Source organism: Neobacillus niacini, from assembly GCF_031456445.1.
Lineage (GTDB): Bacteria > Bacillota > Bacilli > Bacillales > Cytobacillaceae > Neobacillus > Neobacillus niacini_I.
In genome coordinates this window covers 1-56,937 of the sequence record NZ_JAVDUQ010000029.1, presented here as the reverse complement: position 1 = coordinate 56,937, position 56,937 = coordinate 1, and the positions used below count along the sequence as shown (strand labels likewise).

General features: G+C 38.4%; 63 protein-coding genes, 3 pseudogenes and 1 riboswitch (1 of these 67 only partly in view). Of the genes and pseudogenes, 28 read left to right on the top strand and 38 right to left on the bottom strand.

The window, feature by feature from the left end:
- A protein-coding gene (plsY, locus tag J2Y67_RS20475) for a glycerol-3-phosphate 1-O-acyltransferase PlsY (RefSeq protein ID WP_310177033.1) crosses the window boundary here: on the top strand, positions 1-286 show its end. The gene continues 311 nt to the left of window position 1, outside the view; the window shows 286 of its 597 coding nt (coding positions 312-597); the start codon falls outside the window, past its left edge; its stop codon occupies positions 284-286.
- A gap of 115 nt (positions 287-401) precedes the next feature.
- The gene (locus J2Y67_RS20470) at positions 402-578 is read left to right on the top strand and encodes a hypothetical protein (RefSeq protein ID WP_310177030.1); all 177 of its coding nucleotides are present in this window, start codon (positions 402-404) and stop codon (positions 576-578) included.
- Between the two features lie 25 nt (positions 579-603).
- Here the strand turns inward: J2Y67_RS20470 and J2Y67_RS20465 are convergent, their stop codons facing one another.
- A complete protein-coding gene (locus J2Y67_RS20465) occupies positions 604-729 on the bottom strand; it encodes a hypothetical protein (RefSeq protein ID WP_310177029.1) in 126 nt (41 codons plus the stop codon).
- 288 nt (positions 730-1,017) lie between these two features.
- On the opposite strand from J2Y67_RS20465, the gene J2Y67_RS20460 reads away from it, so the two are divergent.
- Together J2Y67_RS20460 and J2Y67_RS20455 are read left to right on the top strand one after the other, a co-directional pair.
- Positions 1,018-2,163: a CapA family protein gene (locus J2Y67_RS20460; RefSeq protein ID WP_310177027.1), complete on the top strand. Its 1,146-nt coding sequence runs from the start codon at positions 1,018-1,020 to the stop codon at positions 2,161-2,163.
- Positions 2,164-2,256: 93 nt separating this feature from the next.
- A complete protein-coding gene (locus tag J2Y67_RS20455) occupies positions 2,257-2,565 on the top strand; it encodes a HesB/YadR/YfhF family protein (protein ID WP_310177025.1) in 309 nt (102 codons plus the stop codon).
- A 20-nt stretch (positions 2,566-2,585) separates the two neighbouring features.
- Here the strand turns inward: J2Y67_RS20455 and J2Y67_RS20450 are convergent, their stop codons facing one another.
- The 11 genes from J2Y67_RS20450 to acnA form a co-directional block, all read right to left on the bottom strand.
- The gene (locus tag J2Y67_RS20450; RefSeq protein WP_310177024.1) at positions 2,586-2,879 is read right to left on the bottom strand and encodes a hypothetical protein; all 294 of its coding nucleotides are present in this window, start codon (positions 2,877-2,879) and stop codon (positions 2,586-2,588) included.
- 23 nt (positions 2,880-2,902) lie between these two features.
- Entirely contained in the window at positions 2,903-3,331 is a 429-nt protein-coding gene (locus J2Y67_RS20445; protein ID WP_310177021.1) for an acyl-CoA thioesterase, read from the bottom strand.
- Positions 3,332-3,347: 16 nt separating this feature from the next.
- Positions 3,348-5,654 (bottom strand): AAA family ATPase, encoded by a 2,307-nt coding sequence (locus J2Y67_RS20440; protein WP_463675868.1) that lies wholly within the window; start codon positions 5,652-5,654, stop codon positions 3,348-3,350.
- Positions 5,655-5,830: 176 nt separating this feature from the next.
- Positions 5,831-6,052, bottom strand: coding sequence for a small acid-soluble spore protein Tlp (gene tlp / locus J2Y67_RS20435; protein WP_310177016.1), 222 nt, complete (start codon positions 6,050-6,052; stop codon positions 5,831-5,833).
- A gap of 128 nt (positions 6,053-6,180) precedes the next feature.
- Entirely contained in the window at positions 6,181-6,324 is a 144-nt protein-coding gene (locus tag J2Y67_RS20430; RefSeq protein WP_310177014.1) for an acid-soluble spore protein N, read from the bottom strand.
- A gap of 66 nt (positions 6,325-6,390) precedes the next feature.
- Positions 6,391-6,522, bottom strand: coding sequence for an FbpB family small basic protein (locus tag J2Y67_RS20425; RefSeq protein ID WP_026576412.1), 132 nt, complete (start codon positions 6,520-6,522; stop codon positions 6,391-6,393).
- 131 nt (positions 6,523-6,653) lie between these two features.
- Positions 6,654-7,187 (bottom strand): redoxin domain-containing protein, encoded by a 534-nt coding sequence (locus J2Y67_RS20420; RefSeq protein ID WP_310177013.1) that lies wholly within the window; start codon positions 7,185-7,187, stop codon positions 6,654-6,656.
- A gap of 190 nt (positions 7,188-7,377) precedes the next feature.
- The gene (locus J2Y67_RS20415; RefSeq protein ID WP_310177011.1) at positions 7,378-8,172 is read right to left on the bottom strand and encodes a class II aldolase/adducin family protein; all 795 of its coding nucleotides are present in this window, start codon (positions 8,170-8,172) and stop codon (positions 7,378-7,380) included.
- 24 nt (positions 8,173-8,196) lie between these two features.
- Positions 8,197-9,243: an S-methyl-5-thioribose-1-phosphate isomerase gene (gene mtnA / locus J2Y67_RS20410; protein ID WP_310177010.1), complete on the bottom strand. Its 1,047-nt coding sequence runs from the start codon at positions 9,241-9,243 to the stop codon at positions 8,197-8,199.
- A gap of 138 nt (positions 9,244-9,381) precedes the next feature.
- Positions 9,382-11,091, bottom strand: coding sequence for a ribosomal protection-like ABC-F family protein (gene abc-f / locus J2Y67_RS20405; RefSeq protein WP_310177009.1), 1,710 nt, complete (start codon positions 11,089-11,091; stop codon positions 9,382-9,384).
- A 321-nt stretch (positions 11,092-11,412) separates the two neighbouring features.
- Positions 11,413-14,121: an aconitate hydratase AcnA gene (gene acnA / locus J2Y67_RS20400; RefSeq protein WP_310177007.1), complete on the bottom strand. Its 2,709-nt coding sequence runs from the start codon at positions 14,119-14,121 to the stop codon at positions 11,413-11,415.
- Between the two features lie 455 nt (positions 14,122-14,576).
- On the opposite strand from acnA, the gene sspO reads away from it, so the two are divergent.
- A complete protein-coding gene (sspO, locus tag J2Y67_RS20395; RefSeq protein ID WP_198313208.1) occupies positions 14,577-14,726 on the top strand; it encodes a small acid-soluble spore protein O in 150 nt (49 codons plus the stop codon).
- Between the two features lie 39 nt (positions 14,727-14,765).
- On the opposite strand, the gene J2Y67_RS20390 is transcribed toward sspO, so the two are convergent.
- Positions 14,766-15,029 (bottom strand): hypothetical protein, encoded by a 264-nt coding sequence (locus J2Y67_RS20390; protein WP_026576419.1) that lies wholly within the window; start codon positions 15,027-15,029, stop codon positions 14,766-14,768.
- 114 nt (positions 15,030-15,143) lie between these two features.
- Here J2Y67_RS20390 and J2Y67_RS20385 point away from each other — a divergent pair, with 114 nt between their 5' ends.
- A complete protein-coding gene (locus J2Y67_RS20385) occupies positions 15,144-15,284 on the top strand; it encodes a small acid-soluble spore protein P (RefSeq protein ID WP_198313209.1) in 141 nt (46 codons plus the stop codon).
- A 91-nt stretch (positions 15,285-15,375) separates the two neighbouring features.
- On the opposite strand, the gene selA is transcribed toward J2Y67_RS20385, so the two are convergent.
- Positions 15,376-16,791 carry an L-seryl-tRNA(Sec) selenium transferase gene (gene selA, locus J2Y67_RS20380; RefSeq protein WP_310176998.1) on the bottom strand — a complete coding sequence of 472 codons (1,416 nt, stop codon included), beginning with the start codon at positions 16,789-16,791 and terminating at the stop codon, positions 15,376-15,378.
- Between the two features lie 100 nt (positions 16,792-16,891).
- On the opposite strand from selA, the gene J2Y67_RS20375 reads away from it, so the two are divergent.
- Entirely contained in the window at positions 16,892-17,281 is a 390-nt protein-coding gene (locus J2Y67_RS20375; RefSeq protein ID WP_310176995.1) for an Hsp20/alpha crystallin family protein, read from the top strand.
- 186 nt (positions 17,282-17,467) lie between these two features.
- Here the strand turns inward: J2Y67_RS20375 and J2Y67_RS20370 are convergent.
- Positions 17,468-17,653: pseudogene (locus J2Y67_RS20370) on the bottom strand (Rdx family protein); the annotation flags it as partial.
- Positions 17,654-17,828: 175 nt separating this feature from the next.
- On the opposite strand from J2Y67_RS20370, the gene selD reads away from it, so the two are divergent.
- The gene (gene selD, locus J2Y67_RS20365; protein WP_396954111.1) at positions 17,829-18,896 is read left to right on the top strand and encodes a selenide, water dikinase SelD; all 1,068 of its coding nucleotides are present in this window, start codon (positions 17,829-17,831) and stop codon (positions 18,894-18,896) included.
- A 42-nt stretch (positions 18,897-18,938) separates the two neighbouring features.
- On the opposite strand, the gene J2Y67_RS20360 is transcribed toward selD, so the two are convergent.
- Together J2Y67_RS20360 and J2Y67_RS20355 are read right to left on the bottom strand one after the other, a co-directional pair.
- Positions 18,939-19,901 (bottom strand): L-threonine 3-dehydrogenase, encoded by a 963-nt coding sequence (locus J2Y67_RS20360; protein WP_310176991.1) that lies wholly within the window; start codon positions 19,899-19,901, stop codon positions 18,939-18,941.
- Positions 19,902-19,943: 42 nt separating this feature from the next.
- Positions 19,944-21,134 carry a glycine C-acetyltransferase gene (locus tag J2Y67_RS20355; protein WP_310176989.1) on the bottom strand — a complete coding sequence of 397 codons (1,191 nt, stop codon included), beginning with the start codon at positions 21,132-21,134 and terminating at the stop codon, positions 19,944-19,946.
- Between the two features lie 336 nt (positions 21,135-21,470).
- Here J2Y67_RS20355 and J2Y67_RS20350 point away from each other — a divergent pair, with 336 nt between their 5' ends.
- Positions 21,471-21,749, top strand: a complete 279-nt coding sequence (locus J2Y67_RS20350) for a hypothetical protein (RefSeq protein ID WP_310176986.1) — start codon at positions 21,471-21,473, stop codon at positions 21,747-21,749.
- 128 nt (positions 21,750-21,877) lie between these two features.
- Here J2Y67_RS20350 and J2Y67_RS20345 read toward each other — a convergent pair whose 3' ends face one another.
- Positions 21,878-22,876: an NAD(P)H-dependent flavin oxidoreductase gene (locus J2Y67_RS20345; RefSeq protein ID WP_310176984.1), complete on the bottom strand. Its 999-nt coding sequence runs from the start codon at positions 22,874-22,876 to the stop codon at positions 21,878-21,880.
- A 201-nt stretch (positions 22,877-23,077) separates the two neighbouring features.
- Positions 23,078-23,179, top strand: a riboswitch (purine riboswitch).
- A gap of 123 nt (positions 23,180-23,302) precedes the next feature.
- Here J2Y67_RS20345 and J2Y67_RS20340 point away from each other — a divergent pair.
- Positions 23,303-23,896, top strand: coding sequence for a xanthine phosphoribosyltransferase (locus J2Y67_RS20340; protein ID WP_310176981.1), 594 nt, complete (start codon positions 23,303-23,305; stop codon positions 23,894-23,896).
- Positions 23,896-25,209, top strand: a complete 1,314-nt coding sequence (locus J2Y67_RS20335) for a nucleobase:cation symporter-2 family protein (RefSeq protein ID WP_310176978.1) — start codon at positions 23,896-23,898, stop codon at positions 25,207-25,209. The genes J2Y67_RS20340 and J2Y67_RS20335 overlap by 1 nt, the downstream gene beginning before the upstream one ends.
- A gap of 42 nt (positions 25,210-25,251) precedes the next feature.
- On the opposite strand, the gene J2Y67_RS20330 is transcribed toward J2Y67_RS20335, so the two are convergent.
- The 3 genes from J2Y67_RS20330 to pdxR form a co-directional block, all read right to left on the bottom strand.
- Complete coding sequence (locus tag J2Y67_RS20330; protein ID WP_310176975.1) at positions 25,252-25,416, bottom strand: spore germination protein; 165 nt, start codon at positions 25,414-25,416, stop codon at positions 25,252-25,254.
- 27 nt (positions 25,417-25,443) lie between these two features.
- Entirely contained in the window at positions 25,444-25,662 is a 219-nt protein-coding gene (locus J2Y67_RS20325) for a spore germination protein (RefSeq protein ID WP_310176972.1), read from the bottom strand.
- A gap of 104 nt (positions 25,663-25,766) precedes the next feature.
- The gene (gene pdxR, locus J2Y67_RS20320) at positions 25,767-27,221 is read right to left on the bottom strand and encodes a MocR-like pyridoxine biosynthesis transcription factor PdxR (RefSeq protein ID WP_310176971.1); all 1,455 of its coding nucleotides are present in this window, start codon (positions 27,219-27,221) and stop codon (positions 25,767-25,769) included.
- 65 nt (positions 27,222-27,286) lie between these two features.
- On the opposite strand from pdxR, the gene J2Y67_RS20315 reads away from it, so the two are divergent.
- Positions 27,287-27,838, top strand: coding sequence for a pyridoxamine 5'-phosphate oxidase family protein (locus J2Y67_RS20315; protein ID WP_310176969.1), 552 nt, complete (start codon positions 27,287-27,289; stop codon positions 27,836-27,838).
- Between the two features lie 105 nt (positions 27,839-27,943).
- Positions 27,944-28,201, top strand: a pseudogene (locus tag J2Y67_RS20310) (ATP-binding cassette domain-containing protein); the annotation flags it as partial.
- A 28-nt stretch (positions 28,202-28,229) separates the two neighbouring features.
- Here J2Y67_RS20310 and J2Y67_RS20305 read toward each other — a convergent pair.
- Positions 28,230-28,850, bottom strand: a complete 621-nt coding sequence (locus J2Y67_RS20305; protein ID WP_310177059.1) for a LysE family translocator — start codon at positions 28,848-28,850, stop codon at positions 28,230-28,232.
- Positions 28,851-28,993: 143 nt separating this feature from the next.
- Complete coding sequence (locus J2Y67_RS20300) at positions 28,994-29,116, bottom strand: hypothetical protein (RefSeq protein ID WP_310176967.1); 123 nt, start codon at positions 29,114-29,116, stop codon at positions 28,994-28,996.
- A gap of 169 nt (positions 29,117-29,285) precedes the next feature.
- Between J2Y67_RS20300 and J2Y67_RS20295 the strand changes: the two genes are divergently transcribed.
- Complete coding sequence (locus J2Y67_RS20295) at positions 29,286-30,455, top strand: MFS transporter (protein ID WP_310176965.1); 1,170 nt, start codon at positions 29,286-29,288, stop codon at positions 30,453-30,455.
- 89 nt (positions 30,456-30,544) lie between these two features.
- Here the strand turns inward: J2Y67_RS20295 and J2Y67_RS20290 are convergent, their stop codons facing one another.
- Together J2Y67_RS20290 and J2Y67_RS20285 are read right to left on the bottom strand one after the other, a co-directional pair.
- Positions 30,545-31,342 carry a hypothetical protein gene (locus J2Y67_RS20290; protein ID WP_310176963.1) on the bottom strand — a complete coding sequence of 266 codons (798 nt, stop codon included), beginning with the start codon at positions 31,340-31,342 and terminating at the stop codon, positions 30,545-30,547.
- Positions 31,343-31,515: 173 nt separating this feature from the next.
- A complete protein-coding gene (locus J2Y67_RS20285) occupies positions 31,516-32,457 on the bottom strand; it encodes an LCP family protein (protein ID WP_310176960.1) in 942 nt (313 codons plus the stop codon).
- A 222-nt stretch (positions 32,458-32,679) separates the two neighbouring features.
- On the opposite strand from J2Y67_RS20285, the gene J2Y67_RS20280 reads away from it, so the two are divergent.
- The 8 genes from J2Y67_RS20280 (at position 32,680) to J2Y67_RS20245 (ending at position 39,148) form a co-directional block, all read left to right on the top strand.
- Entirely contained in the window at positions 32,680-33,024 is a 345-nt protein-coding gene (locus tag J2Y67_RS20280) for a hypothetical protein (RefSeq protein WP_310176958.1), read from the top strand.
- A 168-nt stretch (positions 33,025-33,192) separates the two neighbouring features.
- A complete protein-coding gene (locus J2Y67_RS20275) occupies positions 33,193-33,618 on the top strand; it encodes a YndM family protein (protein ID WP_310176957.1) in 426 nt (141 codons plus the stop codon).
- Positions 33,619-33,902: 284 nt separating this feature from the next.
- A complete protein-coding gene (locus J2Y67_RS20270) occupies positions 33,903-34,823 on the top strand; it encodes a ubiquinol oxidase subunit II (protein WP_310176956.1) in 921 nt (306 codons plus the stop codon).
- 21 nt (positions 34,824-34,844) lie between these two features.
- Positions 34,845-36,830 (top strand): cbb3-type cytochrome c oxidase subunit I, encoded by a 1,986-nt coding sequence (locus tag J2Y67_RS20265; RefSeq protein ID WP_310176955.1) that lies wholly within the window; start codon positions 34,845-34,847, stop codon positions 36,828-36,830.
- A gap of 12 nt (positions 36,831-36,842) precedes the next feature.
- Positions 36,843-37,448, top strand: a complete 606-nt coding sequence (cyoC, locus tag J2Y67_RS20260; protein WP_310176953.1) for a cytochrome o ubiquinol oxidase subunit III — start codon at positions 36,843-36,845, stop codon at positions 37,446-37,448.
- Between the two features lies 1 nt (position 37,449).
- The gene (gene cyoD / locus J2Y67_RS20255; protein ID WP_310176951.1) at positions 37,450-37,761 is read left to right on the top strand and encodes a cytochrome o ubiquinol oxidase subunit IV; all 312 of its coding nucleotides are present in this window, start codon (positions 37,450-37,452) and stop codon (positions 37,759-37,761) included.
- Positions 37,762-37,862: 101 nt separating this feature from the next.
- Positions 37,863-38,732 carry a COX15/CtaA family protein gene (locus J2Y67_RS20250; RefSeq protein WP_310176950.1) on the top strand — a complete coding sequence of 290 codons (870 nt, stop codon included), beginning with the start codon at positions 37,863-37,865 and terminating at the stop codon, positions 38,730-38,732.
- 155 nt (positions 38,733-38,887) lie between these two features.
- On the top strand, positions 38,888-39,148 hold the full coding sequence (locus J2Y67_RS20245; RefSeq protein WP_310176949.1) for a hypothetical protein: 261 nt from the start codon (positions 38,888-38,890) through the stop codon (positions 39,146-39,148).
- Between the two features lie 92 nt (positions 39,149-39,240).
- On the opposite strand, the gene J2Y67_RS20240 is transcribed toward J2Y67_RS20245, so the two are convergent.
- Both J2Y67_RS20240 and J2Y67_RS20235 read right to left on the bottom strand, forming a co-directional pair.
- Positions 39,241-39,651 carry an MMPL family transporter gene (locus J2Y67_RS20240; RefSeq protein WP_310176947.1) on the bottom strand — a complete coding sequence of 137 codons (411 nt, stop codon included), beginning with the start codon at positions 39,649-39,651 and terminating at the stop codon, positions 39,241-39,243.
- A gap of 122 nt (positions 39,652-39,773) precedes the next feature.
- Positions 39,774-40,583 (bottom strand): EcsC family protein, encoded by an 810-nt coding sequence (locus J2Y67_RS20235; RefSeq protein WP_310176946.1) that lies wholly within the window; start codon positions 40,581-40,583, stop codon positions 39,774-39,776.
- A 202-nt stretch (positions 40,584-40,785) separates the two neighbouring features.
- Here J2Y67_RS20235 and J2Y67_RS20230 point away from each other — a divergent pair, with 202 nt between their 5' ends.
- The 3 genes and pseudogenes from J2Y67_RS20230 to J2Y67_RS20220 all read left to right on the top strand — a co-directional run.
- The gene (locus tag J2Y67_RS20230) at positions 40,786-41,100 is read left to right on the top strand and encodes an ArsR/SmtB family transcription factor (protein WP_310176945.1); all 315 of its coding nucleotides are present in this window, start codon (positions 40,786-40,788) and stop codon (positions 41,098-41,100) included.
- A 71-nt stretch (positions 41,101-41,171) separates the two neighbouring features.
- Positions 41,172-41,390, top strand: coding sequence for a hypothetical protein (locus tag J2Y67_RS20225; protein ID WP_310176942.1), 219 nt, complete (start codon positions 41,172-41,174; stop codon positions 41,388-41,390).
- A pseudogene (locus J2Y67_RS20220) lies at positions 41,383-41,786 on the top strand (permease); the annotation flags it as partial. The gene J2Y67_RS20225 and the pseudogene J2Y67_RS20220, both read left to right, overlap by 8 nt.
- 780 nt (positions 41,787-42,566) lie before the next feature.
- On the opposite strand, the gene map reads toward J2Y67_RS20220, so the two are convergent.
- From map to J2Y67_RS20205, 3 genes are all read right to left on the bottom strand, one after another.
- Entirely contained in the window at positions 42,567-43,307 is a 741-nt protein-coding gene (gene map / locus J2Y67_RS20215) for a type I methionyl aminopeptidase (RefSeq protein ID WP_310176940.1), read from the bottom strand.
- A 301-nt stretch (positions 43,308-43,608) separates the two neighbouring features.
- Positions 43,609-44,328, bottom strand: coding sequence for a YebC/PmpR family DNA-binding transcriptional regulator (locus J2Y67_RS20210; protein ID WP_310177057.1), 720 nt, complete (start codon positions 44,326-44,328; stop codon positions 43,609-43,611).
- A 384-nt stretch (positions 44,329-44,712) separates the two neighbouring features.
- On the bottom strand, positions 44,713-45,675 hold the full coding sequence (locus J2Y67_RS20205) for a LacI family DNA-binding transcriptional regulator (RefSeq protein ID WP_310176935.1): 963 nt from the start codon (positions 45,673-45,675) through the stop codon (positions 44,713-44,715).
- A gap of 285 nt (positions 45,676-45,960) precedes the next feature.
- Here J2Y67_RS20205 and hemQ point away from each other — a divergent pair, with 285 nt between their 5' ends.
- Positions 45,961-46,704: a hydrogen peroxide-dependent heme synthase gene (hemQ, locus tag J2Y67_RS20200; RefSeq protein WP_310176932.1), complete on the top strand. Its 744-nt coding sequence runs from the start codon at positions 45,961-45,963 to the stop codon at positions 46,702-46,704.
- Positions 46,705-46,807: 103 nt separating this feature from the next.
- Positions 46,808-48,157, top strand: coding sequence for a D-serine ammonia-lyase (locus tag J2Y67_RS20195; RefSeq protein ID WP_310176930.1), 1,350 nt, complete (start codon positions 46,808-46,810; stop codon positions 48,155-48,157).
- Between the two features lie 42 nt (positions 48,158-48,199).
- Here the strand turns inward: J2Y67_RS20195 and J2Y67_RS20190 are convergent, their stop codons facing one another.
- Positions 48,200-49,585: a glycosyltransferase family 2 protein gene (locus J2Y67_RS20190; protein WP_310176929.1), complete on the bottom strand. Its 1,386-nt coding sequence runs from the start codon at positions 49,583-49,585 to the stop codon at positions 48,200-48,202.
- A gap of 186 nt (positions 49,586-49,771) precedes the next feature.
- Between J2Y67_RS20190 and J2Y67_RS20185 the strand changes: the two genes are divergently transcribed.
- The gene (locus tag J2Y67_RS20185) at positions 49,772-51,598 is read left to right on the top strand and encodes an LTA synthase family protein (RefSeq protein ID WP_310176928.1); all 1,827 of its coding nucleotides are present in this window, start codon (positions 49,772-49,774) and stop codon (positions 51,596-51,598) included.
- Between the two features lie 45 nt (positions 51,599-51,643).
- On the opposite strand, the gene J2Y67_RS20180 is transcribed toward J2Y67_RS20185, so the two are convergent.
- The 7 genes from J2Y67_RS20180 to J2Y67_RS20150 form a co-directional block, all read right to left on the bottom strand.
- The gene (locus J2Y67_RS20180) at positions 51,644-52,291 is read right to left on the bottom strand and encodes an amino acid ABC transporter permease (protein ID WP_310177054.1); all 648 of its coding nucleotides are present in this window, start codon (positions 52,289-52,291) and stop codon (positions 51,644-51,646) included.
- 62 nt (positions 52,292-52,353) lie between these two features.
- A complete protein-coding gene (locus J2Y67_RS20175; protein ID WP_310176927.1) occupies positions 52,354-53,133 on the bottom strand; it encodes an ABC transporter substrate-binding protein in 780 nt (259 codons plus the stop codon).
- A 20-nt stretch (positions 53,134-53,153) separates the two neighbouring features.
- Positions 53,154-53,876, bottom strand: a complete 723-nt coding sequence (locus tag J2Y67_RS20170) for an amino acid ABC transporter ATP-binding protein (RefSeq protein WP_310176926.1) — start codon at positions 53,874-53,876, stop codon at positions 53,154-53,156.
- A gap of 361 nt (positions 53,877-54,237) precedes the next feature.
- On the bottom strand, positions 54,238-55,596 hold the full coding sequence (locus J2Y67_RS20165; RefSeq protein WP_310176924.1) for an arsenic transporter: 1,359 nt from the start codon (positions 55,594-55,596) through the stop codon (positions 54,238-54,240).
- A 371-nt stretch (positions 55,597-55,967) separates the two neighbouring features.
- The gene (locus J2Y67_RS20160) at positions 55,968-56,192 is read right to left on the bottom strand and encodes a hypothetical protein (protein WP_310176922.1); all 225 of its coding nucleotides are present in this window, start codon (positions 56,190-56,192) and stop codon (positions 55,968-55,970) included.
- A 39-nt stretch (positions 56,193-56,231) separates the two neighbouring features.
- A complete protein-coding gene (locus J2Y67_RS20155; protein ID WP_310176919.1) occupies positions 56,232-56,435 on the bottom strand; it encodes a hypothetical protein in 204 nt (67 codons plus the stop codon).
- A gap of 69 nt (positions 56,436-56,504) precedes the next feature.
- Positions 56,505-56,937 (bottom strand): hypothetical protein (locus J2Y67_RS20150; protein WP_310176918.1); only part of this gene is annotated, 433 nt, incomplete at its 5' end.

Below are 56,937 nucleotides of genomic sequence, written 5' to 3'. Positions count from 1 at the left end.
AGCGGTGGCCACATCTGCCGGTGTCCTGCTAGGCTATGCTCCACTTTTGTTTTTAACCGTTTTGGTCATCTTTTTTATCAGTTTGTTTATAACAAAGTATGTTTCTCTATCTTCGATGATTGCTGGGGTATGTGCAGTGATTTATTCGCTTTTCCTTAACGATATCCCATTGATCATAGTAGTCGTTTTCATGGCCTCCTTTGTTGTTTATCGACATCGGGCAAATATTAAACGGATTATCAATAAAACAGAACCAAAGGTGAAATGGCTTTCTCGTAATCATTAAACAAGCGCTTATAGCTCTTGTTTTTTTCATAAAAATTTCAAAATCCTTACCATAAAAATGATATGAACTACGATAAAATAGATGTAGAGGTTAGCAATTTGTGGAGGGGATTTTTATGCCAAGCGTAAAAGAAATGATTACATTTTCAACGATGGTTTCTGAAAGTACAGACCCAAACCAGTTCTTAATTCAATTTTCCTCCTGTGAATCTAGTTATGATCATGAAACGCCTATTCAGCAAACAAAAAACTTTGATGAATTGATTGATTTTCTTGAACAGCTGGAACCATAAAAAAGTGGAGCTTGGCGGCTCCACTTTATATTTTTAATAATTGGAAACGATTTTTTCCAAGTGTATCTTTGACATAATCAAGCTTCGTATGATCGAAATAGACATAATCTTTTTCATGGATAATGATTTTTAAGTCTTCAAATGTAAACAATTGATCCCCTTGTATTGTCCGCTCTTCCAGAGACAGATTAAGCTTTGGGCCCCCTCAGCCAATTCCCATCGTTAGGCGAACAAATAGCTCCTCTTCCGGTGATTGTTTTTCGGAATCCACAACCTTCTGTAAAACTTGCCCGGCACTGCCAGTGATTTTGAACATCGTCACAACTCCATTTTTTTATTTAATAATTCGACAAAAAGCCGTAAAATACTACATATATATTATCGCATTCAGGGTATTTTTAAAATGAATTTGCTTAAATCCGCATAGTTAGGAGCATGTATGAAAAAGAAAACATCCATTTTATCGGTTTTTATTATTCTTTTCTGTATCATTATCGCCGCCGTTCTTTTTATTCAGCAACACCAAACTCAAGAGACTGACGCGAAGGTTCATGTATCAAAACCGAACTCACCACGGCTTCAGCCTGTGTTGGGACGTAGTATAAGTGAGAAAATAACCCTCGGGGCTATCGGTGATATTCTTATGCATGATCGAGTTTATCGGTATACTTACAATGGTCATCGATACAATTTTGATCCGTTGTTTGCAAATGTGAAAAGTTTATTAGAGAAGCCTGATATTTTAACAGCCAATCAAGAAAGCACACTTGGCGGGATTGAGCTTGGGCTCTCAAGCTACCCGACTTTCAATAGTCCGCACGAAGTGGCCGATGCGCTCGTTCATACAGGTGTGGATATTGTTTCGACTGCCAATAATCATTCATTGGATAAGGGCGAAAAAGGAATTGATTCGGAGGCTGAATATTTGAACAGCATTGGCTTACCACATGTAGGCAGCTTTATCGACGAAGAGGACCGAAAAAAATTAAGGATTCTTAACAGGAATGGGATTAAAATTGCATTTCTAGCGTATACATACGGGACAAACGGGATTCCTATTCCGGATGATAAGGATTTTCTTGTGAATCTCATCAATCGTGACCTCATGAAAAATGAAATCCATCGGGCAAAAAAAGTCGCAGATGTTGTGGTCATCAGCATTCATTGGGGCAATGAATATCAACGCTTTCCAACTGCGGAGCAAAAGGATTTAGCCCAATTCCTTGCTGATGAAGGGGCTGACATAATTTTCGGTTCCCACCCGCATGTGTTACAGCCAATGGATTGGATTAAAACCCAGGATGGCAGGAAGGCATTTGTCGTTTACTCATTAGGGAATTTTATTTCCGGCCAATCAGAAAACTATAAAGACATCGGCGGATTAACCACCATTGATATTTCTAAGCAGGTTTCGGAAAAAGGATCTTCTATCACATTATCTAATCCGCGTTTTTTTCCAACCTTTGTATCAAAAAAGAAACATTATAAGGTCTATCCATTGGAAAAAGCCGGTCCATACGGTCTATCCAATCCAAAAGCAAAATATAAAGAGATTCAAAATCATATGTATCAATGGCTCCGTTAATCCGGGGCTATTTTTTTCTAAAATGTATTTTCCTCGATTTCTGTAAAGAATAGCAATATAATGTGTGGTATGGATTTTAGAAAGGAGTTTCAAATGAATATTCAGATTAGCAAGGAAGCAGCAGCATGGTATATAGAGGAACTTGGTTTGACAAATGGGGATTATGTCCGTTTTTTTGCGCGATATGGCGGTTGCAGCAATGTACAAAGTGGATTTTCTTTAGGAATCGAAAGCGAAGAACCGATTAATTTGGCTGTAAAAAAAGAGGTAGATGGAATTACCTTTTATATTGAAGAAAAAGATGAATGGTATTTTGATGAACATGACTTGGTCATTGAATTACCAGACGGATCGGATGAGCCTGTGATTGATTATAAAAAACAAAGCACACCTGAAGTTTAATATCAGGTGTGCTTTTCTTATTATTCCCAAATATGTTTTAACAGACCTTCTGTTTGTAGTATTTCTTTTTGACGCTCGCCGAGTAGGTCAAAGTGAGAATAGCCATCCTTTCGATGGTCAATCCATTCCTTTTTAAGACCATATTTTCTACCCCACTCAGCTAACTTTTCCAAATCATTGCAGCCTACTTTTGTAACGGTTTTGTCCCCAGGGAAGCGGTCGTCAAGCCAATAATGGGTTAAAAAGGCGATTTCACCACGATCAATTTTCCGTTTCCACTCATTCAATTCGTCTCTTCTAATTCCAAATGCCATCCCAGAACACCCCACATTACAAATTACTTTTTCTTAATTTCCTCGTATTTTAAAAACCATTCAGGAAATGCCTTTTTAAAGGAAGTAGGGCGGAAATTCTCCTTTTTGACTATAATATGGGTCGTGGTGCCCGTTGCACAAACTTCATCTTCCCCATTTACAATCGAATACCCGTATACGGTTTTAACGCCGTCATTTAGTTCCACCCATGTGTTCACAAAGCCTTTATCGCCATAGCGAAGCGGCTTTTTATAGGTAACCTGAACATCATAAACTGGGGCAAAGTAACCTGCTTCCTCCATTGCTACATAGTTATACCCAAGGTCTTCAATGATGCCTGTCCGCCCAAGCTCAAAAAATTTCAAATAATTCGCGTGGTAGATGACTCCCATGGCATCTGTATCAGCATAGTAAAGCTGAATTTCTCTTGTTGAAATAAAATATTGATCCACTTTCAACCATTCCTTTTTATTTAATTTCTATCTTTTTTAAGGCTATCCTTACATCATCAGGAGTAATAAAATAGAGTTGCTCCGCTAATGGTTCATCCAATCGTTCATTCATCAATCTTAGGGCTTGTGCTTGAATCATTTCATCTACTAAGTTTGTTGCAAAACGACCATTTCCGTTAAATTTTTTCGCCTTAAGAGCCCCTTTCAATAAATCACGGGCTTCGCTTGTGATTTGATATTGAAAACCTTCTGCGTAGGCCTCCATGATTGCTAAAAGTTCTTCCGCTGAATAATCAGGGAAAAGGAAAAACTTCTTAAATCTCGACCGTAATCCTGGGTTACTTTCTAGGAGACTATCCATTTCATTCGGGTAACCTGCCAAAACCACTACTAGATTTTCGTTTTGCTTCGTCATTTCATCCACCAGTGTATCAATAACTTCCTTGCCAAAATCATTGCTTGAATGCCCCAGCAAGGAGTAGGCTTCATCAATAAAAAGTACCCCGCCTAATGCTTCTCTGATTTTCTTTTTCGTTTTTCCGGCTGTTTGTCCCACATATCCAGCCACAAAATCTGCTCGGCTGGCAACGATTAAATGGCCTCTTTTTAAAATGCCGCAATCCCGTAAGAGTTCGGCATAAATTTGCGCAACAGTTGTTTTACCTGTACCCGGATTACCGGTAAAAACAGCATGAAGCTGGATGGGAACCGTTGGAAGCTGCTGTCTTCTTCGAAATTGTTGCATTTTAACAAAAGAGATAAGGGATTGCATCTCCTCTTTTAATGCTTCCAGGCCAATCAAGCGCTCTAATTTATCATAAGGGGAAATCAAATTTTCTGTTTTTTCAATTAAGAAATCTTCCTTCCCGAGGATCATAAAATGAAAAAATTCTGGAAGGTCTTCTTTTGCCCCTTTTTTAAAAATTGCATCTAACACAATGTTGCGGACAGTCCTGGCGTTCCCAAAGGTATCATCCACCCGTTCTTTCTCCAGCCGATGCCCAATCTCGATTTTGGCTTCATCTGTAAGAATATAGTCGTTCTCATCCGCAATCTTTTCCGCTATCATCACTAACTCTTCATTTGAATAGTTTGGTAAGTGGAGAAGATTGGACTGTGGAAAGCGGCTCCGTAATCCTGGATTTGCATCCAAAAACGAGCGCATTTCTTCCGGATATCCTGCTAAGATGACAGCAAACCTTCCGCCATATTCCTGCCCAGTCATAAGTGAAACAAGCGTGTCAATCGCTGTTTGGCCATAGTCATTTCCTGTTTGCCCGGCCCGTTTCAAACTATAGGCTTCATCAATGAAAAGCACTCCGCCAATGGCACGTTCTACAACGGCTCGGACATTTTCCTCTGTTTGGCCTACATAGGAACCGACCAATTGCGCGCGATCCACTTCGATTACTTCCTCCCTCGGTAAAACACCGAGTTCGTGGTAGATTCTTGCAAGTAAGCGGGCAATTGTCGTTTTACCGGTTCCTGGATTTCCGGTAAGGACCATGTTAAGGATTAAATCATCTTTTATATGAAAGCCAAGTTCTTTACGTTGTTTTTGGTATTTTAGAAAGCGATAAAAATCATTTACTCGTTTTTTCACTTGTTCCATGCCAATCATTTCATTTAATTGTTCAAGTGCATTTTTTTTAAGATTGCCTTCATCCGGTTCTTTCTCGAGGAAAAAAGTCTGCCACCGCTTTTTTAGTTCTTCCAATGCAATTAACTGGGTTTTTAATTCCTCATAATAGGTGGACGTATGAAAAACACCTGTAATCGATTGATCGTACTCTGTTGCTGCTTTGTGGAGGTTTCCTACGATTTTAACGGCTTTTATAAGATTTTCGGAAAGGGATTGGTATTTTTCATAAAGCCCCATATTATCAATTGTTGAAGCAATCTCTCTATTGTTTTCTAGTTCTTTAAGGTGTTCATCTGCTACTTCTAAAAAAACCTTGCAAATATGTATATATTCTTCCGCAATTTTCTTTTTAGCCGTCCGATTATCGGTTTCTCTTATCGAGGGAAAGGAGAGTGGGTCAAGTAAATGCTCTTTCTTTTTCCATTCAAAATGAATGAAAAACTCCTTAGCTTTCGCATTGGTCGGATCTAGTTCTAGCGCTTTTTCCATCATGAGGACGGAAAGGGTTTGCTGCTTATTACGGCCAATCCGTGAAAGAGCAGCTAAGGTAAGCAGCTTTGAAAGTATATGTGGGTGGCCTTCCTTTTGTAATGTATCGATTAGCTTACTCTCCTCCACAATATACCCTTTTTCCCTTAGCTCGATTTCCCAGTTTACCATTTCTTGTTGGATCACCTTCATCACTTCTTTTTCCAAATTTCCTCCTCTATATTACCATAAGCACTTATGATACTGGAAATTATAAAGAAAACTCGCCGATTGGCGGGCCCCTAAGGGCGGTTCATGAGGCGTAGTTGCACTTAGAAAAGTTTCCCTATTAGCTAAAGAAAGACCTGCCGCAAAGGGCAGGTCTTCGATTATTGGTTGATTTCATCTTGAATTTCAGATTTGAACGATTGAATACTTTCACGGCGGCGGTCATTTTTTGCTTCGATTTGCTGGCGTTGTGTGTCACTGTCCGTAAATTGAAGGGACTCTTCCGCCTTATGGATATTTTGTTCCGTGTCAGAAATCATCTTTTGTAATTTTTCAGCGTTATCGCTGCGATCATCTGGTTTTGGCTGATTGTTATAATTCATTTTCAATTCCTCCTTAAAGTTGTTCATGATACAGATATAGTTTGTAACGAAGAACAAAAAATATCACAAAAATTTTTCAGACAAAAAAAGACCCGCTGCTAAAAAACTAGCGACGAGTCTCCATTTCATTATTCGCCTTTTGTTTGGATTACCTGAGCGTGTTTGCCAGATGTATCCTGCATTTTTTTTCCTTTATTTCCACCAAAGCCACGTGGTTGTGTGCCAATATGGTTAGGAACAAAATGTTCACCTTTTCCATTTGCATTCGTCATTTATATCCCTCCTCCTTTACAGTTTAACCTGATTGGAGGAGTTCATGATTGGTAATGACTGAAAGTTTATTCCGCCTTTCCAAGGCGTTTTGCTTCAATTCGTTCTTCGATTTTTTCCAATGCAGCATGGTCCTTCATTAATTGATTTTTATTTTCAGAAACAAGCTCTGCAAAGGAGCGTTTTCTTGGTTTTCTCATGTCTTTCACCTTCCTTAACACCTATTCTAACAGGTATTATGCCCGAAATCGGGTGAAATTATTACAACTTTTTGAAAATTTTATTTTTTAGACTGACTAAAAAAAGACATTGGCCCGAGGGGCAACGTCTTTTAATTTAATTTCTCAGCAAATTGCTTCATTTGGGCTAATTCCATTCCGCCGGTAAATTTATTTTCAATAATTCCTTTACTGTTGATAAAATACGTTGTTGGAATGGATAAAATTTGATACGTTTCATTTACATGATCCTCTTCATCAAGAAGAATGGGGAACGTAATTTTATTTTTATTAACAAAGCCTTTGACATCTAATTGCGGATCAATATTAACGGCAAGTATGACAAGGTCTTTATCCTTTTCTTTATAGAATTTTTCCATTGCAGGCATCTCTGCTTTACATGGGGGGCACCAGGTTGCCCAGAAGTTAAGCATTACTTTCTTCCCTTTTAAATCGGAAAGCTTAATTTTTTCTCCTGTGAGGGTTTTTAATTCAAAATCAGGTGCCTTAGCCCCGACTTTAAGTCCATCTGAAGCGGTTGTTTGTGTTGTTGTGCTTTCGGGTTCTGCCTTTTTATCCATCGCTTGAACGATTGCTACCGTAAGCAAAGTGATTAAGACGACTGCGGCGATTACTTTTTTAACCATACCCGAAACCTCCTTCGTTCATTGTATGCTATATCGATTTTACACTATAAACTTTGTTGAAACAAAGTTTGGATATGCCAAATCTGTGAACATTTGAAAGAAAAGCAGAAGGCTCCTGGAGTTGACCAATTCTCTATGTCAAAATGAATTTTCTTTTCTATAAAAACAAAAAGCAAGCGCAATGCTTGCCTTAATCATGTTTTGTCAGGACTTCTAATATATTTTTGGTTACTTTATCAACAATCAGATTTAGATCATGTTCGGATAAAGAGCATTCTACTGCCTTTGTTTTTTTTATGGCATGAGTGCCTTCAGGGGCATCAGAACCAATCGGTGTTTCACCCATAATTCCCATCTCTCTTTTCATCGTTACTAATCTCCGTACATGTTTTTTCGAAAGCTCTCGATCCCCATTGATTTGTTTACAAATCCAATTTATTTTTGCACTGAATTCTAATGATTCCATCAAATAATAAGCATGCTCTAGTGTTGTTCCCCATGTCAGGGCCCCGTGATTTTCAAGCAGCACCCCCTGATGGCTATGGACATGCTTTTTAACAGCATCAGGGACTTCTTCCGTTGACGGTGTACCATATTCCGCAATTGGGATTGTCCCTAAGTAAACAACGGATTCAGGCATGATGGCTTGATCAAGCGGGATGCCGGCAATGGCAAACGCTGTAGCATAGGGAGGATGAACATGCACAACTGCCTGAATGTCAGGACGTTCCTGATAAACAAGCAGATGCATTTTTATTTCAGATGTAGGTTTATAATCCCCCTCCAGAATATTTCCCTGACGATCGACCTTCACAATCATTTCGGGTGTCATAAAACCTTTACTCACCCCAGTAGGAGTGATGAGGAATTCATTATCATTTACACGAATGGAAATGTTGCCATCATTAGCAGCGACAAACCCTTTTTCATAAACCCTTTTTCCGATTTCACATATCTGCTTTTTAAATTTAATTTCCGTAATCATTGGCACCCTGCCTTCCATTCTTTATCATTGAAAAAGTTTTGGAAGCTCTTCTTCATAGTTACCTGTTATTATGCCCTTTTCTGTAATAATAGCTGTCACGTATTCTTGTGGTGTCACATCAAATGCAGGGTTAAAAACTTTTACACCTTCGGGAGCGGTTCTTTTTCCAAATCCCTCGGTAATTTCGGATGCATCCCTTTCCTCGATTGGAATATCAGCACCCGTCTTCGTTTCCAAATCAATCGTTGAAATCGGAGCTGCTACATAAAATGGGATGTTATGTGCCTTTGCCAGCAGGGAAACACCGTAAGTGCCAATTTTATTGGCAACATCGCCATTAGCGGCAACACGGTCACAGCCGACAATAACTGCCTGCACCCAGCCTTTTTGCATGACCATTGCTGCCATATTATCGGTAATTAAGGTTACATCAATTCCTGCCTGCATCAGTTCCCATGCTGTTAATCGTGCTCCCTGCAGGAGTGGTCGTGTTTCATCAGCAAATACTTTTATATCCCAGCCTTGTTCTTTCGCTAAATAAAGTGGCGCAAGTGCGGTACCGTAGCGTGCTGTAGCAATTCCGCCGGCATTACAATGAGTGAGAATCCCCATACCATCATTTAAAAGGGTCAAGGCATGCTCACCGATGGTTCGGCAAACTTCTTCATCTTCGTTTCGAATGAAGTGTGCTTCATGTTCAAGTGCTTCTTTTATTTGTGTGACAGGACGAGTTTTTTCCTTTTGAACACGGTCATCCATCCGTTTCAGAGCCCAAAATAAATTAACGGCTGTTGGTCTGGAAGTAGCCAGATAATCTGATTGCTTTTTAAAAACAACATAAAAATCATCAAGGGAATGCTCTGGGGCATCCTTTATTCCTAGTAATAACCCGTAAGCAGCCGCAATACCGATGGCAGGAGCTCCACGGACTTTCAATTGCTTAATGGCATCCCAGGCATCTTCAATTTTTGTGATTTCAAGAAATTCCGTAACATTGGGAATTTTCGTTTGGTCAAGTATTTTCAATACACCGTCTTCGAAGAAAACTGATTGTAAAAATGTATCTGTCATGTTTAACCCCTCTCCTCTTTCATCTATACAAATACTCGTTTTTAATGAATTTAAGCTTCTACCATTGTAATTTTATCAATATCTTCGATAGATGCAAGACTTTTCATTATCGTTAAAATGGGGGGAATTGCTAGAAAATTATTTATTAAGCTTCTTTTTTTGAGCTAAAAGCTCTTTGAATTCATGATCCAATACCACAAAGTCCGGATGATTTTGATCAAGTAGCGATAATTCTCCAAGGACGGTTGCTAGACGATTTTCAACTACCATTAATGCCTCTTTTTTACTTACATTCTCATTGGCGTTTTCCTTTTTCATGTATTCTTCTGGCTTCATTTCTATCCGTTTAATTTTTTGATTTTCAAATACCAAAAGCTTATCACAGATTTTATTAAGAAAATAATGATCATGAGACACGGTAATAATGGTTCCCGTAAACTCGTTTAATGTATTTTCTAATTGTTCCCTGCTTGGCAAATCAAGATGATTGGTTGGTTCATCAAGAACAAGAACATCGTAATTTTTCATTAGCATATCCACCAATTTAACTCTTGTTCGTTCTCCTAAACTAAGCGTCGCAATTGGCTTGGTGATAAGCTCCTCTTTTAATCCGAGGTTGGCTAATAAGGTTCTCGCTCGGTAAAGGTCTTGCCGCTCCGTAAAACCTAATGCTTCAATCGCTGTTTTTTCTTCTGGCAAGTCGTGAACATCCTGACTTAGATAAGCAATTTTAATAGAGTCGCTTTTCCAAAGAGTCCCTTGTGATGACGATTCTTGATCTAAAACCATTCGGATTAGTGTGGTTTTGCCGCAGCCGTTTTCGCCAAACAATCCGATTCGTTCTCCATAATTTATATAAAAATTAGTGTCCTGAAAAAGGGTGCGATTCCCATAGCGCTTCCCTAAATTCTTTGCCTCAATGATTCGTTTCCCCCTCTTTCCATCCGCTTCAAACTGAAACTTAATTTCCAATTCTTCCATTGGTTTTTCAATTTTATTTTTTGCCAGTTCGTTTTGCAGCCGTTTCATTTTCGATTTGACCTGACTATCGCGCTTTTTTGCTTTAACACGATGATATTCTTTCATGCCAAAATCTCTTCCCTGCTTTGTTGAATTCCGGTGTGCCTGATCAGACCATGATTTTAATTGATCCATTTGCTCTTCAATTTTTTCCTTCTTCTTTTGCTGAACGGTGTATTTATGAAACTGATCCTCATTCCGTTTTTGTTTTTCCTTACGATACTCATGATAATTTCCTTTATAAAAATGAAGTTTCTTATCTTCTATTTCAAAAATGCGATTTACCGTTTCATCTAAAAAATAACGGTCGTGCGAGATGATCAAAACCGGTCCCTGAAATTTTTTCAATTCAGCTACTAACCATTTGATTCCCTTTAAATCTAAATGATTGGTTGGCTCATCAAGAATTAAAAAATCAGGCTTGCTGGACCAAATAAGTGAAAGTGCAAGCTTTAACTTCTCACCACCGCTCAAATGCTGTAAACGGTCCTCTTCCCAATCAAAGACTTTTTCAAGACCAAGTCCGCTTGTGTGTTCGTATAAATGATCAACCAATTGGGTATCGCCAAAATTAGTAAATTCATAATCAATGGATTGTGAAAGGACACCAATCTTGCACTCCTTCGCGATCTCAATTGTTCCGTTGTCCGGTTTTAGCCGGCCTAAAATTAAATTCGCCAGTGTGGTCTTGCCTGTCCCGTTATAACCGACTAACCCGATCCTTTCTCCCTTTTTTACCTCAAAATTAATCTGGTCAAATATTTTTCTTAATTCAAAGCTTTTCTCTATTCCGGTTGCCTTTAAAACCGTCATGGATTCGTTAAACATAAAAAAACTCCCTTCCATGAACCTGAAGAGAGTTTTGTCCTAATCATTAGAAATCCCCCTAAAAAATGCACAGGAAAAAAACCATAAGACATTTAAGGGTAAAATCAAAATTATGGACGTAAAAAGGACAGACTAATCCTATTCTTCAGGTTCATCATTTTTCGGTTATTCGAAATATGAGCTGAATCATAAGATTAATACTTCATGCCTCTTTATCATTCCTTTTCGTTTTGTACTTCTATAGTATGGTATCCTCTTTTAAATTGTCAACCATAAAAAACCACCATGCTTAAATAAGCATGGTGGTTTTTATATTCGTTATTACGCTTCTTGTAATTTTTCACGTAATACCATTTGTAGAATACCACCGTGACGGTAGTAGTCGATTTCAACTTCTGAGTCGAAACGTACTACTACTTCAAATTCTTTCTTGTTGCCAGCTTCATCAGTTGCTGTAACTTTTAGAAGATCACGTGGTTTTACGTTTTCGTCTACTTGAACTTCGAATGTTTCTTTACCAGTTAAACCAAGTGTTTCAGCGTTGTCGCCTTCTTTAAATTGAAGTGGAAGAACACCCATTAACACAAGGTTAGAACGGTGGATACGTTCAAAGCTTTCAGCAAGAACGGTTTTGATGCCTAAAAGGTTTGTACCTTTTGCAGCCCAGTCACGTGAAGAGCCCATTCCGTAATCTTTACCGGCAAGAACCATTAGTCCAGTACCGTTTTCCTTGTACTTCATGCAAGCATCGTAGATAGATGTAACTTCACCAGTTGGCCAGTAAGTTGTGAAGCCGCCTTCTGTACCAGGAGCGATTTGGTTACGGATACGGATGTTTGCAAATGTTCCGCGCATCATGACTTCATGGTTACCACGGCGAGAACCGTACGAGTTAAAGTCACGAGGCTGAACGCCTTTTTCTAATAGATATTTACCAGCTGGAGTATTTTTACCAATTGCTCCTGCAGGAGAGATATGGTCAGTTGTTACAGAGTCGCCAAATTTACCAACAATACGAAGACCAGATAATGGTTCAACTTTGCCAGGCTCTGGTGATAAGCCTTCAAAGAATGGCGGATTTGCAATGTAAGTAGAATCTTCATCCCAAGTGTATAATGGCTCATTGCTTGTTTTGATTTCGTTCCAACGCTCGTTGTCACCAAAGACATTCGCATATTCACTGCGGAATAATTCAGGTGTAACGGTACGTTTTACAACATCATTTACTTCAGCCGTTGATGGCCAAATATCCTTGAAGAATACTTCGTTACCATCTTTATCTTTTCCGATTGCCTCATTAGCAAAGTCGATGTTTACAGTACCCGCAAGGGCGTAAGCAACAACTAATGGTGGTGAAGCAAGGTAGTTTGCTTTTACAAGCGGATGAATACGGCCTTCAAAGTTACGGTTACCAGAAAGTACAGATGTAACTAATAGATCGTTTTCAGCGATTGTTTTTTCGATTTCTTCTTTTAATGGACCGGAGTTACCGATACATGTTGTACAGCCATAACCAACAAGGTTGAAGCCGATTTGCTCTAAGTATGGAAGTAAACCGGAATCACGAAGGTAACCAGTTACAACTTTAGATCCTGGTGCCAAAGAAGTTTTTACAAACTTAGGAACTTCCATTCCAAGTTCAACAGCTTTCTTCGCAACAAGTCCTGCACCAACTAGAACGTATGGGTTAGATGTATTTGTACAGCTTGTGATGGAAGCAATCGCAACTGCACCTGTTTTAATATCTGATTCGTCGCCATTGTTAAACTTAATGGTTGCAGATTTCTCAAGTTCGTCAGCCTGTAATCCAAAGCCTTGGTTTCCTTGAGGAGCAGATACAGCTTTAACGAACTCATCTTTCATTTTTGAAAGAGGGATCAAATCTTGTGGACGCTTAGGACCAGAAAGATTCGCTTCAATCTCAGAAAGGTCAATTTCGATAACATCTGTATAAACTGGTTCAAAAGATGGATCAAAGAATAATCCGTTAGCTTTGGAATATTGTTCAACCACGTTTACTTGTTCTTCATCACGACCTGTTAGGCGCATATATTCAAGTGATTCCCCGTCAATTGGGAAGAAACCACATGTTGCACCATATTCAGGTGCCATATTGGCAATGGTTGCACGGTCAGCAAGTGGTAATGTAGATACTCCTGGTCCGAAATATTCTACGAATTTACCAACTACACCATGTTTACGAAGTACTTGTGTTACTTTAAGGGCAAGGTCCGTTGCAGTTGCACCGTTTGGAAGCTCTCCTACTAATTTAACCCCAACCACTTCAGGTACAGGGAAATATGAAGGCTGTCCAAGCATTCCAGCTTCCGCCTCGATACCGCCAACACCCCAGCCAAGTACGCCAAGACCATTGATCATGGTTGTATGAGAGTCAGTACCTACTAATGTATCTGGATAAGTTTCTAGTTCTCCATCTACATCTGCTACATGAACAACATCTGCTAAGTACTCTAAGTTTACTTGGTGAACGATACCAGTTGCTGGCGGCACGGCACGGTAGTTGTTAAAGGATTTTTGTGCCCAGCTTAAGAATTGGTAGCGCTCAGCATTACGTTCGAATTCATAATCCATGTTAATTCTTAATGAATCAGCAGAACCATAGGCATCTACTTGTACAGAGTGGTCGATAACAAGGTCAACTGTTTTCTCAGGATTAATTTTGTCAGGATTTCCACCAAGATCAGCCATTGCTTTTCTAAGAGAAGCAAGGTCAACAACAGCAGGTACGCCTGTGAAGTCTTGAAGGATAACACGAGCTGGTTTAAATGGAACATCCACTTCTTTTAGCTCATTTGTTCCCCATTTTGCTAAGTTTTCAACATGCTCTTTTGTAATAACACGGCCATCATATTGGCGAAGTACGGATTCAAGTAGTACTTTTACGGAATAAGGTAATTTGGAAACTTTTCCAATACCGGCTTCTTCTAACGCATTTAAACGGTAATAGTGATAACGTTTACCATTTGCTTCAAAAGAAGATTTTGCGTTAAAAACATCATTTTTTACCATGAGTAAATCCCCCTCATTCTTAACTATAAGGTGAAACTTCAATCAGTGGGCGGTTTTTCCACTGATTGGTAGTTGAACCAATCTGGCATTTACGGGCAGTTATAACTACAATAATTTATTTTTCCAACAATCGCTTGTTTTACTGCCCGTTAATGCGGGAAATACAAAAATTAACGAAAAGTTTGAATATTCTCTTTCACCCCTACTTTTCTCACAATTCTTATCTTAATACAACCTTTAACATAAGTAAATAACAAGAAAGTTATTGCGGTCGATAAGTTTTTCTTATACTCTTTTATAAAAAGAGTTCGAAATATTTCGAAAACGTTATCAGGGATAAGATGATTCTCAAACATCTGTTTTCCTTTGTATTCGTTATTATTATGTCAAAAAAACTTTTTGATGTCATTATTTTAGGCTCAAAGGAAATATTAACAGATAAGGAGGTGGTTGGTATGGGAAAACGTAAGGCAAATCATGTCATTCCCGGAGCAAATGCTGCCAGTGCTCAGGGACAAGGTGCAGGATTTAATGAAGAGATAGCAAAAGAGCCGTTGACGGTTAAAGAAAGAATGAACAATAAAAAGCGGAAGAAGAATCAATAAAAGCAGGAGGTCTCCCCCCTGCTTTTATTTTTCCTATTCTTATTGGTTTACTTCTGAAACCATTGATTGAAGATCCTGCTGGAATCGTTCAAGCTGTGCTCTCTGATGTTCTGAAGCAACTTCCAATGCATTTTCAATTTGCTGGTAAGCTTCATTCACTTCATCTTTTAAATGCTTTAGCTGATGACCGTAGCTTGCACTATCGGTGACAATATCATAATAAAGACCCTGAGCATTCTCATATCCCTGCTGAGCAGCCTGGAAAGCCTGTTGTTTGTCCTTATGGTAAGGATTTTTTTGCATATCTCGGTTTCACTCCTTTCTTGATGTTTACCGTTAAATTGCACAGAACCGAAAAAAATATTCAGGCATGAAAATGAGGTCTTCACAGCATCCTAATGTGTAGGAGGGATGAAAATGGTGAACAAAAACGATGGTAAAGATATGCGTAAAAATGCTACGAAACAATCCGGTCAGCCGGAGCCGATGAGCGGTTCTCATAAAGTAAAGAATCGCAATCATACCCGTGCAAAACATAATTCGCATCATGATATGTAGAAAAGCGGAAGCGCCTTGGTCAGCCCCGAAAAGTGGTGGAGCTGGACAATTCTCAAAGTCGAAAATTTATCATATTAGTCAGTAGACCCCTCTAAGAGGGGTCTACTGAAGTTAGAGCATTTATAATTAAACCTTCTTCTTCAGGTATGACAGTTCGTAAATCAATCAAAAATTCATCGTTTTGAATCCGCCCAATGATTGCAGGCTTTGATTCCATTCGTAATTTCCTGCTTAGCTGCACGGCAGTTAAGGCTTCATGTTTAAGGGAAATAACCATTGTCGGAAGCTCGACATCCGGCATTGTGCCTCCGCCTACTTGACTGGTTCCTGGAAAAATTTTTGTTTGAAATTGGCATGTTTTTGCTAAAAGCTGCGAAACAAAATCTTGTGATCGTTCGTCTAATTGAGTGATAGGAACAAGTAGATCACGGATTGTCGGGATATGCTGCAGCCCCTTCTCTCCCCGAGCATAATCCATTAATGTACCCTCTAGAGCCGCTAAGGTCATCTTATCCACCCGAACCACTCGAGCCAGCTGGTGTTTTTTTAATTGATGAATGAGTTCTTTTTTTCCAGCAATCACTCCAGCTTGCGGTCCGCCGAGCAGTTTATCTCCACTAAAGGTTACGAGATCGGCACCCATTGCAATCACTTCGTTTACAACCGGTTCCTCTCCAATTCCGTGTTTTCTGAAATCAAAAAGAGCTCCACTGCCTAAGTCTTCGTAAAAAATAATCGATTCGTGATTTCTGGTTAACTGGATAAGTTCGTCTGTTGCAACCGATTTTGTAAAACCAATTATCTTAAAATTACTCGTATGAACCTTCATTACAATCGATGTCTCGGGAGTAATCGCTTTTTCATAGTCAAACAGATGTGTCTTATTCGTTGTTCCTACTTCCACAAGCTTGGCACCGCTTTCTTCCATAATGGAAGATATGCGAAATGAACCGCCAATTTCAACGAGCTGGCCGCGCGAGACAATGACCTCTTTGTTTTTTGCAAGCGCGGTTAACACAAGGTAAACGGCAGCTGCATTATTATTTACAACCATGACTGCTTCGGCACCGGTGATTTCTTTTAACAATGCTTCCACATGACTGTGGCGGGAGCCTCGTTTTCCCTCTTCAATTAAATACTCGAGATTTGAGTAGTTTCGTGCGGTTTCAACTACATGCTCAATTGCATGTTCACTTAGCCTTGCCCGGCCAAGATTTGTATGTAAAATCGTACCCGTTGCATTAATTACTTTTTCTAATGTATAGGTAAATTGTTTTTCTACTTTTCCTTTAAGACGAATAAATACATCCTCAATAAACGAGCTGGAATCTGGCAAAGCGCCTGCCCAGGTATCTTTTATCAGTTCATTTCTTATTTGCTCTATTACCTCTTTCAACTGCTTTGTTAATTGCTTAAAATCTATCCCCCGCTCTTCAAGGAGGCTCAAAAATTGCGGGTGATTTTGCAGTTCATGAACAGCTGGAATCGAACGTAACCATTGTTTCACAATTTTAACTCCTTTATTTCCCTACTTTTTTACCTATTATAGCATTTTTCACATTTCACGACAGTTTGAATAAAATAAACCAAGCAAGGGGGGAATCGCTTTGAATAGAAACAAAGATGATCAGTGTTACGATTTGGATCAAATGGAAAAATGGTTAGAAAATTATTTCTTAGATCCATTAACCTCTTATTGTGACATGACCCAATTTCAGATTGACTTATATGAGACAGAAAAAGACTGGATTGTGGAGGCTGTTTTAGATGAATTTAAATCAGCAGATCTTTCCGTAAAAGTGGAGGATATGAAGCTTATTATAACGGCTCTGAAACAGACGTTCTCTTCAAATATGAAAAAGATTAGAACCATTGACTTCCCCTTTCCGATAAAAAATCAGAAAGTCTGTGCCTTTTTTCAAAATGGAATTTTAGAGGTATTTATCTCCAAAACAGAAAAAGGTGTAGGTAACAATCGTTTTATTACACTGCCGTAACCGTTTTTCTTTTTTTGTAGCAGTTTACATAATACTATTATCAGGAATTTTAAAGCCATCAAATCCTTCTTATTTAGGAAATGAGGGCTTTTTTTAGCTGATAGGAAAGTAAACTTTCCTATCAGGCATAAGTGCAACTACGCCTCATGAAACGCCCTTAAGGGCTCGCCAGTCGGTGAGTTTTCTTTACATGTTTTCTATTGTTTTAATGATTTCGTCTGTATCAGGAAAAACACCAGTTTCATCTTTGGAGTAAATTTTTACTCCATCAACTGTTACTTCAAAAACACCGCCTGAGGCAGGAATTAATTCCATCTTTTTAATATTACGGTTAAAATAGGTAAATAATTCTTCTGCGAAACTCGCAGCTTTTGGTGCGTAGTTTCATTGCATGCAAAATTCTACCATTACATGATAGTTTTTCATATGGGACCCTCCTAGTTTACTACATCAAGATAGTAAAAATATTCTACCCTATCCCTTTTATCACAGCAATTATTTTGCACCATTAGTGCGCAATTAAACGTAAAAGAGTTATACTAGGTAGATGGAGGTGGACAAATTGAGTGAACAAGAAAAAATTCGCCTAACCTCATTGTCAACGAAAGCTGGCTGAGGCTGCAAAATTGGTCCTGAGGACCTGGCGCAAGTTTTGCGTCTATTACCAAAACAAGACCCTGTTCCGGAGTTACTCGTTGGACACGAAACATCCGACGATGCCGGAGTATTTCAAATAACGGATTCCATTGCACTCATTCAGACCTTAGATTATTTTACTCCAATCGTGGATGACCCCTATATGTTCGGGCAGATTGCTGCGGCGAATGCATTAAGCGATGTCTATGCCATGGGCGGACAACCGAAAACCGTCATGAATATTGTCGGTTATCCGATTAAGAAACTCGGGCCGGATATGCTTTCCGAAATTCTACGGGGGGCAGCAGATAAGGTGAAAGAATCAGGTGCAATTACAGTGGGCGGCCACTCGATTGATGATCAAGAGCCGAAATTCGGTCTATCGGTAACCGGAATCGTACACCCGAAAAAGGTCTGGAAAAATATTGGTGCCCAGCCTGGTGACGTACTCGTTTTAACTAAACCAATCGGTGTGGGTATTCTGACAACTGGAATTAAAAGAAATGCTGTTTCTAAGGAACAAGAACAATCTGTCACGGAAACGATGGCGATGCTGAATAAAACAGCTGCAGAAGTTTTAACTAGCTTTCATCCACACTCGGTTACCGATGTCACTGGTTTTGGACTGCTCGGTCATGGCAGTGAAATGGCGCGCGGCAGCGGGGTGAGCTTTGAAATTTCGTTATCTCAAGTTCCAATCCTTGAGGGGGCTATTGAGTTAGCTAAAGACGGTGTCGTACCGGGTGGATCAAAATCAAATCATAAATGGCTTCTTGATGATGTTGTATATGAGGAGATCCTTCCAGATGAACAACTTGTTCTTTGTGACGCCATTACATCCGGGGGATTACTGGTTTCATTAGATGAAAAAGAAGCAAACGCGTATATTGAAAGTCTTCATTCTCATGATCTTGTCCATGCATCGATCATTGGACGCGTTACTGAGAAAAAAGAAAAACTAATTTATATAAAAAGATAACAGCGAAGCATCATGGATGCTTCGCTGTTTTTTTGTAATGCCCTATGCCATCTTTCTAATTTGCAGTTTATGGGATAATTTATCAATCATATCTTTGGTCATTTTGTCCAAATCATATTCATATTTAAAGCCCCATTCTTGTTTTGCTGCAGTGGCATCAATCGAATTTGGCCAGCTGTCTGCAATTTTTTGGCGGACAGGATCTGGATCAAAGGACATTTTAAAGTTAGGAATGTACTTCATGATATTTGCCGCGATATCCTCCGGCGCAAAACTCATGGCTGTCACATTGAAGGCATTACGGTGAATCAGCTTTGATGAATCTGCTTCCATTAAATCGATGATGGCATTCAAGGCATCCGGCATATACATCATATCCATGTAGGTGCCTTTATCAATATATGAGGTATATCTGCCATTTTTAATCGCTTCGTAGTAGATTTCAACCGCATAATCCGTTGTTCCCCCGCCTGGCAGTGCTACATAGGAAATTAATCCCGGAAAACGTACGCCGCGTGTATCGACTCCGAACCTTTGGTAATAGTAATCAGCTAATAACTCCCCAGCGACTTTATTGACCCCGTACATGGTAGTTGGGCGCATAATCGTATCCTGCGGTGTTTGGTCTTTAGGTGTAGTTGGTCCAAAAGCACCAATCGAACTTGGTGTGAAAAATTGTGCATTAACCTCTCTTGCTGTTTCAAGGGCATTCATGAGTCCGCCCATATTTAAATTCCAAGCAAACAAAGGCTTAGCTTCCGCTGTTGCGGATAAAAGAGCTGCTAAATGCATGATGGTATCCACATTATATTTTTTGGCGATTTCAACCATTCGTTTTCCGTCTGTTACATCTAAAATTTCGAAGGGACCACTTTCGAAATTTAAATTGTCACTCTTTCTTATATCGGTGGCAATTACATTGTCCACGCCGTAAATTTCTCTAAGCCTTGTTGTTAACTCAGATCCAATTTGCCCCAATGCACCTGTGATTAAAATTCTTTTCATAGAAAATCCCCCGTCCTCTTCACCATGATGTATATAGAAAGTTTAAATGACTCCCATTTCCTTACCGACCTTTTCATAAATCGCAATGGCTTTATCCAGCATTTCTTTCGTATGGGCAGCAGTTGGCATGTTCCGGACACGTCCTGTTCCCTGTGGAACCGTTGGGAATACAATCGCTTTTGCATATACCCCTTCTTCATTCAAACGTTTACTAAATGTTTGCGTTAACGATTCGTCCCCAATAATACAAGGAGTGATTGGGGTTTCACTGTTACCAATATTAAAGCCCAATTCCTTTAAGCCTTTTTTCAGGTAATTACCATTCTCCCAAAGCTTTTGATTCAGTTCAGTGCTTTCCATTAAAATTTCAATTGATTTTTTACTTGCTGCAACATCTGCAGGGGTTAGGGAAGTTGAAAAAAGGAATGGACGGCTGCGAACCTTCAGCCAATCAATTAAATTTTTCTTACCAGCCACATAGCCGCCGACAACCCCGATGGCTTTTGAAAGTGTACCGATTTGGAAATCAATTTTATCAGATAAACCGAAATGCTTGACAGTACCGGCCCCCTCGCCAAGTACACCTGAACCATGGGCATCATCGACATACGTAATCAAATCAAATTCTTCTGCGATTTTTACAATCTCAGGTATTAAGGCTACATCTCCATCCATTGAGAAGACCCCATCGGTAATGACCATAATTTTATTGTAAAGACCTGATTCCTTTGCTTCCATTGCTCTTGCTCGTAAATCTTCCATATCAGAGTGGTTAAAGCGGATAATTTTCGCTTTTGATAAACGGCAGCCATCAATAATGGAAGCGTGGTTCAGTTCGTCTGATAGGATCGCATCATTTTTATCCATAACGGCTGAAATCGCTGCCATATTACAGTTAAAACCTGACTGATAGGCAATTGCTGCTTCTGTATGCTTAAACTCAGCTAATTTTTCCTCTAATTCCACATGAAGCTTGAGGGTTCCATTAATGGTACGGACGGCACCGGCGCCCACACCGTATTGTTCGATTGCTTCTCTTGCGGCTTGTTTCAAACGCTCATCTGTTGCAAGCCCTAAATAATTATTTGAGGAAAGATTTACAAGCTCCTTTCCATTGATGATAATGACAGGACCGTTTGGACTTTCTAAAGGGTCAATAACATTGTATAGACCTTTCCCTTTTAAATCTTCAAGATTTTCATTTAAAAATTGCTCCAAAATATGACTGGACACTTAATTACCTCCCTATCAAATCAGCTGCTGTTTGTCGTTACCCTGAGCACAATTGTCTACTGGGAACGGACAGTAAAATTCAGCTTTATTGCTTATATAAAAGCATTCTTGTTAATTACTTTATCATATTTTTTTCGAAATGTTCATACCTAGAGGACAAATTTTTAAAAAAATTTTTATTTACTCCTTTAGAATAACCAATTCAAAAACAGGTTATTTGCTTTATGAGGATTTGTATAAATCCTTTGAATTTTCATTATAGAAAAATAATTTTCATAAGAAGAAATAACGTTATAATAGACTTATTCGATTGACGGAACAGAAAGGGTGTTTCTTGTGTCATTTCTATCTTCCCTGCTTTATACCATCCTTATTGGAGGGGCATTTATCTATCTGTTTATTTTTGCGTATGATTTTTTCTATGGTGAAAAGCAAGAAAAGCAAATTAAAAAAATACATAAGCATTTTCGTAAAGATACGATAAAAAAGATTGATCTATTAGAGCATCAGCCTAAAAAATTCACATTGTACCAGGTGAAAACAAATACGGAAACGAAAAAAGTGAAAGTAAAACCGGGTTACAAAGTCGTAAACATTGTTAAGAGGAAAAAATAACGTCGTTTCCAGAACTAAAAAGGTTCTTTATTGGAAGGAATGAGGGGGAAATTCCATTTTATCCGCGAATCCATAATAACGGCTTGTTTGAAAATAAAAGAACCTGCCTGAGCAGGTTCTTTCCGTATTTATTTCACTTTTTGAACCGATAATTTTTCAGCAGCTTTTTTCAGCTTTTGGAGAGCTTCGAGGTATTCCGACTCTAAATGCTCAATAATTTCTCCGGCCGTTTCGATTTTATTAATCGCTCCGACGCCGTGTCCGGCGGACCAGATATCACGCCAAGCTTTTGCGTTTGGTTCTTGCTGCATATGATTAAAATCAACTTTTTCTTTTTTCATGAGTTGCTCCGGATCAAGCCCTGCTTTTACAATGCTTGGAATTAACATATTGGCTTTTACTCCAGAAAAAGCGTCGGTCAAAATAATATCCTCTTGAGTTGCTTCGACAAGCATCTCACGGTAATCATTGCGAGCCATACTTTCCGTTGCCACGATGAATCTTGTTCCCATATACGCTAGGTCTGCTCCAGCTGCTTGTGCCGCAAGAATCCCTTTTCCGGTCGAAATCGCACCGGCAAGAACGATAATTCCATCCCAGAAAGAGCGGACCATATCAACAAACGCAAAGCCATTGATTTGACCAGCATGCCCTCCTGCCCCGCTTGCCACTAAAATCAGCCCGTCAACCCCAGACTCAGCCGCTTTTTTCGCAAATTTTACATCACTTACATCTGAAAACACTAGACCGCCATATTCGTGAACGATGTCAACTACTACTTTAGGGCTGCCTAGAGAGGTGATGACCAACTGGGGTTGATGTTTCTTAATTAATTCAAGTTCCTCCTTCAGTCTGGCATAAGAGCTATGTACAACCATATTCATTGCCCAGGGTGCAATTTTTCTTTCTGGATTCTGGGTTCTAGCTGCCTCTAATTCCGTATTCAAATTCCCCATCCATTGATCAAGTACTTCAATCGGCCGTGCATTTGGTGCGGGAAATGAACCAATGATTCCATTCAAACAGCAATTTTTCACTAACTCTGGTCCTGATACTAAGAACATCGGTGCGGAGATCACCGGTAAACGCAATTGAGTCCACCAGTTTTCTGGAATGGATTTATTCATTTAAATCCTCCTTTTTGGTTTGGAATTTTCTGAATAGAATACTCTTCTTATATTGTAGCGAAAAATGAATGAACATTCAATCATTTTCCTTGCGTTATTTAAGCGTTTACAAACACGAACGATAAATTTAAAAAATAAAATATTATTCGCTTTTTGCGAAAAAAGGATTGATTTTAGCTTTTCTTCTTGGTTATAATGTGAATAAATTTAATCCGTTTCACTCATATAATCGCAGGGATATGGCCTGCAAGTTTCTACCGGATTGCCGTAAACAATCTGACTATGAGTGGGTAATGAAAAGCGCTTTTCTACCTGAATTGCGCACCTCTTGTTTCCTCTTGAAATTCAAGCCCAAAGGTCATTGCCTCACTCAACTTTTGATGTGAGCGGACCTTTGGGCTTTTATTATTTTAGGGGGTTTAACTGATGAAACTACTGAAAGAAAAAATTAAAGCGGATGGAAATGTCCTCAATGAAAATGTTTTAAAAGTTGATTCTTTTTTGAATCACCAAATTGACCCAAATTTAATGAAAGAAATCGGCAAAGAATTTGCGTCGCTTTTTGCCAATGAAGGAATCACGAAAATAGTAACGATTGAAACGTCAGGGATTGCTCCGGCTGTAATGGCAGGATTGCATATGAATGTTCCGGTAGTGTTTGCGAAAAAAAGTAAATCTTTAACCTTGTTTGAAGCACTATTGACAACAAGCGTGTATTCCTTTACAAAGCAAGAATCCAATGATATTTCCATTTCGAAAAAATATATTTCCGAGGATGACCGAATCCTCATTATCGATGACTTCCTGGCTAATGGTGAGGCAGCTCTTGGTTTAGTCAATTTAATTGAAATGGCAAATGCAAAAGTTGCCGGAATCGGCATTGTCATTGAAAAATCCTTCCAGCCGGGAGCCCAAAAATTAAAGGATCTTGGTTTAAGGGTTGAATCATTAGCCAGAATCGCCAAACTATCAAATGGAGAAGTAACTTTCTTAAATGAAAAAGTGGAGGAGTTAATCTAATGAAACAAAATCCTTTAAAAGTTGCCTCATTAGGAATTCAGCATGTATTGGCGATGTATGCCGGAGCAGTGATTGTTCCCTTAATTATCGGCAGCGCCCTTCATTTTTCGGGTAAACAATTAGCATATCTAGTTTCCTTAGATATTCTCACAAGTGGGATTGCTACCTTATTGCAGGTGTGGCAGAATCGCTTTTTCGGAATTGGACTTCCAATCGTCCTTGGTTGTACGTTCACCGCAGTTGGACCAATTATTGCGATTGGCAGTCAATATGGCCTATCTGCCATCTACGGTTCGATTCTGATTTCTGGTTTAATTGTCATTCTCATTGCGAGCTTTTTTGGAAAACTGATTCGTTTCTTCCCTCCTGTCGTTACAGGATCGGTTGTTACAATTATTGGTATCACCTTAATTCCGGTTGCGATGAACAACGTTGCCGGCGGTCAAGGCAGCCCTGATTTTGGCTCTGTTTCAAATCTTTCTCTTGCTTTTGGGACTTTATTATTTATTATTTTGCTTTACCGTTTTTCTAAAGGATTTATTCGTTCGATTTCGATTCTTTTAGGATTGATTGCCGGTACGATTGCCGCTGCGCTGATGGGAAAAGTAAACTTCACTGCTGTCGGAGAAGCTTCATGGTTCCATATGGTGGGTCCATTACATTTTGCTGCTCCTTCCTTTGAACTGGCGCCTATTATCACCATGACATTAGTGGCAATTGTCAGCCTTATTGAATCATCAGGTGTTTATTTTGCCCTAAGTGATATTACAGGAAAAAAATTGTCGGAAAAGGATTTAGTAAAAGGATATCGCGCAGAAGGTCTTGCAAGTATCTTTGGAGCATTATTTAATTCTTTCCCTTATACGACTTATTCTCAAAACGTTGGGCTTGTCCAGTTTTCAGGCGTAAAAAGCAAAAATGTCATCTATACAGTCGCTGCCATTCTAATATTCCTTGGATTTGTTCCAAAAATTGGAGCGTTAACAACGGTGATCCCTACTTCGGTCCTTGGCGGTGCGATGATTGCCATGTTCGGAATGGTTATCGCTTCCGGGATCAAAATGCTTAGCAAAATCGACTTTGCTTCCCAAGAGAACCTTTTAATCATTGCTTGCTCTGTTGGGATGGGATTAGGTGTAACAGCCGTACCTGATTTATTTAAACATCTTCCGGATGGTGTGAAAATTCTATCGAACAGCGGAATTGTTGCCGGGAGCTTAACAGCAATTTTTTTAAATCTTATTTTTAATGTATTAAAGCCGGCAGCAAAACAAAATCAAGTTGTCACAAAAAAACAAAGTGTTGCTTCATAGTCGATTCGGTTATGTAATAAGAGTCCAATTTGGACCCTTAAATTAAATTGTACTTATTGGCTGATCAATTAAATCATTTTGTACTGTATTTGTTACATTAATTCCAGTAGCGGTAATGATTTGTACACCTGTATTTGATGATCCTGACCCGTGATATGCCTTCAATACTCTTAGGGTTTCAAAAATATAAATTACCGAACTATCCATAAAGATAATAAATAAGGACGATGCTATTCAAAGCATCGTCCTTATTAAATTAAGAATCTCAGTAATTGTCTGTTGGCTGGCAGAACTTAAACCGGCTTTGGTGGTAACAGATGTTCCTGTATTTCCTCCTCCTGATCCAGTGATGGTCTTCGTTACGGAAATTGGGGCAATAAAAACCGCTCCGCCAAAGTTGACAATTCCACCTGAAATTGTACCGATATTTACGCCGTCTTTATTCAAGTCCAAATCGACCGCTCCTCCCCCCTGTCCAGATATAATAGTATATGTACAAGCTGTTGGTTTTGTATAAACTCTTTCCTACTCTTAAAAAAAATCCTAATCTACCTTTGTTAACATTTTTCCAATGCAACAGCTAATTTTTGAATCCCATTTTGTACGAATTCTTCTGTTAATCCTCCATAACCGATTATGATCTGCTGAGAAGAATTAAGTCCGTCGTTATACCAGTACTGTTCTGTTAAGTAAATCCTTACTCCTAGTTTTTCTGCCTGCTTCACTAGCTTCCTTGTATCCACCTTGTTAAATTCAAGTAGCAGATGTAGTCCCGCCTTTTGTCCGATCACCTTGACCTTTTCTTCTAAATATAGATCGATCGCCGCTAACAGCACTTTTTGTTTGGATTGATAGATTTTCCTCATTTTTCGAATATGGCGGCTAAAATGCCCATCTTTCATAAATTGAAAAAGTGCTTCCTGAATCAAGGGAGAAACGGATTGATTGTAAAAAGAGAATTCCGATTGGAATCGTTTCAGTAATTTTTCAGGTAAAACAAGATAACTGACTCGAGCAGCAGGTAGAAAAGCCTTTGAGAAGGTTCCTAGATAAATAACGTTTCCATTCATATCCAGTGATTTTAGAGACGGAATCGGCTGGCCCTGGTATCGAAATTCTCCATCATAATCATCTTCTATAATATAACTGGAATTTTTCTTTGCCCATTGCAACAGCTTGATTCGCTTTTGAATCGGCAGCACCATTCCCAATGGAAACTGATGGGACGGGGTCACATAAGCACAAAGAGCAGAACTCTTTTCCAGCTCTTCCATGTTAATTCCATCTTCTTCAAGGGAGATAGGTTTTATTTTACAATGCTGGCTCTCAAATACACGGCGCACCCCATCATAACCCGGATTCTCCATTGCTACCTTGTTATTTCTTAAGGAAAGAAGCTGGCATACCAATTGAATGGCGGTTTGTGTCCCGGCAGTAAGGATGACTTGACCCGGGGAACATTTTACCCCTCGTGCTTGATAAAGATAATGGGCAATCTCACTCCTTAGTCCATAATGCCCTTTTTTATTACCATAGGAAAAAACTTCCTGTGTTGGGTTTCCAAATGCATCAACTAAACATTTTTTCCAAGTCTTAAGCGGAAAATGTTCCAAATCAATATCACCATATTGGAAATCAATAACCGTCTTTTCTTCGTGAATCGCGCTCTCGTTCTTCATTGGTGGATGGGGTGAACCTTGCAAATCAATAAAATGAAAATCATCCAATTTTAAAACAAATAACCCCTTCTTTTCCCTTCCTTCAACGTACCCTTCTGCAACAAGCTGCTGATAAGCAATTTCGACCGTATTTTTACTAATATTTGTAGTTTGAGAAAGCTGCCTGATAGAGGGAAGTTTGGTGCCAGCGGTTAATTGTCCGTTTTCAATATGTTCGCGAAAATATTGATAGAGTTGTAAATAAATTGGATGGGCGTCTTCTTTTTTGATAAAAGGGGTGATATCCACGTATTCCTCCTCATCTGTCCCTATGAATTTATGTAATACTGTCACTTTTAACAAGGACAATTTGTTTTTAAAATGAGTATAACACGAAAATTTGAGGGGTAGTGAAAAGGATGGTTCCAATGAGACAAAAGAATCTAGAATGTAAGGATCAAACAAAAATCGAATTGTTTTTAGAACAAGAAAAAACCGGATTTTTAGGATTAGCAGATGGAAAGATGCCGTATGTAATACCGCTTAATTTCGTTTGGCTGGATGGTGCTATTTATTTTCATGGTGCAGCAGAAGGCAGAAAGGTAAGTATTATGGAGGAAAATGCAAAGGCTTGTTTTACAGTGAGCGCCAATCAGGGCACTTTAACCCATCCTGTTCCAGCAAAGACAGATACAGCCTATATGAGCGTAATGGTTTTTGGAGAGGCGGAATTAGTAATTGATCTTGATGAAGCGGTGGCGGCTATGCAGAAAATGCTGGATAAATATGTTCCGGGTTATTATGAACAGGCTCTTTCAAGTTCACACGTAGAAAAATACCGATCTTCTCTTGGGAGCAGAACCGCTGTATATAAGATAAAAGCACGAGAGCTTAGCGCCAAGGAAAATCCGATTCAGCTTGAAAAACTATTTTACAACGGAAAAACGCAGCACCATGACACAGCAAAATAATAAAACAGACTGCCGTTGTTTCTACGGGCAGTCTGTTTTTAATAGAATTTAAAGGTGTTTCACCTATTCCAACTAGGACGACCTTCCATACTCGATGCAATTGGCTTAGACCGTGATGTCGCTGCACTAAGCGGCGGTCAGCGTACAAAGGTTTTACTAGCAAAGAATCTCTTAGAACAACCTAGGGTTCTTTTACTTGACGAGCCTACCAACCACTTGGATGTTGTCGCGAAAGAGGAATTAAAACGGGCCTTAAAAGCTTATAAAGGCACAGTTGTTCTAGTTTGCCACGAGCCTGATTTTTATGAGGATTGGGTCACGAAAGTATGGAATGTCGAAGAATGGTCACAACAAACAGTATAAGAAAAGGCAGCGGAGATTCCGCTGTTTTTTAATTTACTTTTTCCAGCGCCAATTTTAAGCCGAATCCAATTAATACTAGCCCTGTAACTCCTTCCATCGCTTTGTTGACGGAAGGTTTTTTTATGAAAGCACTTATTTGATTAATTAATGAAATATAAAATAAGAACCAGATGATGGTTAAAACGGTATAGGTGATTCCCATCAAAAGGAAAGGAAGAAAAGTATTGCTGCTACCATCTACAAACTGCGGTAAAAAGGTTAAAAAGAATACAGCTACTTTAGGATTTAAAAGATTGGTTAGAAATCCTTGTTTAAAACAAGAGCGCCCTTGATAACTTTTTTTGGGAATGATTTCATTTGTCTTTTTATTTTTTAAAGACCACAGTGTTTTCACTCCTAGGTAAAACAAATAAATTGCACCAACAAATTTAAACATCGAAAAGACCATCGCTGACTTCACGATAATTGCGGATAGACCTACTACTGCAGCAGTGGTATGAATCATCAGAGCACAACATGTGCCCCAAACTGTCCTTAGGCCGCCTTTTTTACCGATGGTCAGGGTGTTTTTTGTGGCAATGGCTGTATCGGGTCCGGGCAATATAATTAATACCATACACATAATTATAAATAGATAAAAATTATGAATCATGTTTCTTTCTCTCCTCTTTCTTTTCGGCTATTCCTCTAATCTTGTATTTTAAACCGTTCGAAAAACTCCTATTTATATTGCTGTTCAATTGCTAGCACTTGCTATCACTTTGCTAAATCATTGCGATACCTTAGATATCTTTAGCTAGGTTTTCGATTGTTATCCTTTGGCTGACTGGCCTTTCTTACTAATTTTCCACCATCAAACTGTTGTTTTTTTGGCATCCCCATCATCTCCGATTTCATTTTTTGTAAGGTAATCATAACAAATTTTTATAAGATTATGAATTGATTTTTTGTTATTCAAAGTACCTTTGGAATATATTACCTCCTTTATTTAAAAAGCATGGAAAAAATTGCTTAAAAATGTGCATTCCTATATTCTATTAGTAGAAATGAATGGTTATTGATCAAACAGAAATGAGTTGATTCTTTGCAAATAAAAAGTGCATTACCTATTTTATTTTTTGTGATGTTTCTCGTGATGATTGGCTTTGGAATTATCATCCCTGTCCTGCCTTTTTACGCGGAACAAATCGGAGCCACGCCAACAGAACTGGGACTATTAATGGCAGTTTATTCCTTTATGCAGCTGATTTTTGCTCCAATCTGGGGACGAGTTTCTGATCGGATTGGCCGTAAACCCGTGATGATGATTGGAATTGCGGGCCTTGGCATTTCTTTTTTAATCCAGGGATTATCAACACAGTTATGGATGCTGTTTGCAGCAAGAGTGATCGGTGGGATGCTCTCTTCAGCCAATATGCCCACCGCTATGGCCTATGTTGCGGATATTACTACGGAAGAAAATCGCGGGAAAGGAATGGGAATCATCGGGGCAGCGACAGGTCTCGGTTTTGTTTTTGGACCAGCCGTTGGCGGAATTTTTTCAAAAATAAGCTTAGGACTGCCATTTTTTCTAGCCAGTGGTTCCTCGTTTATTACCTTAATCCTTGTGTTTTTATTACTTAAGGAGTCATCAGAGAAGAAATCTGTCGAAAAACGCCCCTCATTGTTACAGGCTTTTAACGGACCAACATCGATACTATTTATCATGCAATTATTGATTTCTTTATCTCTTTCGGGTTTAGAAGCAACATTTGCTTATTTCGCCGCCAAAAAGGCGGGTATGGATACAAGGGAACTTGGCTATGTATTTATGATCATGGGGCTCGCAAGCGCCATGATTCAGGGCGGATTGGTTGGCAGGCTAACAAAAAAATATGGAGAAAGGGCGGTTATTCAAGGAGGCATCATCGTCTCGGCAATTGGCTTTGGACTCATTTTACTGGTTCATAGTTTTCTAACCGCCGCCATTTATTTAACGATTTTTGGAATTGGAAACGGCGTGATACGCCCGAGTGTTTCTTCATTATTAACCAAAACTTCTTCAGCTGGACATGGAAGTTTGACAGGTTTGTTGTCCTCTTTTGATTCATTAGGCCGAATTGTCGGACCACCGCTTGGTGGTTGGTTATTTTCAATTACAGTAGGCTTGCCCTATATATCGGGAGCTGTTATCTCAGTTTTGGCTTTGATTCTCTTCCAAGTTTACCGTCCAGCAATTAAAATAGGAAATACATCAAATAAAGCAGGAATTTAAAGTGATTCCTGCTTTTCTAATACTTTACCGTGGTTTATTTAAACAACTGGAAAATTCAACAGGAAAGATTTTTACAGATGGAAGATTCGTTATTTTTTAAATTGGGTAAATAATAATAATTCATTTCGGAACTTGTCTAAAAGTTCTTCGAACGAGGATTGGATTAATTGAGGAAATAGTGTTTCTAGTGCTTCATGATATTCCTGGCCTAAAGCTACCCGTAAATAGATAAAGTTATGAAATAAAAGTGCTTTTTCAAAATCAATCCCTAATTCATATAAGCCGATCGATAATTCATCTATTGGTATTTGTTTAATTTTTTTGTAAACGTTTTCGTTTTTTTCTATTAGTTTTTTATTAAGATAATAGGTGACATAATCTGTATAAATCATTTGACCAATATCATTTGTTTCTTTATTTGAATAATTAAAGCCAATAACGTGGTTTTCCTTACTTTCACGGATGATAAATGTTTTGTTTCCTTTTAAATGGGTGATAAAATTTTTGACATGCTTATCAAAAATTTTATCAAATTCTATAATTTGTTGAAGTTTTTGCGCAAAATCCCGATGTTCTTCCCCGACTACAAATAAGCGGTCGACAATGGGCAATAGGTTTAACACCCCCTCTGATAGCTGACTGGACGCATCGTAAATAATAATATCGAATTCCTTTTTCATCTGTTTAATTTTCCGTTTTTTTTCTGTTATCGATAATTTTGAGAATTCATGGATTAATTCATTTGAAATTTTTTCTTTTTCTAAAGTCCCATAGGAAATAAAAGCAGCAGATAGAGTGGTGTTTGTTTTTAGCCAATGATAAATCGATAAAGACAATTCTGTTACACCTGATTTTGCTTTTGGAGAATAGAAACCAACCAAATACAATTCTTTTCACCTGCCTTTTAAAAATATTCCATTTTCACTTGCTGAATTTCCCTTCAAAATGAAGTAATTACTATAGTTTACGGAGTTGTCCATCCTGCTGAAACGGCGATTTCACTAGGTCATTTATTTACAAAAAAGCTAATCGATTCGTATCGATTAGCTTTTTTTCAGGGTTAGCTGCTGGTAGACGCTAGGAATTTTTCGATTGCTGACTTATTTTGTTCAAGATTAATACTTAATACCTCACCGACATCATTAAATCGTTCATTTGTATAGGAGCCATCGACCGGGACGCGCAGTGTCTGTAGGTGCGAGGATGGGTTTGTACCCAAATCCTTTCCTAAAGAAAATAAAGTGGTTGAATCCAGATTGGTTTCAATATAAGGATTGATTACACCTAATAGCTTAGGAATTTTGATAACACTTCCCATACTTAATGCCTGATCCTCGAGTTTAGCAAGGACTTCCTGTTGCCGCTCGACGCGGCCAAAGTCACTTAAATTATCATGTCTAAAACGGACATATCCTAATAACTTGTCTCCATGCAGTGTTTGCTTTCCAGGGTTTAACGTCATCCCAATTCCAGAGGACATTTGATGCGGAACATCTACTTCTATCCCATCTGGTGCAAGGACATCCACCACTTTGGAAAAACCTTTAAAATCTACCATTGCATAGTAGTTTACATCAATATGAAAATTTTCCTCAATGGTTTGTCTTAAAAGCTCTGGGCCTCCAAAGGCATAGGCAGCATTTATTTTTTGCTTACCATGTCCTGGTATGTCCACGTATGTATCTCTCATAATCGAAATCAATTTTGCTTGATGAGAGTTTTGATCATAATGTGCAATCATAATCGAATCTGTTCTTGAATGCTTCTCGCCGCGAGAGTCGCTTCCGAGAAGAAGAACATTGATTTTTCCAAACTTTACTTCCTTCCCTTTAAACGTGTCAGCCTCTTTTTTATTACTTATGTAACTTCCAGCTTCTGCAATCGATAGTCCTTGCTTATATTGATAAAATGAATAAGTGCCGATAAAAATAATCATCAATATAAAAAACAGCCCCAATACCCTTTTCCATCGAACTTTCCTTCTTCTACGTTCCTTTTCCATCTCGTACCTCCGGTTTGTAAATGCAAGTTAACAAAAAAATTATTCTTATTTATTTTAAGGTATTAACCGTAATAATTTAATTACAAAAAGGTAAATAAAAGATTAAGTTTTTAATACTTGAAAAAGTTAGAGCCCAAAAACCGTGAATTAAAATTAATCATATGTCGGTCGGACATGCATACAATGGGTTATGAAGATGTAATTGGTAAAGGAGCCGGATTCATGAAATCTTTCACTCAAGTCACTTCATTGATAGCCCTTTTTTTCTTATTAATATTTGCTGCCTATCTGGATTCACCTTTTTCGTTAATAAATAAAAATTATTCCTACACTGCAACCTCAAGTAAACAAAAAGTTGCCAAGCCTGTTACGGCTGCCCCTTCTGATGAGGGACCTGATTTAGTAGAGAAACTTGAAAAAGTTGAAAAAGTAGACGGATATTTCGTGGAGACCTATCAGGAATATGAGGTTTACAAGGATGAGAATGGCAAAGTCAAAAAAGAAATACCAACCGACCATGTCGAAACATTAAAATATTGGGATTATAGTCAAAATTCCGGTGAATGAAGGGGTAAATCCTCTAAGGAAAAGGCTCCCGATTAAACCCGTCAACCTTTATTCGTGGGAATGATTCTGTTCTTTAATTTCCTCAACTTCCAATGGAATCTATTTTATTTGCGGATGAATGGATTTTATAAAATTGTCTAAAATGGAAGATGAGGAGGTAGAAGAAAAATGAATACAATGGCTTTAATCGTAAAATTTGTCACTTGTCTGGTTGCTTATGCAGTAGGACTAGATCTTTTCTTTAATGCTACATGGGTGGATATTGTTTGGTTCAGTGTACTGATGACGATTGTTTCTTATCTTGGGGATAGGATTTTACTCTCACGAATCGGAAATAAGAATGCCCTTATTGCGGATTTTATCCTATCTTATATGGTTGTTTGGATTTTTGGCAGTGTCCTTCTTGACAATTATTTGCAAATCGCCTGGGGAAGTATTATTTCAGCGGTAATTATTACTGCTGGAGAGTTTTTCGTTCATCGATTAATGCATGGTTCTATGCCGGAGGGCAGCCAAAAAAAGAATGTGGTACCTGATCGGCTTGCATACGGAATGGAAATGTCCGAGGAGCATGAGCCGTTAAAGAAAAAGTGATATCGATACGAAAATTTTATAATGAATGATTTAGGAAAAGGTCTTCCCGTTTTATTTGGGGAGACCTTTTTTGAGGTCTGAAGATGGAAATAAACTAGAGGTTAAAATAATTATTTACATGAAAGGAAATATTTTGATTCCAAAAATGAACTTTCTGTGACAGAAATGTGAAACATCAAAAATTCTCTACTCAAATGAACTTATTTTTGATATATTTGTATAGCTTTTTAACATTATTATGGTGAATAAATTAAAAAACAAATTAAATGAAAGGGGAACTTACATTGAGTAAATGGAACCAAAAAGCTAAATATTCTATTTTGGCATTATTGGGTATGGTTCTTTTGGCAGGGTGTGATAAAAGTAAATTTATTGTTCTAAACCCAAAGGGTCCTGTTGCCCAACAAGAATTAAATTTAATTATTATTTCGGTTATTTTATGTGCAGTTGTTATTATTCCGGTTTTAGGTATTTTCGTCTATATTGCCGTTAAATATCGTGACAAGCCCGACAACAAAGCTCCTTATCAACCTGAATGGGCAGATAGCAAAGTATTGGAGGTCGTTTGGTGGGGGATCCCAGTTGTCATTATTGCGATTCTCGGTGTTTTTACTGCTAAAACAACATTGAATTTAACAAAACCTCCTGTTAAGGATGTAAAACCGATCGTGGTTCAAGTAACTTCTCTGGATTGGAAATGGATGTTTACCTATCCGGGAAAAAACATTGCCACAGTCAATTATGCTGAAATTCCTGCCGGGGTTCCGGTTCAATTCATTTTAACTTCTGATGCGCCGATGAATTCTTTCTGGATTCCACAGTTAGGCGGTCAGGAATACACAATGCCGGGAATGTCAATGGGTTTATGGCTTCAGGCAGATAAAGTTGGAGAATACTTTGGTTCCGGTGCTAACTTTACCGGCAAAGGATTTGCCCATATGCAATTTAGAGTGAAATCCGTAAGCCAAGCTGATTTTAATAAATGGGCAGAAGGTGTTAAGCAAAGTTCTCCTGTCTTAACAAAAGGTGGATATGAAAAATTGTCCAAGCCAAGTACTGAAAAAGAGTTAAGCTTTTCATCCTATCCTAAAGGACTATTCGAAGACATTGTAAACAAAAATGGTGGAAATTATTATAACCATATGAACCATATGGGTGATAGTGCGTCCATGAAGTCAATGCCTGGAATGGATATGGGGAAATAATCAATCAGGAGGAAATTATCGATGGATAACTCGCATTTCTTTGTCACCGGCGATCCAATGATTTATGGTGCCGATGTTTCAATAGTTTTAGCAATGGTCGCGATTGTATTTTCTCTCACCTATTTTAAAAAATGGGGCTGGTTATGGAGAGAATGGATTACAACTGTTGATCATAAAAAAATTGGAATTATGTATCTTCTTTCATCTTTACTCATGCTTTTCCGCGGTGGTATGGATGCTGTTTTAATGCGTATTCAACTTGCATTTCCAAATATGCATTTCTTAGAATCTCAACATTATAATGAAATTTTTACAACGCATGGTACGATTATGATTTTATTTATGGCAATGCCATTTATGTTTGCTTTATTTAACATGGTTGTTCCATTGCAAATTGGTGCACGGGACGTTGCGTACCCAATGTTGAATGCTGTCAGCTTTTGGTTGTTCTTTATTGGGGCAATGCTCTTTAATATTTCCTTTGTCATCGGGGGTTCGGCGAGTGCCGGCTGGCTTTCCTATCCGCCATTATCTGAAAATCAATTTAGTCCGGGGCCGGGACAAAACTTCTGGATATGGGGTATTCAGATTTCAGGTATCGGTAGTTTAGCAACAGGTATTAACTTTATTGTTACCATTTTAAAAATGCGCACTCCAACGATGCGCTTAAGAGATATGCCATTATTTTCATGGTCTGTTTTATCATCATCGATTGCTATTTTAGGTGTATTCCCTATTCTTACTGTTGCCTTAATCATGTTAACGATTGACCGCTTACTTGGCGGACACTTCTTTACCATGACTGCCGGCGGTAACCCAATGATGTGGGTAAACTTAATTTGGATGTGGGGTCACCCAGAAGTTTATATCGTTGTATTACCTGCTTTTGGTGTTTACTCTGAGATTGTGGCTACATTCTCTAAAAAACGGATTTTCGGATACAGTTCAATGGTATTTTCTATGATTGCCATTTCTGTCGTTTCTTATTACACTTGGGCCCACCACTTCTTTACAATGGGCGCAGGCGCTAACGTAAATATTGTCTTTGCGATTTGTACGATGATTATTGCGATTCCAACAGGTGTCAAAGTATTTAACTGGCTGTTCACAATGTACCGCGGCCGGGTTCGCTTATCACAGCCGATGCTTTGGTTTTACGCATTTGTTCCATGTTTTCTTGTCGGTGGTGCGACGGGTGTCATGCTCGCGGCTGCACCTGCAGACTATCAATACCATAACAGCTACTTCCTTGTCGCCCACTTCCACCAAGTATTAATCGGTGGTGTTGTGTTCGGATACCTTGCAGGCTTATATTATTGGTGGCCAAAATTATTTGGCTTTAAGTTAAATGAACGTTTAGGAAAATGGGGATTCTGGTTCTGGCAAATTGGTTTCTATGTATGTTTTATGCCGCAATACGCTCTTGGTTTCATGGGGATGACTCGCCGTATTTATATCTATAACCAATCTGCTGGTTGGGATATGGGCTGGGCTCCACTTAATTTAATCTCAACGGTTGGTGCCTTCTTAATGGGTATCGGTTTCGTCTTCCAAGTGTGGCAAATTCTATATAGTGTTAAACATGGTGAACGCGATGTAACCGGCGATGCTTGGGATGGCCGTACATTAGAGTGGTCAATTCCATCCCCTCCTCCAGTTTATAACTTTGCGATTTTACCAACTGCAAAGGGCAAAGATGCTTGGTGGTACCAAAAAGAAGATATGAAGAAAGAAGACTATAAACCTGAACCTGTGAAATATGAACCGATTCATATGCCAAAAAATACAGGTATTCCTTTCATCATGTCATGCTTCTTCTTTGTTGCCGGTTTTGGTTTTACGTTTGATTGGATTTGGATGGGTGTCATCGGATTAATTGGGGTTGCCGTAACGTTATTTGTTCGTTCTTTCCAATATGACACTGATTATTATATTTCTGTAGAAGAAATCGAGCGAACTGAAAAAGCATTAAGAAATAACATTTCAGTTCATCGAACTGCAAACTAGGAGGTTATAAACATGCAACATAGCACTTCAGCTCATGTTTCTGACCATGATCATGGTCATGTTGACCAAGAAGGGTTAAAAGTATTAGGATTTTGGATTTTCCTTGTAACCGACTGTCTTTTATTTGCGACCTTCTTTGCAGGGTATGCGGTTTTACACAACCATACAAATGGAGGATTTACAGCAAAAGATTTCGATGTTCCAGGTTTTGTTATAGAGACTTTCATTCTATTAATTAGCTCGTTTACAAGTGGTTTGGCTGTGTTAGCCATGCATAAAGGCAATAAAAAAGGTCTTATTAGATGGTTAATTGTAACACTTGCACTTGGTGCTGTGTTCGTAGGACTTGAAATCAATGAATTTGTAAATATGGTTCATGAGGGTGCAACTCTTCAAAGCAGCGCCTTCCTAACATCTTTCTTTTCTTTAGTTGGAACACACGGTGTTCACGTTTCCTTCGGTATCCTTTGGATGATTGGAATTATTGTTCAAATTAAGAAAAAAGGAATTACTGAAGTTACAAAACGAAAAGTTTCCATTGTCAGTCTGTATTGGCACTTCCTAGATGCTGTCTGGATCTTTATCTTTACTGTCGTTTACTTAATGGGGGTGATGTAACATGTCAACACATGGACACGAACACACAGGTTCCATCAAAGCATATGTGACAGGTTTCATTCTTTCGATTGTTTTAACGATCATCCCGCTTGTTCTTGTTTTAAATCATATGATGGCTAAAACAGCGCTTATGGTAAGCATATTGATAGCAGCTGTTTTACAGTTTGTCCTTCAATTATTCTTCTTCATGCATATTCGTGATGGTGAAGGACCAAGATACAATGTAATGGCATTAGTCTTAGGGATTATTTTCGTCGCAACGATTGTTGCCGGTTCGGTTTGGATTATGTCGTTTAACTCTCAAGTTCAATAGAGAAATGTTTTTCAGTGCCCAGCGGTTTCAAAAAAATCGCTGGGCACTGAAGCTTAACAAAGAGATAAGCTAATTGGATTCTTACATAGGAGGTGCTTTTGATGCGATATTTCTGGCTTTCTATTCTCTCAGCAGCATCAATTTTTCTGGTAAATATCATTGGGTTTATTGATACCATGACCAATTCCGCAATGGGATGTGGAAGTGGATACCCTTTCTGTAACGGTAAGATCTATCCTGATTTTTCAGATTATCATTCTGTTATTGAGTATACACATCGAGTGTTTGTCGGTCTGGCAAGTTTGTTATTATTTGTGGTTTCAGCCATCGCTTGGATTCGCTATAAAACGAGAAAGATTAAATTGCTGGTCCTTCTTGCTATTTTAGGAATCCTTGGGGAATCAACCCTTGGTGCGTTGACTGTTATGATATCGCTCTCCCCTCTTTTACTTGCTGCACATTTGGGAATAGCTCTTATATCTTTTTCGGCCTTAGTCAATATCGCTTATGTCATTTATCTGGAGGAAAGAAAAATTCCACCAATGAAAAAGTTATCCTCTTCTTTTTCACTTTTTTCTTGGTTTACCTTCATCTTCCTCTATGCAGCCATTTATTTCGGCGGCTTTGTAGCAAAAACAGGTTCAGGTGAATCCTTCCGTGGTTTCCCGATTCCGACCGAACGTTATGGAGATGTTGGTAATGCTTTTTGGGTCGATGTTATTCATAGATCATTTGCCCTTGGTTTAATCATTCTTTTTTTCTGGTTGATTTACCTTTCTAAAAAATATCGTCAGGATCGCCCTGACATTTACCGCTTCAGCCAAATTAATTTTTTATTCATCCTTTTGCAAGGATTAAGCGGTGCCCTTTTAATCTATACTCATTTAAGTTTGGGAGCTGTACTCCTTCATGTTTCCATCTTGTCCCTTTTAGTCGGAATTCAAAGTATCATCTGCTTTCAAAGTGGATAGGCAAAAATCCTAAATGAATCGTTTAGGATTTTTTTATTTGTCTTTTTACTTACCATTTTTAAAAAGCAAGTAATTTGCACTGTAAAAATTATTTTTAAAAAAAGTTTGACAAATTTGTGACAATTGATAGAATATTCAGTAAGGGAGTGATGATCATGGAGTATAAATATTTAAAAATTTTTAAAGCATCTATGTTTGGAATCGGTATTGGTGTTCTCATTTTTATTGTTAGCTTTTTTGTAAGCGCTGCCAACGGTGGGTACTTTTATACTGCAACAGGTGTGGGTGTCGTCATTGCTTCTATAATTACCTTATTATTTGGTATGTGTCTAAGCTTAATGGATGAAGTAACACAAGCGGAGATTCGGAATAAAGAAACAAAACTATATTTTGTTCCTAAAAAAACCTTTCGATAATAAAGGATAAAAAAATCAGGCGTAATTTTTAGTGAAATTACGCCTGATTTTTTATGAAAATAGGTGTTCCTATTTTCTACATATAAGCTGAATCACCAACTTGGACTAGAACTTATCATCGCTGAGGTAGTAATTCCTCCTGTTTCAGCTACTCCCTCCCAAACTGCATTTACAAGGGACATTTCATTACTTTTTCTCCAAATGCTTGAAATCATAATAATATTATAGTCTTCTCCAACTGCGACAATAAATACGAAAGCACATAAAGGGATAAATCCTTGTCTTTCATTCATGTTGAACCCATAGTGCAAGATAATCCATCCTAACCCTAATGCACTAAAATAGGATAAGAGCACCGTTCCGATTAGGTAAATAGTGGCGATAATGGAACGAAAATAGAACAATAGTAAAACGGCGATCATGATAAGCACAATCGGAATAATCATGGAGGCATCAGCTTTCGTTGTCTCTTTCGTATTTATATTGTTCGGCCGTTTGGCCACTTATATAAACCTTGCTCTTCCTATCTTTTGTGAATTTGCCTGGGGTAAAGTGAGATTTAAAAGGAGGATAACGAACATCCAAACAAGGATCGTAATCCATCACCCTTTGGAAAAGCCCAGGTTTAATAAGGAACTTGAGTCTTTTCTAATCTTTCTAAAATTTTTCTTTTCCGATAAAGCATCATCCCTGTTTCGGAAAGATCGCTAATCATGGACCGGTTAATGAAGGCACCGAAAATCATCCCGGCTACCGGCACTATTTGAAATAATTTTTTCCATCCAAAATTGTCCCGGTATGTATAGACAACCTCTCTCCAGCCTTGTAATTGAGACATTATTTCATCTGATTTTTTATCTCTTTGATAAAAGTTCGCTAATTCATTCAGAATCGCACGTTTTCCAACAACATCAGCTGAAGAAAACTGTAAACATTTAATGATAAAAATTCGTTCATTTTTATTGTTAGGGTCATAGCCGTGGAGTATCGCAATTTCTTGTAAGGTTTTTAGGGAAATCGCCAATATTGCCGGTATATCAACGGCGAGAGTGAATATTCCCCCGATTCCTGTGCTTGCTCCTTGAAGTGCTGCAAGGTTCTTTCTTCTCCCGCTCAGATCATGGCTAATTTTATCCATTGTTTTTAGCGGCAAATCTTGAATATCCGAAACCTTTTCGATGGTCTGATTTGTTTCTTTTTCAACCATATTGAGTAAACTTTTTTCATTTATTAAATATCTTCCGCCGGTTTGAATGTAAGCCCCAATTTCTTCAAGCAATAAACCGATCTTGTTATGAATAAATTGGGGGGTAATTTTATCTAAAAGCTTAAATGGAATTCGCCCAATCCTTTCCCAAAACCACAGACCTCCTTGGTCTTTTTCCCATTTTTCTATGATGGATAGTTCTTTCAGCAATTCCTCTTTTGATTCCATTACTTTAACCACCTATTTTCAATTAATTATCCTTTTGCTCTATTTTCCTCATTGAGTATTTCTATTACATACGGAAAATTTTAAAAAAGGTTTCAAATTGGGCTTGTTAAATCAAATTTTTTTGATAAAAAGATTGACACATGAAAATGTTGGGAATATGATAAATGTATCAAGATTATTTGATTTATAAAGAGGTGAAAACTTGAAAGAAATTCAGGATATTTCCTTAGAAAAAGTATTTGAGAATTACGAGTTAAAATTTAAAGCCTTAGCTGATAAAAAGAGACTGCAAATTATAAATATTTTAACTCAAAAAGGGTCGATGTGTGTTTGCGACCTGGCGCCAATAGTGGATATGGCTCAATCAAAATTGTCTTACCATTTAAAAATCTTATTGGAAGCAAACATCATTACAAAAGAAACAAAGGGAACCTGGAGCTACTACGAGCTCAATCAAAAAGAACTGAATCATTTATTGTCGCATGAGCTTTGCTGCCTCTTCAAAACAAATGACTAATTTTTTTATGCATTATATCAATTTTTTTTGATTTATATATCAATATAATTTGATTAAAGGGGGAGATCTTTATGTTTAATGAATTTGCTGTTTATCAAATGTTGAAATTGCGTCAGGAGGAAATTGAAAGAAATACCAGAGATGCTTGGAGGTTTGACCTTATTGAAAAGGAAGCTTATTTTTCCAAAATAAAAAAGTTCAAACAGTCATCTTCTCAAACAGTTAATTTGCGGCTGTGCTTGCAATTGCTAAAGAGGCTTAGGATCTGGATGGATACAGTTAAATCTTAAATTAGCTTTTAAGGAAACCCTGGATTTAATAAAAAGTATTTATCCTTATTTGCTTATGGGGGAGCGGCCATTGGAGCAGTAATTCACGGATTAGATCCTACAGAGTGGATTTCAAGTGTGTTTGGCAAGGAGCATTGGTGGCTCATCCCGATTGCCGCCATGATCGGGATCCCGTTATATATTCGTCTATCCAGTATGATTCCAATTTCGCAAATTCGAATTGCCAAAGGAATGGCGTTAGGGCCTGTGATGGCCATGATTATCAGCTCTGCCGGTGCCAGCCTGCCAGAAGTGATATTACTAAAATCTATCTTTAAAAAACAATTAGTGGTTTCCTTTGTGTTTTCGGTTTTTGTGATGTTGACTCTATCAGGTTTTATCTTTTATCTAGTTTAATAGGAGGGGTTTTACGTGTTCAAATTTATAAAGAAAAAATCGGACTGCTGCAAGGTGAAAATTGAAGAAGTTAAAGTGAATGGTAGTAATAAGGTGGAAAGACAAGAATGTTGTTCAGCTAAAAAGGCCTCTTCATGAGGCCTCTTTTGATTTATTCATCAGATTTAGCAAAATGGGTACTTTTGAAACCTTGTTAGTGCTCATGTAAATGGTTTTTCATCAAGTATGGGAACTATGAACCCCTGATAGTGCCCGTGGAACCGATTTTTCATCAAGTATGGGAACTATGAACCCCTGATAGTGCCCGTGGAACCGATTTTTCACCAAGTATGGGAACTGTGAGCCCCTGATAGTGCCCGTGGAACCGATTTTTCACCAAGTATGGGAGCTATGAGCCCTTGATAGTGCCCTTGGAACCGATTTTTCACCAAGTATGGGAACTGTGAGCCCCTGATAGTGCCCGTGAAACCGATTTTTCACCAAGTATGGGAACTATGAGCCCCTGATAGTGCCCGTGGAACCGATTTTTCAGCAAGTATGGGAACTGTGAGCCCCTAATAGTGCCCGTGGAACCGATTTTTCAGCAAGTATGGGAACTATGAACTCCTCATAGTGCCCATGGAACCGATTTTTCAGCAAGTATGGGAACTATGAACCCCTGATAGTGCCCGTGGAACCGATTTTTCAGCAAGTATGGGAACTATGAACCCCTCATAATGCCCTCAAAACTAATAATTTCAACATGTACGGCAATTATCAGTCAATATTGATTTCTCTAACTTATTTTGTGACAATAATCGGACCGTCTTTTGTAATTATCAAGGTGTGTTCATATTGGGCAACGCGGCTTTGTTCGGTTATATAGGTCCAGTCGTCCCCCTTTTCGATTACTTCCTCTTCTAGAGTAGAAATAAATGGTTCAAATGCAATAACCATACCTTCCCTTAACAAGCCGCTCTCTGACGGCTCATAGTAATTAAAAATATATTCAGGCTTCTCATGAATAGTCCGGCCAATTCCATGACCAGTTAGGTTCTTGATAACGGTGAATCCTTGTTTTCTTGCCGTCTGATAGACTACCTTCCCCATACCGTTTATTTTCGAACCTGGCTTTGCTTTCTTAAGACCAGCTTCGAAAGCTTCCTGGGCCACTTCGCAGATTCTCTTTAAAACGGGATCTCCCTCTCCTACGACAATCGAAATCCCAGTATCAGCGAAATAACCATTTTTGGAACCTGATACATCAATATTGACGAGATCCCCCTCTTGAATCTCTCGGTTCCCCGGAATCCCATGGGCTACTTCCTCATTCACACTAATACAGGTATAGCCAGGAAAATCATATTCTCCTTTTGGAGCGGATACGGCCCCTTCCTTTTCAAAAAGGTCGCCGGCAATTTCGTCTAATTCTTTTGTTGTGATACCAGGTTTTGTTCTTTGAACTAATTCATCTCGAATGGCTGCACAAATACGGCCAATTTCCTTTATTCCATTAATATCTTCTTCCGTTTTTACAATCATGGATAATTCCCCTATCTTAAAATTTTGTCATAAAATCTTCTATGTAATAAATTTTACCTGTAGTCTTTTAAAAATCCAAGTGCTTGCCCTTGTCTAGAAACTTTAAAAATGAAAAGACACTTCTTTATCATGCAAGTGTCTTAATAAAATAGTAGGTCGTTTATTTAATAGCTAGTTATATGCCCTACTTTCTCTAATGTATGCGGGATAGGTGTCCATAGAATGGGCGGGCTTTTTTTAAAATAGGACAGGCAGTAATTAAAAGCAGCCCAGTTTTGCTAAAATGGGCTGCAAATTTAAATTATTCACCTAGATCCACATTGTGGTACACTTGTCTAACATCTTCTAAATCTTCGAGTGCATCGATCATTTTTTCAAATTTTGCTTGTCCGTCTTCTGGAAGCGTAATTTCACTTTGTGCAAGCATAGTTAATTCAGCAACAGTAAATTCCGTAATGCCGGCATTTTTGAAGGCTTCCTGGACAGCGTGGAACTGGTCAGGCTCAGCATAAACAATTACCTGGTCCTCTTCGTCAATAATGTCACGAACATCCATGTCCGCTTCCATTAACATTTCAAGAACTTCTTCCTCTGTCTTCCCTTCAATCCCAAAAACAGCTGTCGCATCAAACATATAAGCAACAGAGCCACTTACCCCCATGTTGCCACCGTTTTTACCAAAAGCAGCACGTACATCAGAAGCGGTACGGTTTACGTTATTTGTTAACGCATCAACGATCACCATTGAACCGTTGGGTCCAAAGCCTTCATAACGAAGCTCGTCGAAGGTTTCATCTGAACCGCCTTTTGCCTTGTCAATCGCACGGTCAATAATATGTTTTGGTACACTGTATGTTTTGGCACGCTCCAGTACCACTTTTAATGCTGTATTGGATTCTGGATCTGGTTCTCCTTGTCTTGCTGCTACATAGATTTCACGGCCAAACTTTGCATAAATACGGCTCGTATTTGCATCTTTAGACGCTTTCTTTTCTTTAATATTATTCCACTTACGTCCCATCGTCTTCCAACTCTCTTTCAACATTGAATCAACAGAAATAATTCACTAGATAATATTATCCTAAAATGGGCAATTTGTTAAGTGTCTTCCATCCCTCATCCAAGCAAAATTCAATATTAATGTATCTTTTTTTATAGGCTCTGTTAAACTAGTTGTTGTTTTCCGCTCCAGGCGCTTCGCTTTCCGTGGGCGGTCTGGGAAGCCTCCTCGTCGCTATGCTCCTGTGGGGTTTCCCCTACCCCGTACTCCCACAGGACACTGAATTGCTTCCTTGAATCGGCCCACGCACGAAGAAAATGCGTTAGCATTTTCGAGGAGTCTTCGCGCCTTCCGCTCCAATCAATTTTGTTTAAAAATTAACATTGTTCTTTAACATCCTCTTAATTAGACGGTTTTCCTCTCAATTAGGTTAACAGAAATTTCTTGGTGAGAAACTTCCCCGTGTTCAACTGATTGCAGAAAAAGCCTTCTTCCTATTTCAATAAGTGGAATTTCAATGGTCGTAATGTTTAACATTTTCGCAATTGGCTCGTTGTTAAAGCCGATTAAGGCAAGATCTCCTGGTATCGAAATATTGCGCTGCTGGCAGCTTGTAATGATTCCTACGGCAACCTGGTCGCTGGTTGCCAAAATGGCAGTTGGCGGGCAAGACATTTGTTGGATCTGTTCTACCACTCTTTCTCCATCCTCAATATATAGACAGTTATCAAAGATATATTCACGTTTAAAGGGCAGGTTATTTTTTTTAAGAAAATTTTTATAGGCTGATTCCCTTGCTCGGCTATTTGTTCCTGTCATCCGTCCAATACAATAGGCAATCTGTTGGTGTCCTCTCGATTTTAAATAGTCTAAAGCATAATCAAATGTTTTATAATGGTCAACGAATATGGAGGATACTCCCTTTCCTCTCGTATCCTCGAATAAAATAATGGGTCCATATGGCTGATATTCATCGATTATAGACCAATCACATTTTCTTGAACAAATAATCAATGCATCAATTTGTTTTTGTTTTAGCATGTCTAGAGCCTCTCGTTCTCGCTCCTCTTCATAATTGGTTTGGATTAAAACGAGGTGATGATGGTGAACCAAGGCCTCGTTTGCAATCCCCTTGATGATTAAACCAAAATAAGGATGTTCCGTAAAGGGAATGACGACTCCAATCAGAAAAGTTTTGCCTTTACTTAAATGAACAGCATTCATATTACGGTGATAATTACTTTGTTCAATAGCTTCTAAAACCTTGTGCCTTTTTTCCTCGCTCACATATGGATGTTGATTCAAAACTCGTGAAACAGTCGTAACAGAAACACCTGCCATTTTCGCCAAATCTCTTATATTTGTCACATTATCACCTTATTAAAAAAAATCTTCAAAGTTTTCAAACGGTATTACTTTATACTCCTCTTCTGCTTGCTTTAAACAAAGAAATGTACTTAAGTAGATAATCGCACACATGATCATTAATTCTAACATAATAATATCCTCCCTTTTATTTTGTATTTTAAATTTTAGAATATGAAACGCGTTACATAGCAAGAATTTTTAATGTGATTTATATCACATCATAAAATAATGAAAATGATTATCATTTGTACTTGAGATATTGAAACCTATTTTGGAGTGATGAAAATGAATCAAGCGATGAAAACAATCGAGGGCTGGTATAGTTTACATGATTTCCGGAATATTGATTGGCCAAAATGGAAGGCAGCAACTGAAGCACAACGTGAACAAGCAATAAGTGAATTTAAATCGCTTTTAAGTAAGTGGGAATTGGTGGAGAAAAATAAGCAAGGGAGTCATACTGTTTATACGGTTGCAGGTCAAAAAGCTGATCTTATGTTTATGATTCTCCGCCCGTCCATGAAAGAATTAATTGAAGTGAAGACAGAGTTTAATAAAACATTACTGGCAGATTACACAAAGCCTGCTTATTCCTATGTTTCAGTTATTGAAAAAAGCACTTATTCGCAAATGCGGGCCAATCCCTATGATGATCCTGCAATGCGGGCAAAGCTTTACCCTTCCATCCCAAAAACGGAGTACATATGTTTTTATCCGATGAGTAAACTTCGCGGTGATAATACAAACTGGTTTATGCTCCCTATGGAAGAACGAAAACGATTGATGTTTGAACATATTGATACAGGAAAACCATATTCAGAGCAAGTTAAACGAATTGTGACTGGTTCTGTTGGCTTCGATGACTATGAGTGGGGTGTTTCCCTATTTTGTGATGATGCATTACAATTTAAAAAATTAATCTATGAAACAAGATTTGACGAGGTCAGCGCTGTTTACGGGATTTTCGGTTCTTTCTTTATTGGAAATCTTTTAACACAAGACCAAATGAATCAGTTCTTTCAAATATAAAAAAAGACGGTAACTCGCCGTCTTTTTTATTTATTGTGGCAGTTATCGACTTCTGTTGTGTTACACTAAAATTATCTCAGGAAAACAAAAGGAGGTAAATTTTATGAGTAATCTTGACATACCAGGACTAATCGCGCAGTATCCCTTGCTTCAAAATTTAATTTCATTGGATGAAGTTTTTTGGGTCAATCCTATTCTTGAAACTTTTGAAAAAGGAATGGAAAAAGCTCCTTTAACAAAAGAAGATATTCGGGACGCTGAGGATCGATTAAATCGATTTGCACCATACATAGCGACAGTATTCCCTGAAACACAGGCAACAGCCGGGATGATTGAGTCCCCTATAGTGAAAATTCCTTCAATGAAACAATACTTAGAACAAGAAGATCAGGTGCCTATCGAGGGAGAATTATGGCTAAAATGTGATAGCCACCTTCCGATTTCCGGTTCAATTAAAGCACGAGGCGGAATTTATGAGGTTTTAAAGCATGCAGAAGATTTAGCGCTAAAAAATGGGTTGTTAAAGCTTGAAGACGATTATTCTATGCTCGATAGTGAAAAGTTTCGAGCTTTTTTCTCCCAGTATTCCATCGCAGTTGGTTCAACTGGAAATTTGGGGCTTAGTATTGGCATCATCAGTGCAAAATTAGGTTTTAATGTGACGGTTCATATGTCAGCTGATGCAAAACAATGGAAAAAAGAGCTTCTTCGCAGTAAAAACGTCAACGTCATTGAATATGAAGCAGATTATAGTAAAGCCGTTGAAGAAGGGAGAATTCAAGCAGAAGCCGATCCCAACTGTTATTTCATCGATGATGAAAATTCCCGTGATCTATTTTTAGGATATGCGGTTGCTGCTTCTCGTTTAAAACGGCAATTAGAGGAATTAGCCGTAATGGTGGATGAAAACCATCCGCTATTTGTTTACCTTCCTTGCGGAGTCGGTGGAGGTCCTGGCGGTGTAGCCTTTGGGTTAAAACAATTATTTGGGAACCATGTACATTGTTTCTTTGCCGAGCCTACCCACTCCCCTTGCATGTTGCTTGGTTTAGTCACAGGACTCCACGATAAAATTTCCGTTCAGGATATAGGGATTGATAATTGTACGGATGCCGATGGACTGGCAGTCGGCAGACCCTCTGGTTTTGTTGGGAAAACCTTAGGGCCTTTTTTGAGTGGCAGTTATACGGTGAGTGATGAGCATCTTTACCAGCTTTTAAAGGAATTAGTGGATCAAGAGCAAATTCGCTTAGAACCCTCCGCATTAGCAGGTATGGCAGGCCCGTTGCTTTTATTAAAAAAAGGTTCCGATTATATCAGGAAGTACAACTTAAAGGAAAAGATGAAAAATGCTTCCCATATTGTATGGGCAACCGGCGGAAGTATGGTACCTCAAGAAATCCTTGAGGTATATTACGAAAAAGGACTTGAAATTTCGCAAAAAATGCAGTGAACAAATAAAAAACATTGGGCATTCGTACCCAATGTTTTTTAATCATTTTGTTGGGGATGCTTGATAAGCTGTTTCTGCCTCTTCTTCTGTTTCCATCTCTAATTCCTCAATGGCAACAGCACGAGTATGAACGGTATGATTCCATTCTCTCTGGTTCTTTTTAAGAAAACCAATAATCGTAACGGGAATCCATGAGAGCCCAAAAATATAGGAAACAAAAAACCAGTGAAGTTTTTTCCCTTTCTTCTCTAAAAGCATAGCAAGAATTGGCAAGGACAAATAAGCCGCAATAAAGGTCCCGTAAATCCACCCATCAAAGATTAAAGACTTGTCGACGACATCCCCTAAAAAGCCATCAACCTTATAAACACCCGTATAAGAGAGAAAACCGGCAACGATTAGGATTAATGCCAAAATCGATCGAGAAGGCATAACTAAATAAATGGCAGAATCAATCAGCATGAACTTCCGTTTTTTAATCCCTTCCATAAGTAAGGGGAAGGTATATCTTGTCATACAGTCAAAATGCCCCTGCATCCAGCGAATTCTCTGCCTAAAAGATTGTTTAAAGCCCAGTGGTTTTTCATCATATAATTTTGCATCGTGAGCCCAAGCCACTCTTTTTCCTGTTTTCAAAATATATCTTTGCGTAAATTCAAGGTCTTCTGTTAAGGAAGTTGCCCCCCAGCCAATTTCTTTTAAAACCTTGGTGGTAACCGTAACCCCTGTCCCGCCTAGTTGGGCTGTTAACCCTAAATTCTCTCTTACTAGCTGATAAATTCGATTCGTGGACCAGTAGGCAAACGAGTAGGATTTGGTTACCCATGTATCTTCAGGGTTCTTAGAATCCAAATAGGCCTGGACGACATCATGCCCTTCCATCAGCTTGGAGTTGATGATTTGTAAAAAATCCCTTCCAACCAGGTTATCGGCATCAAACATGACCACAGCATCATAGGAGGTTCCGTCCTCTTCAATCTCCCATAAGCGTTCAAACATCCACTCGAGGCCAAAGCCTTTCCCCTTTCTCTCTGGATCATGTCTCTCCATTGCCTTCACACCTGTAGCACGGACAGCAGATGCAGTACCATCTGAGCAATTATCACAAATAACATATACATCGTATAAGTTTTTCGGATAATTTAAATTTTTTAAATTCTCACAGATCTGGCTGATTACATTTTCTTCATTGTGTGCTGCAACGAGGACTGCAAAGCTCTTTTTAGGTTCCTGGATTTCTGTCTTTTTAAATTTTCGAAGTCCTGCATAACTCATAAAAGTTTGATAACCGACAAAAAAAAGTGAAATGGCTTGTACAGCTAGTAGAAAAAGGTAAATCCCAAGATTTGAAGCTTCACTCCAGCCATGTGTAAAAACACCGTATCCCACAGTTAGTACTAAACAAATTGCCACTAAAATGATAAACATAGTACACCTCAACTTTATGGGGTGTTGTCTGTTACCCCTTTTCAATAAGGGTATCCATAAAGAACGCTTTTAAAACGGAAAGGATTTTAAACTAATATTGGTTTTTTGTTTCTGGAGTATTTCAGGCATACAGTATTGGCAAGGATAGAAAAGGAACAATTAAATATTATTTTTGGCAGGTGCAGGATGAAAGAAAGAAATGCTAAACTCAGTCTATTTGTGTTTTTCTCGTTATTATTAAAATCATTATTTGTAAAATATTCGATTATGGATGAACTAAATATCGTTGGTTTCTTAACCGAAATGGCCTTTTTAGCCCTATTTATTATTATGGTGTCATCGATTAGAAATAAGGTTTCAAGTATTTTACTTTTAATCCTGAATTTGGGCTATTCCGTTCTTTGCTTAACCACCTTACTCTATTTTGATTACTACAACACCATTTTCACTTATAAATCTTTAGGTGAGATTGATCAGGTAGGTGAAATTTCAGACAGTATCTTTGCTCTATTTAAACTCCAATATATATGGCTATTTTTCGATTTTATTTTGCTTTGTTTTTGGCCAAAACTAAAGCGTATTTTACCATTTAGCCTATTCCAACTAGGTCCAAAACTTTTTGGGTTAACCATTGCCCTTTTATTATTTTTTACCGGAACAAGCCTATTTTCTTCCTCAAAAATCATTAATGAATTAAGCAAATATGAAAAATTAGGGATTATGGGTTATCAGTTTTCAGAGGCGGCAACGGATCTCCACTCTATTTTTTCAAATAATGACATAAGCGCAGAATCTTTACAGAAGAATCGACATTTATCGCAGAAAGGCACTAGTAGATTGTTCGGGATTGCAAAGGATAAAAATCTGATTATTGTTCAACTGGAATCCGTTCAAAACTTTTTTATTAACTTAAAAATTAACGGTAAAGAAGTAACTCCTAATTTAAATAAACTGGTAAAGAGCTCCTATTACTTCCCCCACTTTTACTCCCAGGTGGGAAAAGGAAATACTTCAGATGCCGAATTTATTACCAATACTTCCATCTATCCTTTAGGGGATGTGCCGATGTCCACTGCAGTCGAAGGAAAAGCGGTGCCAAGTTTACCAAGAATCCTTGGAGATAATGGCTACCATACCGCTACCTTTCATGCTAATAGTGTTACTTTTTGGAATCGAAATCGGCTATATCAGTCCTTAGGTTTCAAAGAATATTATGACAAAAAGTATTTTGGTACAAATGATATCATCTCTTATGGTGTTTCGGATGTGGTTATGTATCATAAAACCATCCAAAAATTAGCAGACTTCCATCGAAACGGGAAGAATTTTTACGCAGATATCATCGCCCTATCCAGTCATTTTCCATTTAAGCTTCCGGAATCGAAACAGGTCAATACGGTTCCTTTGCCAAAGGAATATGATAATTCCTTCGTAGGGTCCTATATCAAAGCGGTTAGCTATGCTGATTATGCTTTTGGGAAATTTATAGAGGAATTAAAACGGGCGGGACTGTATAAGGACTCCGTCATTGTCGTTTATGGTGATCATCAAGGTCTACAGATAAAAACTGACCAGGATAAACAAATAGTTCAGAAGATTTTTGGAAGAAAATATGATTCAGTCTTAGACCATTTAAACATTCCTTTAATCGTGAAGGTTCCTTCAGTAGAAAAAGCGAAGAATATTCCTACTGTCGGTGGTCTGGTTGATATTTATCCAACAGTTGCCAATCTTTTAGGATTGGATATAAGTAAACAAATCGTATTTGGAAATGATTTGCTTAATGTAAATAAGAATCAAATCGGAATTCGTTTTTATGCCCCAACAGGAACATTTGTGAACCAATTTTATCGCTTCTCTCCCGGGAAAACCAATGACCAGGGAAAAATTTTAAGTCTTAACGAGCGGAAAGAGAGAGCGGCGCCAGCAAGTGCCATAAAGGAAGAAGAAAAGATGATCAAATACATGAAACTCTCAGATCAATATGTAAAATCATTTCCAAAACTGAAATAATGTGAGAACTACAAAGGACGAAGGATCTCCCTCCGTCCTTTATTACTATCTAACATCAAGACTCATGCGATTCTCCATTTTTCTAACTAGGTAAGTAAAAATTAATACGAGCACCAAGTAGTAAAAGCCGACAACGATATACGTTTGCAGCTGCTTGTAATTGGATGCTGCTTCACTTAACCCAGAACCCCATAAGTCTGCCATTCCAACATAAGCTACTAAGGAGGAATCTTTTAACCCAATTATAAATTGATTTCCTAGCGGTGGAATGGAAAATTTAAATGCTTGGGGCAATATTATTCTTCTCATCGTAAGGGGATAACTCATCCCTAGTGAAAGTCCTGCCTCCATTTGTCCACTGTCTACAGATTGAATGGCCCCACGAAATATTTCTGCAATGTAGGCCCCATTATGAATGGCTAATGCTAAAGCTCCTGCCCAAAATTGGGAAAGTGTAATAACCGAAGCGATACCAAAATAAAGGATCGCAATTTGAACAATTAGAGGAGTTCCTCGGATTAAACCAATATATAATGATGCCAATTTATTTAACCATTTATTTGTAGAGATTCTGAAAAATGCAAATATCAGTCCAATGATACATCCAATTAATAACGATATAATCGTTAACCTTAAGGTTAGAAAGGCTGCTTTTGGAAAAACATCAAAGGTGTTTAAAAAAATCTCAAAAATAAAAATCACCTTCCTATCTTTTTTGAAAAGGGTGCCATTCAATCGACACCCTTACAAAGCTCCTATTCTCCTAAAATACTGCGCCCGAACCACTTATCACTAATTTTTTTATAGGTTCCATCTTTTATGATTTCCTGAAGCGCTTTATTGATTTTTTCTTTTAATTCCTTATCCTCTTTCCGGACAGCAATGGCTTGATCATCATGGGTTAATGGTTCACCAACATCTTGAATCTTAATTGCACCTGCTTTTATTATTGGGAAACCAACCATTTGATCTGTAATCACCGCATCCAATCTTCCTGTTGGCAGATCCATGAGCGCAGTAATATCACTATCATATTCTACAACATTCTTCTTGTCTGTATAGGTCAATGCTAGCTCTTTATAGGTGCTTGCCTTGACAACACCAATCTTCTTTCCTTTTAAATCAGAAGGGGCCTGAATATTCCGATTATCTTTCCTTACGAAAATTTGTGCCCCTGAGCGATAATATGTTTCCGTAAAATCTACTGATTTTTTTCGTTCATCTGTTACGGTCATACTGCCGATAATGGCGTCATACTTTTTGGACTGAAGTCCCTGAATGATGGTCTCCCAAGGATTTGTGACAGGTACAGCCTTCATACCCATTTTCTTTGCAAGTGCTTGTCCGATTTCTACATCAAAGCCCTGTAATTTTCCATTTTCTTTAAAATTAAAAGGTTTGTACAATCCGCTCATCGCGTAACGGAATTCTTTTTCCTTTGTGGAGTCAGTATTAGTTTTGTTGCTGCAGGCTGAGAGCATCAAAGCTGCAAGAATTACTCCGATAAATAAACCCATTCCCCATTTCTTTTTCATGGTAATCCTCCTCATTATTTTTATAAAATACTATTTAAAAACTGTTTAGCTTTTTCATGCTTTGGATGAAGAAAGAATTCATTTGGTGGACCTTCTTCTAAAATTTTGCCGTTCCCCATAAATACAACACGATCTGCAACCTCACGAGCAAATCCCATTTCATGGGTTACTACGATCATGGTCATTCCTTCTTTAGCGAGTTGTTTCATAACTTGGAGAACTTCGCCGACAAGTTCAGGATCCAGTGCTGAGGTCGGTTCATCAAAGAGCATTATACGTGGTTCCATTGCTAACGCGCGGGCAATAGCTACCCTTTGCTTTTGCCCTCCTGATAAATTCCTTGGATAGGCTAGTGCCTTTTCTTTTAAACCTACTTTTTCGAGTAAATCAAGCGCTTTTTCTTTTGCTTGATGCTTGTCCTCTTTTTTAACATACAAAGGGGCTTCCATAATATTTTCCAGAACGTTCTTGTGGGGAAAAAGGTTAAAGTGTTGAAATACCATCCCAACTTCCGCACGTATATGATTCAAATTTGTCTTATCGGGTATAACCCTTTTTCCAAGAAGGGTGATTTCCCCTTGGTCATACATTTCAAGAAAATTAAGACATCGAAGCAGTGTGCTCTTTCCTGAACCGCTCGCACCAATCAATACAACAACTTCTTTTTCTTCCACGGATATATCAATTCCATCCAACACAGTATTGGAACCAAATGCTTTAACAAGGTTTTTAACTTGTATCATGTCTACCTCCTTTTGATGTAGAAAAAATTTGGGTTTGCTTCGGGAAGCTATTTTAAGGAATAACAACTTTTAAATGTCCTACTATAAAACTATAAAAAGTGGTATCTTCCATAAATCACCCAAATTTTCTTGTAAAATATTATTAATGTTGGAATTCACCAGATTAATATTCGGAATTTTCTCTCTTTTTAAATATTATATCAAAAGAAGGAAAGTGCATCTATTAGACAAGGAGTATAGTTTTTGTCTTAAAATTTATACATTTTGTATAAGAAGATTAAAAACTTCTTTAAAAATAAATAACTTTAATGACATATTTTCTAATAAAAAAAGGATCCATCAATGATGAATCCTGATTATTTTAATTTACAAATACCAGTAAAAGCCAGAGGTATAAAGAAATGAGGGTAAAAATCATTGTAAGTGGAATTACTATGATTGTGACTTTCATGTAATCCTTCCATGTAATGGGAATATGATTTTTCTTTAAAATATGCATCCATATTAAAGTCGCTAGGGTACCGATTGGCAGAATGAGCGATCCAATATCACTGCCAATAATGTTAGATAAGTAGACGGTTTTTAGTAAAAGTGGGTCTAGTCCCATTTCAGTTAAGGTTAAAGTGGCAACCATTAAGGCAGGATGGTTATTGAATATGTTCGATAACACTGCGGTAATAATCCCCATGGTAATGCTGGCATGAAATAGACTATCATTTACTATTGGTTTTAAATGGACTAATAAATAATCTGTTAGACCAATATTATGGAGACCAAAAATGATCACATACATACTAAAGGCGAAAATTAAGATATACCATGGGATTTTGCCAGCTACATCTTTAGGGTTTACCTTAAGATAAATCCAACGCCAAATTAATAAAATAAAAGAACCTAATACGGCAACCAATGAAACGGAAATTCCCATAAATGAGGCAACAAAGAGACTTATCCGAACTAAAAATACAAATATCAGCATATAAATCATGAGTTTCTTTTGTTGTTGAAATAAACTTTCATTACTTTTCTGGAGTGGATGGTAGCGGCGGTTTTCCTGGAGAGGAATCGAATAGGAATGGAAGCGAATTTCTTTTGGGATATCCTTTTTGAAGATTAAATACAATAAACAAGCCAAAAATAGCAGACCTAACACCCCTGGTATAAACATCATCTCAGTTTGGAGATAAAGATCCATTCCGATAATTTTTAGGGCAATCAGGTTTACAATATTACTTACACCGATTGGCGCACTTGAGGCGGTTGCAATTAGAGCACCACTTAGAAGGTATGGAATTTTTTGACGATTCTTTAACCCAAGATTTTTTAAAATTAAAATTAAAATGGGAGTTGTGATTAAAATGCTTCCATCATTGTTAAAGAATAGTGTCATAAAAAAGCAAAGTAACAACGTATACCAAAATAATCGAATTCCCGATCCCTTTGAAACTTTTAACATGAGAGCAGCTGTCCACTTAAAAAAACCGAAACTTTCAAGCACAATCGCCATTACAATTGTGGCTATGATGGTAATGGCTGCTCCTGTTACTTTTGAACTAATATCCAGTAAATCCCCTGGCGAAACACTTCCGCTAAGGAAAACAATAATGGCTCCGATTATTGCAGGGATTGCCTCGTTCATGTTTTTGGGACGGAGAAAAATCAAAACCATGGTAAGGATAAATGAAAATATGGTGATGATTACCGTCGACAACGAATACATGTAAATTTTCACTCCCTTGATGTCAAACTTCTGATAAAACCTTTCTATATTGCGTTTCGTTCACCCCTTGTCCTTTGTTTTATCATACGTAAATATTGGAAGCTTGAACTAAACGAATATCTCGAAATGTTGATAATTCAGCTAAAACCCTACTAATATTTACTAGATTATTACCCACCTTTTCCTCTGTAGGCAGATTTCACTATAATGTCCCGCTGGATGTTCATCCAGGGTTTAGGTGAATAAAAAAACCGGTACAGTTGAATGTACCGGTAGACTTTTTTAAAAATATTTTCTGGACAATGGAAAACTCTAAGGCTCCAATTTGTTTTGGTGATCCTTATTAATTTAACTTCTTTTTCCTTTTTTTTTCAGGGAACCAAGACTTCCTTGGAATACTCTGCTATTTTGACTGTTACCTGTACTTCCCCGGTATTTCGATTTTCTTTCTTGGTCTCCCGTACTTCCACTGGAACCATGATTATTATTTTCACAGGAACAGTTGCCCGTGCTGGAGCTCTCATTACTTCCGGCAGATTCATTATTCCCCTTGCTGCCACTTGTGCCCTTTTTGTCTTTTGATCCACTGGACCCATGGCGTCCACTTGACCCGGAACTGCTTTTTGATCCGCTGCTTATACTGGTATATTTGCGGCGCTTACGATTTGAACCTTTGTTTCCACTTGACCCGCTACTACCCCAGCTTCCGGAACTACCGCTGGAGCCATGACTTCCTTTGCTTCCTGAACTGTGTTTGCCACTGGAGCCGCTGCTTCCCGAACTGCCGGAACTGCCACTGGAGCCATGACTTCCTTTGCTTCCTGAACTGTGTTTGCCACTCGAACCACTGCTTCCACTACTACCGGAACTGCCGCTGCTTCCTGAGGACCCTGAACGGTGACGTTTTCCTAATGGTCCGCGACTTCCTTTGCTCCGCCTGGAACTTTGTCTACCACTTGATCCGCTACTACCGGAACTACCGCTGGACCCACTGCTACCGCTACTACCGGAACTACCGCTAGACCCACTGCTACCGCTGCTACCGCAACTACCGCTAGACCCACTGCTACCGCTGCTACCGCAACTACCGCTAGACCCACTGCTACCGCTACTACCGGAACTACCGCTGGACCCACTGCTACCGCTACTACCGGAACTACCGCTGGACCCGCTGCTTCCGCAAGAACCACAGGAACCAGAACTACCGCAGCTACATCCACTACTTCCATGACTGCCGCTGGATCCGCTGCTACTGGATCTCCTTTTACCATGACTGCCGCTGGATCCGCTGCTACCGCTACTGCTACTGGATCTCCTTTTACCATGACTGCCGCTGGATCC

What these genes read in the sequence shown, in the direction of transcription:
- J2Y67_RS20470 (WP_310177030.1), top strand. Translation starts at nt 402, where the DNA reads ATGCCAAGCGTAAAAGAAATGATTACATTTTCAACGATGGTTTCTGAA.
- J2Y67_RS20460 (WP_310177027.1), top strand. Translation starts at nt 1,018, where the DNA reads ATGAAAAAGAAAACATCCATTTTATCGGTTTTTATTATTCTTTTCTGT.
- J2Y67_RS20455 (WP_310177025.1), top strand. Translation starts at nt 2,257, where the DNA reads ATGAATATTCAGATTAGCAAGGAAGCAGCAGCATGGTATATAGAGGAA.
- J2Y67_RS20450 (WP_310177024.1), bottom strand. Translation starts at nt 2,879, where the DNA reads ATGGCATTTGGAATTAGAAGAGACGAATTGAATGAGTGGAAACGGAAA.
- J2Y67_RS20440 (WP_463675868.1), bottom strand. Translation starts at nt 5,654, where the DNA reads ATGAAGGTGATCCAACAAGAAATGGTAAACTGGGAAATCGAGCTAAGG.
- tlp (WP_310177016.1), bottom strand. Translation starts at nt 6,052, where the DNA reads ATGAATTATAACAATCAGCCAAAACCAGATGATCGCAGCGATAACGCT.
- J2Y67_RS20430 (WP_310177014.1), bottom strand. Translation starts at nt 6,324, where the DNA reads ATGACGAATGCAAATGGAAAAGGTGAACATTTTGTTCCTAACCATATT.
- J2Y67_RS20425 (WP_026576412.1), bottom strand. Translation starts at nt 6,522, where the DNA reads ATGAGAAAACCAAGAAAACGCTCCTTTGCAGAGCTTGTTTCTGAAAAT.
- J2Y67_RS20420 (WP_310177013.1), bottom strand. Translation starts at nt 7,187, where the DNA reads ATGGTTAAAAAAGTAATCGCCGCAGTCGTCTTAATCACTTTGCTTACG.
- J2Y67_RS20415 (WP_310177011.1), bottom strand. Translation starts at nt 8,172, where the DNA reads ATGATTACGGAAATTAAATTTAAAAAGCAGATATGTGAAATCGGAAAA.
- mtnA (WP_310177010.1), bottom strand. Translation starts at nt 9,243, where the DNA reads ATGACAGATACATTTTTACAATCAGTTTTCTTCGAAGACGGTGTATTG.
- abc-f (WP_310177009.1), bottom strand. Translation starts at nt 11,091, where the DNA reads ATGTTTAACGAATCCATGACGGTTTTAAAGGCAACCGGAATAGAGAAA.
- acnA (WP_310177007.1), bottom strand. Translation starts at nt 14,121, where the DNA reads ATGGTAAAAAATGATGTTTTTAACGCAAAATCTTCTTTTGAAGCAAAT.
- sspO (WP_198313208.1), top strand. Translation starts at nt 14,577, where the DNA reads ATGGGAAAACGTAAGGCAAATCATGTCATTCCCGGAGCAAATGCTGCC.
- J2Y67_RS20390 (WP_026576419.1), bottom strand. Translation starts at nt 15,029, where the DNA reads ATGCAAAAAAATCCTTACCATAAGGACAAACAACAGGCTTTCCAGGCT.
- J2Y67_RS20385 (WP_198313209.1), top strand. Translation starts at nt 15,144, where the DNA reads ATGGTGAACAAAAACGATGGTAAAGATATGCGTAAAAATGCTACGAAA.
- J2Y67_RS20360 (WP_310176991.1), bottom strand. Translation starts at nt 19,901, where the DNA reads ATGAAAAGAATTTTAATCACAGGTGCATTGGGGCAAATTGGATCTGAG.
- J2Y67_RS20345 (WP_310176984.1), bottom strand. Translation starts at nt 22,876, where the DNA reads ATGAATAAATCCATTCCAGAAAACTGGTGGACTCAATTGCGTTTACCG.
- J2Y67_RS20340 (WP_310176981.1), top strand. Translation starts at nt 23,303, where the DNA reads ATGAAACTACTGAAAGAAAAAATTAAAGCGGATGGAAATGTCCTCAAT.
- J2Y67_RS20335 (WP_310176978.1), top strand. Translation starts at nt 23,896, where the DNA reads ATGAAACAAAATCCTTTAAAAGTTGCCTCATTAGGAATTCAGCATGTA.
- J2Y67_RS20330 (WP_310176975.1), bottom strand. Translation starts at nt 25,416, where the DNA reads ATGGATAGTTCGGTAATTTATATTTTTGAAACCCTAAGAGTATTGAAG.
- J2Y67_RS20315 (WP_310176969.1), top strand. Translation starts at nt 27,287, where the DNA reads ATGGTTCCAATGAGACAAAAGAATCTAGAATGTAAGGATCAAACAAAA.
- J2Y67_RS20300 (WP_310176967.1), bottom strand. Translation starts at nt 29,116, where the DNA reads ATGATTACCTTACAAAAAATGAAATCGGAGATGATGGGGATGCCAAAA.
- J2Y67_RS20285 (WP_310176960.1), bottom strand. Translation starts at nt 32,457, where the DNA reads ATGGAAAAGGAACGTAGAAGAAGGAAAGTTCGATGGAAAAGGGTATTG.
- J2Y67_RS20280 (WP_310176958.1), top strand. Translation starts at nt 32,680, where the DNA reads ATGAAATCTTTCACTCAAGTCACTTCATTGATAGCCCTTTTTTTCTTA.
- J2Y67_RS20275 (WP_310176957.1), top strand. Translation starts at nt 33,193, where the DNA reads ATGAATACAATGGCTTTAATCGTAAAATTTGTCACTTGTCTGGTTGCT.
- J2Y67_RS20265 (WP_310176955.1), top strand. Translation starts at nt 34,845, where the DNA reads ATGGATAACTCGCATTTCTTTGTCACCGGCGATCCAATGATTTATGGT.
- cyoC (WP_310176953.1), top strand. Translation starts at nt 36,843, where the DNA reads ATGCAACATAGCACTTCAGCTCATGTTTCTGACCATGATCATGGTCAT.
- cyoD (WP_310176951.1), top strand. Translation starts at nt 37,450, where the DNA reads ATGTCAACACATGGACACGAACACACAGGTTCCATCAAAGCATATGTG.
- J2Y67_RS20250 (WP_310176950.1), top strand. Translation starts at nt 37,863, where the DNA reads ATGCGATATTTCTGGCTTTCTATTCTCTCAGCAGCATCAATTTTTCTG.
- J2Y67_RS20245 (WP_310176949.1), top strand. Translation starts at nt 38,888, where the DNA reads ATGGAGTATAAATATTTAAAAATTTTTAAAGCATCTATGTTTGGAATC.
- J2Y67_RS20235 (WP_310176946.1), bottom strand. Translation starts at nt 40,583, where the DNA reads ATGGAATCAAAAGAGGAATTGCTGAAAGAACTATCCATCATAGAAAAA.
- J2Y67_RS20225 (WP_310176942.1), top strand. Translation starts at nt 41,172, where the DNA reads ATGTTTAATGAATTTGCTGTTTATCAAATGTTGAAATTGCGTCAGGAG.
- map (WP_310176940.1), bottom strand. Translation starts at nt 43,307, where the DNA reads ATGATTGTAAAAACGGAAGAAGATATTAATGGAATAAAGGAAATTGGC.
- J2Y67_RS20210 (WP_310177057.1), bottom strand. Translation starts at nt 44,328, where the DNA reads ATGGGACGTAAGTGGAATAATATTAAAGAAAAGAAAGCGTCTAAAGAT.
- hemQ (WP_310176932.1), top strand. Translation starts at nt 45,961, where the DNA reads ATGAATCAAGCGATGAAAACAATCGAGGGCTGGTATAGTTTACATGAT.
- J2Y67_RS20195 (WP_310176930.1), top strand. Translation starts at nt 46,808, where the DNA reads ATGAGTAATCTTGACATACCAGGACTAATCGCGCAGTATCCCTTGCTT.
- J2Y67_RS20190 (WP_310176929.1), bottom strand. Translation starts at nt 49,585, where the DNA reads ATGTTTATCATTTTAGTGGCAATTTGTTTAGTACTAACTGTGGGATAC.
- J2Y67_RS20185 (WP_310176928.1), top strand. Translation starts at nt 49,772, where the DNA reads ATGAAAGAAAGAAATGCTAAACTCAGTCTATTTGTGTTTTTCTCGTTA.
- J2Y67_RS20175 (WP_310176927.1), bottom strand. Translation starts at nt 53,133, where the DNA reads ATGAAAAAGAAATGGGGAATGGGTTTATTTATCGGAGTAATTCTTGCA.
- J2Y67_RS20170 (WP_310176926.1), bottom strand. Translation starts at nt 53,876, where the DNA reads ATGATACAAGTTAAAAACCTTGTTAAAGCATTTGGTTCCAATACTGTG.
- J2Y67_RS20165 (WP_310176924.1), bottom strand. Translation starts at nt 55,596, where the DNA reads ATGTATTCGTTGTCGACGGTAATCATCACCATATTTTCATTTATCCTT.
- J2Y67_RS20160 (WP_310176922.1), bottom strand. Translation starts at nt 56,192, where the DNA reads ATGGGTCCAGTGGATCAAAAGACAAAAAGGGCACAAGTGGCAGCAAGG.